This window comes from Streptomyces sp. NPDC000594 (assembly GCF_040299965.1).
Classification (GTDB): domain Bacteria; phylum Actinomycetota; class Actinomycetes; order Streptomycetales; family Streptomycetaceae; genus Streptomyces.
In genome coordinates this window covers 1-57,116 of record NZ_JBEPCY010000021.1, presented here as the reverse complement: position 1 = coordinate 57,116, position 57,116 = coordinate 1, and the positions used below count along the sequence as shown (strand labels likewise).

Genomic DNA, 57,116 nt, shown 5'->3' with positions numbered 1-57,116 from the left:
GACGGCGGTTCAGGTCGCTGTGGCTGCTGCGCACGCGAGGGATCAGCGTGGTCGGCACCTGTACCGGCCATGTGTTCATGTCCAAGGATCCGCACCGGTGGGTGTTCTCCACCATGGACTTCACCACCGTCGACGGTCGGCGCATGACCCACGTCCCGTCCGTCGTGTCCATCCGGAGGCTCTCGAACAACCCCCTCGGGCCGGTCGACTTGAGCTACGACCCCGAGCACCCGAGCCGTGCGAGCCGTCCCCTCACCACCGGTTTCGTCATCCGCACCCTGATCCTCGCCGCCCCCGGCGCGGCGCTCTCCTCCGGGTACGTGCTCCTGCTCCTCGCGTTCCTGACATCCTGAACCCACCTCCCTGTCAGGGGTGGGCCCACCGGGGCGCTCCACCCGTGCGGGCGTGGGGCGTTCTGTGCTGGCCGCGTCGGCACAGACACACGGAAATTGGGGTGCCGCAGCCGGGCGGGCATCCCTACCCTCGGCCCCATGCGCCACGAATCCGCCCTGCTGAACGTCATCGATGTGGAGGCCACCTGCTGGGACGGGCAGCCGCCGCCCGGCTCGGTGAACGAGATCATCGAGATCGGTCTCACCGTCGTGGATGTGTCGGCGGGGCGCCGGGTGTCCCGGCACCGTGTCCTGGTCCGCCCTGTCCGGTCGCGGGTGAGCGCCTTCTGCACCGAACTGACCGGACTGACGCAGGCCGAGGTGGAACGGGGCGTCTCCTTCGCCGAGGCCTGCCGGATCCTCGTCGAGGAGTACGGGGCCGGGGAGCGTCCCTGGGCGAGCTGGGGCGAGTACGACCGCCGGCAATTCGCCCGGCAGAGCCGGGCCGACGGGGTGGCCTACCCGTTCGGCTATCCGACCGAGCGCACCCACACCAACGCCAAGGCCGTCTTCGCCACGGCCTACGGGCTGCGCGGGAAACCCGGCATGGCCCACGCCCTACGGATGGCCGGACTGCCTCTCGACGGCCGCCATCACCGCGGCGAGGACGACGCGTGGAACATCGCCGCACTCGTCCTCGACCTGCTGGGCCGCGGGGCATGGCCGGTCATGGCCACGGATGTCCAGTCTCGCGACCGGTAGTCGAGGCACGCTCCGAGAGGGATGTGTCCGTTCCGAGAGCGTGGGCATCGTGCTCGGCCGGTACTCCCGTCCGCGCCATCCCGACTCCGTCGCCGCGCGCGCGTATGTGGTCGGGTTTTCGATTCGGTGACGCCATCTCCTTTCGTAACGGAAAACGCCGAAGGGAAGTTCCGTTTCAGCGGTGCGCATGCGGTGGCGCATGCGGTGGCGTACGCGGTGGATCGAGCGGCGAGGGGTGGCGAAGGGTGGCGCTTTACGGAAATCGCGGGGAGCTTCACCGGTCGCGCTTTATGAATGACAACGGACGGAACTCGGCCGGTGCGCTCTGCTGCCTGTGCACAGGGTGTAACAGCCATGCCCATGCGTCGCAGAGCCGTGGCGGGGATCGACTCGATCGCCGAGTGCGGTGACGCGGGCCACCGTCCGCACTGTCTGCCGACCGGAGAGGAGATTCGTGCATGCGGGAGCCCTGCTTGCGCGACAGGACGCGATGATTCAGAGCATTGTGCGTGAGGTGGGGCCCGAGTACCTCGCGGGGGTCCTGGCGCTGGCCACCGGGGCTGCTGCCAGCGCCGTACTACGGGCATGGCGGCGGCGTCGGCCCGTCCCCCCTGACCTGCCGGCATCTTCGCGGGCCAATGACCACCACTGAGAATCCACTCATTCCTTCCGAGGTGATGTCCGTGTCCTTGCAGGAAAATGTCGTCCGAAAGACGACAAGAAGCGTCGTCCGGAAGACGACACAATACCGACCGAGCGAGGAGTGCAATCGTTCGGCCGCCTGGCAGCATTTACACACGCCCCGTGAACAGGACCCCGAGGAATGGGCAGGGGAACTGGCGCTCGTCACCAGTGATTTCTCCGTGAGGGACCGTGATCTGACCAGCGTGGCGGCCAAGTACGACCGCATCATCCGATGGGCGCGCTATGAGGACGACGAGCTGGATGAGACCAGCCTCCTCGCCGCACTCCTCGTCATCCGCACCCTGCGCGACAAGCTCCTCCTCGACGAGCAGCGCCTCATGAAGGCCGCCCGGGCCAGGAAGGTCACCTGGAGCCGCATCGCCGATGCCCTGGAACTCAGGAGCCGCCAGGCGGCCGAACGCCGCTACCTCCAGCTCCGTGACGATCTCGACAATGTGGCCGGCGACGTCCTCACCCAGGCCGAGCGCGTCGAGGTCGCCCGCGCCCGCCGGGACCGTCACACGGAACACACCTGGGCGTCGCGCCACGCCGACCGGATCGCCGCGCTCGCGGTGAGCCTCAGCGGTGTCTCCGGGCTGCAACAGCGCGCCGACCGTTCCCAGGCGGCCCACAAGGCTCACGAGCGTGCGGTCAACAGCGCGGTCTACGAGGGCCGCCCCACCCCTGTCGCGATCCGGATGCCATGGCCCGAGCGGCTCGGAGAGGCCGTGAGCGCCTACCGCAACCACCGCCGGGCCGCGGCGGTCCCCAGCGGTCAGCGCCGTGACGGCCTTCTGACACCCTTCCGGTACGACCGGCTCCTCCATGAACTCTTCGGCCTCGTCGGGCACGCCCTCGACATCGACCTTCACGATCACCCCGACCTCGTACAGAACGTCATGACGCTCTACAGGGAGGCCGGATCGGCCTCTCCCCGAACAGCGGGGGAACCATGTCCGGACAGGGACAGGGACAGGGACAGGGACAGGGACAGGGACAGGGACAGGGACAGGGACAGGGACAGGGACAGGGACAGGGGGAAGGGGAAGGGGAAGGGAGGACAGGGCCACCGGCCGGGCCCGTGGGACCCGCTCGGTGGCCGTCCGGCCGGTCAGTAGTCCTCGGGCGGGGCCACCAGGTCGGGGCTGCTGGGCGGGCCGGTGCCGATGTCGTTCTCGGCGATGACCCAGAAGCGTCCTCCGTCGGCCCGGAGACTCCGCTCCGCGCCGGGGAGGGTGGCCGTGGTGTCGTAGGAGTAGACGATCGAGTCGTCGGGGTCCACCCCGGGTACATCGGCGACGAGGCTGTAGACGAGGCGGCCCCCGTTGCCGTCGTTCTCCGGCGGGTCCCAGGTGAACACGGCGTCGTCACCCTGGTAGGCGAGGGTGAGGTTCCGGGGGGCGGAGGGGACGGTGGAGCCCGTACGGACGAACGCCTCGGTGCGGGTGCCGGGGCAGCTGGAGGTCAGCGCCTGGGTGGCGATGATCTTGGCGAGGGCCGGGCCCGTACCGGAGGCCGTGTTCGTGTAGACGCCGTCCTGGCTGATGGTGCCGGGGCTGCCCTCGGCCAGGCTCCAGAACACCGGCCCTTCGCACCAGTTCCTGCGGCTCACCGTGAAGGTGGTGCTCCCGCTCGCGGGCAGCACCCGCGTCGGATCCTCGATGTAGATGCCGGCGAGAGGGCCTTCGGTGCTCCACACGGTACGGGAGAAGTCGGCGACGGGGACGGCGTACTCCAGGTTGAGTTTCTTGATCCCGCCGGTGACCTCCACCCGGACGCCCACGTCGAGATGTGCCCACGGGTTCTCGGTCGGTGCGGTGACGAACTTGAGGTACGGGACGAACTGCAAGCCGGGTCCGATCGCCCCGTACAGCTCGAAACTGATCGCCGCGGGGAGGTCCAGCTGCGCCGTGACGCTGGGGGACAGCCGGTCGGTGGTGACGTCCGCCACCGGGTCGGTGGTGGTGCTCCGGCCGCTCCAGCCGTCCTGGAGGGCGTAGTCGGCGACGCCGCCGATGTGCTGCTCGTACGTGGCGGTGGCGGTGAACTCCAGGGATCCGGAGACGGACAGCTGGGCGCTGAGGGTGAGGGTGGGGACGATGACGACGGGGACCGGGCCGATGGGGACCGTGATGGCCGCGAGGGGCAGCGAGGCGAGGGTGACGGCCTGGCTGGAGCCGCCGACGGTGCCGGCGACCGTGGTGGTGACGGACGCCTTGACGTCCACACCGGCGGCGAAGGTCAGATCGGTGACCTCCCCGATGTCCTCCCCGGTGTCCGGGTCGGTCTCCCCGGTCGTCCTGACGACGAGGTCCCAGTGCGGGTCGAGGGTGACGGTGCCGCTGATGCTGGTGGACAGACCGGCGAACTCCCGGGTGTTGTCCCCGGGCCTGATCGTCAGTCCGAAGGCCAGATCATTGCCGACGGTGACCGGCTCGGCCCGTACGCCCGGGTGCAGATAGCCCGGCTCGGCTCCCTCGTCGGTCAACTCCCCGGCTGCCGACACCTGGGCGTCGGTCAGGACCCGTGACAGGTCGGCGTCGGCGGTGGCCACCACCAGGGTCGTGCCCTGGCGCCGTACCCCGGTCACCGTGCGCAGCAGGCCGTCGGGGGCCCGGGGGCCGGTGTCCGCGACGATGATCTGCCCCGTGCGCAGCCCGAGGAGTTGCCGGGTGGGGCCGGTGAACCGCAGTTCGCCGAGTTCCTTCCCGGTGAGGGTGGCCATCGAGGCGGCGGAGAGGACGACGGTACGGGCGGCGACGTCGACCCGGGGGGCGACGGGTTCCTCCGTCCGGGCGGCGGGCCCGGTGCCGACGGCGTTGGCGGCGGTGACGGAGACGGTGTACTCCTCGTCCGGGCTGAGTCCGTCGATCACCGCTTCGGTGATCGGGGCAGCCGTACGGACGGTGGTGCCCCCGGCCGTGACGCGGTAGCCGGTCACCGGGGCGCCGCCGTCGTCCTCGGGCGGGGTCCAGGTCACCCGCAGTGCGCTGTCCCGGCCGCCGTCCGGGCTCGCGGAGACATCGAGGGGCGCGGCGGGCGCGGTGTCGGGCCGGGGACGGACCCCGCTCTGCTCGGCGGGGGCGCCGGGCCCGGCCTTGTTCACGGCCCGTACGGCGACGGTGTACGCGGTGCCGTTGGCCAGCCCCGCCAGCGCCGCCGATGCCGTCTCCGGTCCGACGGTGACCCGGTGGCCGCCCGGGGTGGCGGTGACGGTGAACGCGCTGATCGGAGCGCCGCCGTCGTCAGGAGCGGTCCACTCGACCTCCACCGCCCGGTTCCGCGCGTACACCGCGCCCAGTACCGGCTCCCCCGGCGGCCTAGCCGTCCGGGGCGTGGCCTGCTCGGACGGATCCGAGAGCAGGGCGCGGCCCCGGCTGACCTCCTGACGGACCGTGAAACGGTACGCCGTCCCGTTGGCCAGCCCCGTGACCCGGGCCGTCCGGGCGTCGGCGGGCACCCGGACGGACCTGCCGCCGGGCGACGCGGTGACCAGGAAACCCGTGATGACGGGGTCGGTGTCGGCCACGAAACTCACATCGGCCGCGCTGTCCCGAGGGAAGACCTGGGTGACCAACGGCGGCTGGAGAGGAGCGGCGGCCAGGGCACCAGCGGGCCCGGGGGCGACGAGCGCCCCCAGCAGCAGCGCCAGAACGAGCAGAGGACGGGGGAACCGGCAGCGCATGGCCACTCCTCGCGTCGAGTCGCCTGAAGTCGACTCACCGAACGCCAAGATAGGGAGCTGTCGGCGGAACAGCGGACGGCCCGGCGGGCAAACCCCCTGAAAGTGTCTCCACCGGAACAGCCGTTTGGCCGCTGCGGCGGGTCCCGTCGTAGGGCCACGACGGTGCCGCCCGGGGCCGCCTCGCACGGTGCTGCCCTGGGCCGTCTCGCACGGTGCTGCCCGGGGTCGCCTCGTACGACGGTGACCGCACCGGCGTCCGCGAGCCGGTGCCTCTCCGGAACACCTCCGCCGCCCGACCGGGCCCGCACGGAGTGGTCACCGTCCGATCCGAGGACGGCCCCCTCGTATCAGACGGTGAACTCTTCGGCGAACAGCGTCACTCCGTCGAAGGTGGTCAGCACGGAGACATATCCGTAGTGGACATCCGTCGTGGGAAAGCTGGTGAGGCTCCAGGGCGCGTCGACCACTCCGGGGCCGCACGGCAGATCGCCGGCGCCGGACGGCATGGCCATGGGCATGAGCTGGAGGGCGCTGAAGCTGACCGGCACGGTGGTACCGGCCGGTTCGGTACAGGTGTAGATCCCGCCGATGGTGAGGGTGCCGAAGATGGAGGGATGGTTCGCGGGGTCGGCGCTCGCCCACCGCACATCCATCGACCTGGCCGACTGGGGCAGGGCCGCGGCCCCGGGAGCGGCGACGCCCAGCGTGGCCAGGGCGGCGGTGGTGAGTGCTGCCGCCCAGCGGGATCTTATGGTCAGGCTCATGGCATTTCCCTGATGGGTGCGGGCCGGCTCGGCCGTGCGGTTGAGGGAGCCCAGGTCTACCCGCGTCCGGGGGCGGCCGGCAGTCGCACGACACGGCGCGCGGGAGCAGAGCCTCACCCGGAGGGTGCGGAGCGCGGGATCACCGTCTCCCGCCTCGGAACGCGCCGCCGCCCGTACGACCGATGGCCGTCACGGGCGGCGACGCGTCCTCGGGCCCGGCCTCATCCGCCGGTGGACCCGCTCTCACCGGTGCCGGGTTCGCCGGTCATGAGTGCGCGGAGTCTCCGGCGCTTCCGCCTCCCTCCTGGTCGAGGGGCCGCAGAAAGCGGCGCTCGTACCGCCGGATACAGCCCGTGCGACGGGCCAGCTCGAACGCCGCCCGGCACTCGGGGTCGGTGGCACTGTCCGCCCGGTACTGCTCGTACTGCGCGAAACCGGGAAAGGAGAAGAGCGCGTAGGCGATGTCACTGTCGCCCTCGCTGGGCAGGAAGTACCCGTGATGAGTGCCGCCGAACCGGTTGACGAGCACGACCCACCGGCGGCCGTACTCCTCGAAGTCCTCGATACGGTCGGGATCGATCTCGTACTTCAGATGAATGGTGATCACAGGACGACATGATCCCCGACCGGCACGGGGCCACCGCGCCCGGCAGGTCGCGTGCCGGCCCGCCGCCGCTCCGGGCGACCCCGTGGAGTGGGCACGTAGCATGCCGGGTCATGGCGATGTTTGTGCACTTGGCGTCGGCGGCGAACACACCGCGCATCCGCCGGTCCGGGATCCGGGCGGTCAGCCGGGGACAGGGCGATCTGCGGGGGGTGTACTGCTTTCCGGTGCTGCCGTCGTACACCCTCACCCACCAGTGGCTGCGCGAACTGGCCCGGTTCGGCAGCCGGGGCGGACTCATGGCCGTCCATGTACGGCTGGACGACGACCAGCCCGTCCTGGTCGGGCGCTACGGGGACCGGGCACGGAATGCCCAGTCCACCGTTCCCGCGGCCGAAGCGGTACGGCGCATAGCCGCGCTGGACGACCCACGGGGGTGGGAAGTGTTCGTCCCCCGGGCGATCCGGCCGCGTGAAGTGCACCGGATCCGCACGGTGCCACAGGTCGCGGGTTGGCGGTACGTGCCCGACGCGCACGGCGTCCGCCCCTGTACCTGCTTCGGATGCCGGGTGCGCGGGGAGTACGGGGGACGGCGCCTGCGCGAGCGGCGGCCGCATCCGCTGGACGGGCCGCCACCACGGTCCGGAACGCTGCTCGCGAGAGTCGCAGCGGCCGGCGACCCGGGTGACCCCGCCGTGCTGCGCGAAGCACTGCACTGGTTCGGTCGGTACCGACGGGGCCCGCTCGCCCAGCTGACCCGCCTTGCCGCCCATCCCGACCCCGGCGTGCGAGCGGACCTGGTCCGGGCGGTCGCCGGCTGGTCCACCCCCGGGGTCGCCGAGCTGCTGGACGGTCTCGCTGACGACCCGCACCCGGATGTCCGGGAGGCGGTGGAGGCCGTCCGTGAAACGCAGTGATCACTGACCCCCGGGAATCCGGGATCGCCCCGGGCCGTCGTGGTGTCGACCGATCCGGAGGTGGTCGAAAATCGGCCACCCGGAGCCGCGTGGTTCTGTGCACCCCGCCCCGTCGCGCACCGAGCCGAGCGGAGGAGAATCCGCTGGTGGCGCGGACCCCGTGCGATCCGGGCCCCGCGCGTACCGCTGCCCATGATCACGTGATCACGGCATCTTTCGGTCGTTGAATGGTGAGACTCCCTAGGGCTCCGGCGGTATCGGGGGCCTGTATGTGCGGAGTGCCGGGCCGTGAGGGCGCGGCAGCGATACGAGGAGTGGTGACCGGCTATGACGAGACTCTGGGCCCGGCGATGGCGCACCGGCCTGACGGCTGTTCTGACGATGGCGCTGATACCGCTGGCGGGAACACAGGCGGGTGCCACCGGCACCACCGCCGGCGGTACGTCCGCCGTCACGAAGACCCGGACGACCCTGGGCAGCGATGTCGTGATCCACGACGACACCTTCGCGAACGTGCTCCAGCAGACCCTGACCATGGCCGCGGGAGAGAAGCGGCATCTGCGCGGCCGGGCCGAGACCACGAACTCGATCACGGGCAATGTCGGTATGACCTCCCGGATCCACTGCAACAACGCGGCCGGCACTCTGGTCAGCGTGGAAGCCGCCTCGGCCCGTAATCACGAGGGCTACGACACCACCACCTACGCCACTCCGGGGAGGTTGCCGCTCTTCGCCGATCTGCTGTTCACCGCGCCCGCCGCAGGCACCTATACCTGCTTCCTCCGGGTCAACGCCTACACCAGTCTGCTGGGCAACCCCTATCTGACCGTGAAGGCGGGGAACACCTGGCTGGAGTCCGACGACAGCGACCGGCCCGGCGCCCAGTGGTGGCAGAACCCCAACTGCCCCAGTGGTGGATTCGTCGACCCCGCTGTGCCTCAGCTTCCCGGGACCGTCGCGCGCTGTACCTATGTTGGTGCCTCACCTGCGGAGCCGGATGCCTGGGTCTTCTACAACGACGGCCCGCCCGGCACCCCCGTCCAGAAGTGGCAGGCCCATCCCGACGCCGACAGCGTCTCCGCCCAGGCCAATCTCGGCCTCACCACCTGCTACTACAAAACAGGTTCCTGCACAGAAGACATGTGGTCCGCCCCCAAGGGCCCGGGAGCGGTCGTCAACACCCGCTTCGAGCTGATCCAGCTCGACACCACAGGCCACGCCTGCCGCACCCGCGATGACACGGTCGTGCGCACCGTCGGCGACGACGCCCACCACACCACCGGCTACCACTCCATCAGCGCCATGCCCATCGAACCCTCCTGCGGCACCCGTACCTTCATCATGCGCATCTACGTCAAGCACGTCTCGGGGCAGCGTGTGAAGATCGACGGAGCCCAGAGCAATGGCCGCACCCCCCTCACCAGCGGCATCGCCTTCAACAACTTCGTCTGAGCCGACCGTAGTTCTGACGAGGAGGGGCTCCCGCCCCGCTCCCTGACCGCACCGGTCAGGAACGCCCGCCCGACAGACCTCCGAGGCCGTCGGCCGCCGACGGCCTCGCGCAACAGACCGCGTGGCGCAGGCGCTGCCCTACGCGGCAGCGCCTGCGCCACGCGGCGCGTCTCCGCCGCAAGGTGAGCGCCCACATCGGTGTCCGCGGGCGGGCGCAGTTCGCCGGGAACGCCGGAACGCCCGAACGCCGGACTGACGGTCAGCCGGTCGCGGCAGGCCCACGGCTCCCGCACGGTTCGGGCCCGGCCCTGCCTCGGCCCGCCCCCGGCGGCCACTGCGGGCCCGGTCGACGGTGCCGCACGACATTCACCGTCCCCCCCCCGCGTGCCCTTGGCATGTCCTGACGAAGGGACATCCGGTGTCGTCCACCCTTGCTCTCCCGGCGTCCACCCTTGCTCTCCCGGACCGTGCCCTCTGTGGTGACACGCTCCGCTCGATCACCCACCTGCGGCGCCCCCGAGCCGTTCCCGTGACTCGACGCCCTTGCGGCTGATACGGACCCCGATTCGATTGCCGCGGGGCCATCTGCGCAGCTGAGCAAGGGCGTATTTTCGTCACCCCGGCTCCCCTTTCGTCACGCCCGGGACGGTCCGTCGTACGGACGGAGACCGACTGCACCGGCGGCGACGGGGCAAGGCCACAACGGGCACCCGCAGAGCCGGTCGAGACACCGAGTGGACCGCCCCTGCGCCCATTTGACATCACGTCGGCTTCAAGACTCAAGATTCGAGGTGAGGTTAGGCATGCCTTACAACGCCCCGGGGTGGCGGGCGGCGGAGGCTGCTCCATGAGCCACGGGTCCAGGAACCCGCCGACGGCGACCGAGGCCCTTGAGAGAGAAGGAGAGGCATGGGTACGACGACGGACACCGGCACGGTCGGCGCGGCGCGGCCCCCCGAGGACGCCGGCGAACCGGCCGGACTCGCCGGGGCGGGCGCCCTGGCACGACTGCTCGCACCGGTCCGCACCCACCTCGTGATCTGCGCGGTCCTCTCGACCCTGAGCGCGGCGGCGGGCATCGTGCCCTACATCGCCGTCGCCGAGATCGCGCGGGCCATGCTCGAACACCCCGCAGGGGCCGAAGCCGCCATCTGGACCTGGGTCGGCATCGGCGCGGCGGGCGCATGCCTGTGGCTGGTGCTCTTCGTCCAGTCCTCCCGCGTGGGCCACTACGCCGACGCGGCGATCCTGCACCACCTGCGCGTACGCATCGTCAGCCACCTCGGGGCGCTGCCGCTGGGCTGGTTCCGCGCCTCGGGCTCGGGCCGGGTCAAGAGGGCGATGACGGGCGACCTGGAAGAGATGCACGAGGTCATCGCGCACGCCCTGGGGCAGCTCACCGGCGCGGTCACCGTGACGGTCGTCGGAACGGGCTATCTGTTCCTCGTCGACGTCCGGATGGCCCTCGTCGTGCTGGGCGTCCTCGGTCTGATGGCCGTCTGCTACCGCGTCTCGATGCGATCCATGACGACCCATATGAACCGCCTGGTCGCCGCCGACGCGCGGATCAGCGCCGCCAGTGTCGAGTACGCCGACGGGATCCAGGTGGTCAAGACCTTCGGCACCGGGGGCCGCGTCCTGCGCCGCTTCGACGACGCCGTGGACGAGCACACCCAGGCGTTCGCCGCATGGGTCGCCGAGGTGCGCCACAGCTCGGCGGCGACACGGCTGTTCGGCTCGGAGATGGCCGTCCTCGCCGCCGTGACGGCCACCGGGCTGGCCCTCCTGGACCACGGGTCGCTCGCCGTCGCGGACCTTGTGGCATTCCTGATCGTCGCGGTCGGGCTGCCGAACTCGATCCTCCCCGCCGTCTCCGCCTCCCAGGGAGTGCGCAAGGGCCGGATGGGCGCGGCCAACATCGAACGGCTGCTGTCCCGTTCGCCGCTGCCCGAGCCCGAACGACCGCGGTCGCCGGGTGGCCACGGAGTCGAGTTCGACACCGTCTCGTTCTCCTACGACGGGGTGACCAACGCGGTCGAGGACATCAGCGCCGTCTGTCCGCCGGGCCGGGTGACCGCGATCGTGGGACCGTCGGGCGCCGGGAAGACGACGCTCGCGAGCCTGCTCCCGCGCTTCTACGACGTCACGGACGGGGCGATCCGGGTCGGTGGCGTCGATGTGCGCTCGATCCCGTCGGCCGAGCTGCTGGGGTCGATGTCCCTGGTGTTCCAGGATGTCGCACTGCTGCGCGACAGCGTCGCGGAGAACATCCGCATCGGCCGGCCCGGTGCCGACGACGCGGAGGTCCGCCGGGCGGCGGCCGACGCGCACCTGCACGAGGTGATCGAACGTCTGCCCCGTGGTTACGACACACCCCTCGACGCGGGCGGGGGCGGCCTGTCCGGCGGTGAGCGCCAACGGCTCACGATCGCACGGGCGATCCTGTCCGGGGCGCCGATCGTCCTCCTGGACGAGGCGACCGCGTCCCTGGATCCCGACAGCGAGGCGGCGGTTCAGGACGCCCTGGCCGCCCTGGCCGTCGGCAAGACGGTGATCGTCATCGCCCACCGTCTGCACACGATCGCCGGTGCCGACCAGATCCTCGTACTCGACCGGGGTCGGCTGGTCGAGCACGGCGGTCACGACGAACTGCTGGCGCGCGACGGGCTGTACGCCCGGATGTGGGCCGCACAGGAAGGGGTGCTCTCATGATCCGCCGGTTGTACCGACTGTGGCCCGAGCCGAGGCTGCTGGCCCGTCTGTGGCTGCTCACGGCGGCACAGGCCGTCCTCCAGGGCCTCCTCCTCGGCCTGCTCGTCCCCGTCCTGGACGCCGTCGTACGCCCCGAGCCCGACCTCGCCGCGGCCACCCCGTGGCTGGTGCTCGGCGCGGTCGGCGCGGTCGCGTACGGAGTGCTGAGCGTCATCGCCACCCCGGTGGGCTTCGCCGCGGCCGGCTCCCTCGCGGCGCAGCTCCGGCGGCGGTTGATGCGCCATGTGAGCACACTGACACTGGGATGGTTCACCGCCGAGCACAAGGCCCGGCTCGCGCGGGCGGTGACCGCGGACGTGGGCAACGCCGCACACCTGGCCGTCACCGTCGCCGGACCAGTGATCACCTCGACGCTGCTGCCCGCGACGGTCGTCGCCGTGACGTTCACGGTCGACTGGCGGATGGCACTGCTGCTGTGCGTGATCGCCCTGGTCGCCCTGTGGGCGCTGCGCCGCGCCGCGCGGATCGCCGAGATCGCCGAGATCGAGCTGGAACGGGCGTCGACCGGGGTCGCGGGCCGGGCGATCGAGCTGGCCCAGGCCCAGCCGGTGCTGCGGGCCGCCGGTCACGCCCACGGCACACCCCGGATGCATGCCGCGCTCGTCGACCACCGCGAGACCTACCGGGACGGCATGCGCCGCGCGCGGCGACCGTTCTTCGTCTACACCGGCGTCATCATGGGCGGGTTCGTCGCGGTGCTCGCGCTCGCCGCCGAACTCATGCTCAGCGAGCGCATCGGGGTCGCCGAGGCCATCGCGCTCCTCGTACTGGCCGCCCGCTTCCTGGAGCCGCTCGGCAATCTCATCGACCTCATCGGGGCACTGCGCGCGATGCGGAACCAGATCGCGCGCATCGAGGAGCTGCTGGCCACCCGTACACCGCCGCTGCCGGCCGACCCGGTGCGCGTGATCGAGGAGGCCGACGTCGAACTCTCCGACGTCGTCTTCACCTACCCGGGCGGCGACGCCCCCGCGCTGCACGAGGTCTCGCTGCGCTGCCGGCCGGGCACCACCACCGCCCTGGTCGGACCGTCCGGTTCCGGGAAGACGACGGTGACCCGGCTCGTCGCCCGGTTCTTCGACGTCGACGCGGGACATGTCCGCGTCGGCGGTGTCGACGTGCGCGAACTCGATCCCGGCACGCTGCTCGACGAGATCGCCATCGTCTTCCAGGACGTCTACCTCTTCGACGACACCATCGAGAACAATCTGCGCCTGGCGCGCCCGGAGGCGACCTGGGACGAGCTGGGCGAGGCGGCGGCCGCGGCCCGGCTCGACGAGGTGATCGGACGACTTCCCGACGGCTGGCGTACGAGGGTGGGCGAGGGCGGCGCGCAGCTGTCGGGCGGCGAACGCCAGCGCGTCGCGATTGCCCGGGCGATGCTCAAGCGGGCCCGGATCGTCCTCGTCGACGAGGCGAGTTCCGCGCTCGATCCCGAGAACGAGGCCGCGGTCGCGCAGGCCGTCGCCAACCTCGGTGCCGACCCCGGGCGCACCGTGATCGTGATCGCCCACCGTCCCGCCACCCTGGCCGCGGCGGACCAGGTGGTCGCGCTCGACGGCGGCCGGGTCGTCGAGACCGGCCCGCCCGCGGAGCTGCTGCGTACGGGCGGGGCGTTCGCCCGGCTCAGTCGGCGGTACGAGCGGGCACGGCACTGGCGCATCGCCGACCCGGCGTCCTGACCCGACCCGGCGCGCTGACCCGTACCGGCGTCCTGACCCGTACCGGCGCACTGATCCGTACCGGCGTCCGCGTATCGCCGACGCCGTGCCGCGCCGTGCCTCGACCCGCCACCCATCACCTGCCACCCGCCACATCCACCACCGCGACATCGATCAGGAGAACCCCGCCCATGCTGAGCCCCGCCATCCGTCGCCGTGCCGCGCGCGCGACAGCCACGCTCGCCGCGGCCGTGCTCGTCCTCACCGCCTGCGGCTCCGGCGGCCCCGGCGGGGGCGCCGCCGTCGGCGGGACCGACCGGGTCACGCTCACCGGCGCCTACGGCAGGACCACCGTCCCGGTCACCGACGAGAAGATCTGGGCCCTCGACCCGAGGACGGCCACCGAACTCCTCGGCATCGGCGTCACCCCCACGCACTCCGGCACCTACACCCACCGCGGCGACGCGGCCATGGAAGCGCGCCGGCGGCTGCTGGCCGACGAGGGCGTCGAGCTGGTCGATCCCGACAAGGTCGAGCTGGTCCTCAAGGCCCGGCCGTCGCTCATCGTCGGAGAGCGGAGCCTCAGCAGCGACAAGCTGATCAAGAAGCTGAGGAGGATCGCACCGGTGCTGATCACCCCGGCCTCCGCGCCCTGGCACGAGAACCTGCGGCTCCTCGGCCGGGCCACCGGCCGGAGCGACCGGGCCGAGACCGTCATCGACCACCTCGACCAGGCGATCACCACCACCAAGGGCGACCTGGAGAAGGCGGGTCGGACCGGGAAGACCGTGTCGCTGATGTCCGCGTGCGGAGACGGAACCTTCTGCGCCTACGGCAGCGGCCGGACCGCCGGCCCGGTCCTGACCGGCCTGGGCTTCAAACGCCCCGCCCGGCACGGCCAGAACCGGACCGGTCTCACCTACGGGTACACCAGCGTCAGCGAGGAGAAGCTGGGCGACCTGGTCGCCCCGATCGTCTTCGTCCTCTCCGGATCCGTCCAGTACGGTGCGCCGGACCCGCTGGACAACCCGCTGTTCGAGGTCGGCGACGCCACGGTCGGCGCGGTCGACTTCGCCGCCTGGTACGGCTCCGGCTCCTTCGATGTGCCATGGATCCTCAACGATGTTCGCGCCGTCCTCCTGGGCGACGGCACCGTCACCGACGAGGCGAGCGGCGTCACGCTGTTCCAGCACCTCAGAAAGGCGACCGCCTGATGCGGCGGCAACCCGCCTCGGACGGCGTACCCCCACCGGAGGCTCCGCGGCACGCCCCCGGAGCGGTGGTCCGGTCCGCGCGAGCACCGGACCCGATGGTGCCTCGCGGAACGCCCACCGGGACCGCCCGTGCCGCCACGCGCCGCCGCTGGATCCGACTGGCGCTCCTGGTCGCCGCGGTGCCCGTCGTCGCGGCGCTCAGTCTGGCCGTGGGGGCGGACGCCATCCCGCCCGCGACGGTGTTCGACGTGCTGCTGCGCCCCGACGGCAGCAAGGCGGCCATCATCGTGCACGACCTGCGCGTCCCCCGGACGGTACTGGCCCTCGCCGTCGGCGCCGCGCTCGGGCTCGCGGGCGCGCTGATGCAGGGGCAGACCCGGAATCCGCTGGCGGACCCCGGTCTGCTCGGGGTCGAGGCCGGCGCGGCGCTGGCCGTGGTGCTCGGCATCGCGCTGTTCGGCGTCGACGACATCTCCGGCTATCTGTGGTTCGGGCTCGCCGGGGCAGGCGCCGCGGCCGTCGCCGTCCTGGCCATCGGCTCCGGCCGGGGCGGATCCGACCCGCTCTCCCTGGTCCTGGCCGGCGCGGCCGTCTCCGCCCTGCTGATGGCCCTCACCCAGGCCTTCGTGCTCCGCGACGCCGACTCGATCCAGGCCTACCGTGTCTGGGGTTCCGGCACGGTCATGGGCCGCGGCCTCGACATCTTCCACCAGGCCCTGCCCCTGCTCCTGCTCGGACTGCTCCTGGCCGCCGTCGGCGCGTCCGGGCTCAATCCGCTGCAACTCGGCGACGACGTCGCCCGGTCGCTGGGACAGCACCCGGCGCGGCAGAAGCTCCTCGGCATCGGCGCGATCATGGTTCTCTGCGGGACGGCCACCGCCGCCTGCGGCCCGATCGGATTCGTCGGACTCACCGTCCCCCATGTGGCCCGCGCCCTGTGCGGGGTCGACTACCGGTGGGTGACCGCGTACTCGGCCGTTCTCGGCGGACTGCTTCTGACTTTGGCCGACACGGTCGGCCGTGTCATGGCCCCGCCGTCGGAGGTCCATGTCGGCATCGTGATGGCCCTCATCGGCGGTCCGGTCTTTGTGATCGTCCTCCGGCGCACCGGGCCGGTGCGCCGATGAGAGCCGGGCGCCGACCGGCCCCCGTGCCGATACGCCTCAGGTCCGCCTCCTGGCTCGTGTCACCACGGGCCCTGACCGCGACTCTCGCCGGACTCGTCCTGCTCGCCCTGCTCGTCACCGTCGACCTGGCGACCGGCGAGTTCGGTATCGGCCCGGGCGCGGCGCTGCGCGCGCTGGTCGTCGGCGACGACCCCGCCCACGCCCTGCTGGTCAGGGAAATCCGGCTGCCCCGGATCACCGTGGCCGTCCTGGTCGGCGCGGCCCTCGGACTCTCCGGGGCGCTGACCCAGACCCTCGCCCGCAACCCGCTGGCCGGCCCCGACATCCTCGGCGTCACCCAGGGAGCATCGCTGGCCGCCGTGCTCGTCATCGTCGGAACGACATCGGCCGGGTACGGCGGCGGACCGGCCGACGGGGCACTCCAGCGCTTCGGTCTCGTACCCGTGGCCTTCGCCGGAGGTATCGCCGCGGCCGCCCTGCTCCGGATCCTCGCCGGACGGGGCGGACTCGACCCCCAACGGCTGGTCCTGACGGGCATCGCCGTCGGCGCGGTACTCACCGCCCTCACCCGATGGGTACTGGTCCGGGCCGGCGTCGACGACGCCGCGAGCGCCCAGGCGTGGCTCTTCGGCGACCTCGACGGACGCGGATGGGACCACGCCGCCCCCGTCGCCGTCGTCCTCGCCGCGATGCTCCCACTGTCGCTGCCGCTCGGCCGGCACCTCGGCGCGATCCAGCTCGGCGACGACATCGCCCGTGGACTCGGGGTACGGCTGCGGACGACCCAGCTGCGCACCCTGCTGGCCGCCGTGCTGCTCGCGGCCGCGGCCGTCTCCGCCGTCGGGCCGCTGGGCTTCGTCGCCTTCGCCGTCCCGCAGATCGCGCTCCGTCTGACCGGCGGAGCCCGGCCACCGCTCGTCACCTCCGCGGTCTACGGGGCCTGCCTCGTCGTCCTCGCCGACCTGATGTGTCACAGCGTCCTCCCCCCGGGCGTCCCGGCCGGAGCCGTCACGGCCTGCGTCGGCGCTCCCTTGCTGATCCGGCTCCTCGTCCGCGCCAACCGGAGGAACACGGCATGAGGAACACGGTAGGACGACCACCCCGGCCGGGCGCCGCCCCGTCGCCAGGTCGTGACGGCACCGTGCGGTCCATGCCTCCATGCCTCCACGCCTCACATGACCTGCCGCGGAGCCATGGCCGGAAAGGTGCTGCTTCCGCCGGGGACCGATTCTCTGTTGTGCCGAGAGCACCTTCCACCACGCCGCCGCCGTCCTCAGGTTGAAGCGATGGCGCTCCCTGGCCACCAGGTACGACAAGACCCGCGAGTCCTCCCGGGCCGCAGCCACCATCGCCGCAATCCCGCGCCGGCTCCGACCTTGAAGAAGAGATCCGGTGATCGCTGTACGGGGCCCTGGCCCTGGGGAAACCGCTGGCAGCCGGGTCCTCGCCGGGCGAGGATACGGCCATGCGCTCTTCGAAGGCGGCTGGCGAGAGCGCAGGACTGCCTGCTGGCTGGTCGCCGTAGCCGGCAGGACCGAGTTCCGCAGCCGCATCGGCGAACTTCTGCTGGCCGACGGAGGCCCCTACAGCGGGGCCTACTGCATCACCCTTGCCACCTTCGGCACCGGCGCGGACGCCGATCTGGTCTGCCGCTACCTCGATCGCTACTTGCCGCTGCCCGACCTCGTCCACGACCGGACCTTCGCTCTCAGCACACTGCTTCACCTCGATGCCGTCCTGGGGACCGATCGGGCGTCCCGCTACCTCGCCCCCGGTGGCCTGTGGCAGCGGTGGACCGATGCCAGGCCGAACACGGTGCAGGATCCACAGGAGTACCGGCAGTTCGTGGACCAGCTCTGCTCCTTCGCCGCCGAGTGCGCTGAACTCTTTGTCGGCTTGGAGACCACGCACTGAGCTTCCCGACCTGACCGCCGGACGCCGACGGCCCGATCCCCCTCGACGACCAGAGCAACGGTACGGCCGAGGGGGCCGACCCTCCCGTGCCGGTGTGCCGGGCGGATCGGCCCCACCGGCCGGGGGGAGCTGTCAGACCCGGCTCATCTTGGAGACGCCGGTGTCCAGGGACAACCAGCCCTCGGAGACCACGTCCCGCTGCCAGCCCGCGCCCACGCACAGCCATCCTTCGTAGAGGCCGACGGACCTGCCGGTACGGTTCCACACCGCCTTGGCGGAGTCGACCCCGACCGGTGCGCAGGAGTCCGCGTAATCCTTCGAGCTCCTCGATCCGGAGAAGTTCGCGTTCTCCCAGAAACAGATCTTGCCGCTCGCACAGTCGACGACCCGCGCCGAGCCGGGCCCTTCGCCATTGGCGAAGCTGTTGGGGCCGAGCAGGTAGCGCGGCTTGTCGGAACAGTCATTGCTCTTGTAGAGCTGAAGTCCGCCGGATCCGGCGTTGTGGATGGTCTTGGGCCTGGAGGTGGTGCCGTCGGGCCAGACAACGTTGTCGAGGGGGATGCAGGTGCCGTCCGCCGGGGTGGAGACCCGGTGGATCTGCCCCTGCCCGTTGATCTCGTCCCACAGGCACACGTCCTCGCCCCAGCACTGTTCCGCGGCGTTCGCGGACGGGGTGGCCAGCAGCGCCGTCCCCGCGATCGTCACCAGTGCCACCCCGGCCAGACGGATCCCGCGGGCCGCCTGTGCGAAGCGATGCGTCATGAGCCCAACTCCTTGCCGGCGCCTTCCGGGGGAGGCCGCGTCTCCCGCAGGTTTCACCCTTCGCGCCACTCGGTGCCACGTGAGCAACTCTTGGTGACATCAGTACAGGAGGGTGGAACCCAGGATCCGGTGATGCCAGAGCATTCATCTGAAAGAGATCCATCGGATGCCCGTTCGCCCATGATGGACAGACGGGACGACCACCCCGGTTGGACGCCTCGCTCCTCCTCAGTGCGCCCAGGGCAGGCGAACCGCCTCGATGTCGGAGTCGTTCAGCAAGGCGTCGATGAGGGCCGGGGGCCCGGCGACCTTGGTGGCCCACAGGTCGTAGTCGGTGCACAGGACCCATGAACGGTCATCGGCCCAGAAGTTGGACGGGCTGAAGTCGGGCTCCGACCCGTCGTACAGGATCTCGGCGTCGCCGAGCCGGCCCGCACGCACGTGAAGGTTGTCGAAGTCGACGGCCGAGAGCATCAGCGGGTTGTAGTAGGCCAGACAGCGGGTGTCCGGGCCGGCGGGACTGTGCCGGGTGAGAACGGCGATCAGCCGGTTCCAGGTGTCCCGGTCCAGGCTCCCCTCGGTCGGCGGGACCACGCTCAGCGGCCAGCTGCCCTCCTTCCTGGCCGACGGAAAGCACCGGTAGGAGGGCATCAGCCCGTCAGGCACGGCAGGGTCGCCGGTCCGCCGGGCCAGCTCGGCCCAGCGCAGCCGCCGCCAGCCGGGGCCCGGGTGGCGGGCGCGGCCCAGCCCACCTCCGGTGGTGATGCCCCTGGCGTCGAGGTCGATACCCCCCACGATGTGGGGCAGGGCGCTCCCGTCCGCCAGACGTGCCTGATGGAGCTCGTGGTACGACAGGTCGGCCGGCCCCTGCTCATGCTCGTACATGGCGTTGAGCACCCACGCCGCGTCGGGCATCGCCGGGGGCATGAACCCGGTGATGCCGTCGCCGCACAGCTCCAGCAGCCAGTCGGTGGCGCTGGACGGTACGGGCGGCCACAGGCTGGACATCACGTTCGGTTCCTCGGACATCCGCTCATGGTCTCAGGCGCGCACCCGCCCTCCCGTGCGCGGGGCGGGGCCGGCTCATGCTGCCCCGTACCCCGCCGCACGGTCGTCCCGGCGGGAGGCCCGACGGCCCCCTGCCGGGCATCCCGTCACCCGGTCAGGGCTGTCGCTCTCCGCCACAGGTGCCCTCGGCCTTGTGTCCGGTACGGAAGAAGGTGACCGCCTTCTCGGCGCAGGAGGTGAAGGGCAGGTCGGCGTGCCCGCTGTTCAGGATGGTGAACAGGGTGCCTCCGGTGGCGTCCCTGGCCTGCTCGGCCCAGAGGTAGGGGGTGACCCCCTCGTAGAGATGGCCGGAGATCTGGAGCGCGCTGTTGCCCTGTGCGGGCCTGGCGGCCGGCGCCTTCAGCGGCCACTTCGCACACGGGGAGCTGAAGTGCGTCCCTCCCGTGAGGGGATCGGCCGCACGGCGGGTCTCACGGGTCGCCCACAGGCCCGCGAAACCGCGGCTCGCGAGGTCGGTGTTGCAGAACATGGCATACCACTGGAGCGTGTTGGAGAGGTAGCTCGGGTTGCCCGTCCTGAGCGGGAGCGGGCGTTCCGGTGTCGCTCCGGCGGTGGCTGACGGGGGCGCCTGGGGCGCCCGGGCTGCCGGGGCTGCCGGGGGTACCGATGGCGTGGCGCCGTTGCGCACCGCGGCCAGGTTCTTCGCCGCGTCGTCCCACTCCTCCTGGGGACGGAAGACCTGGTCGAGCACCCAGCGTCCGTTGATGAGAACTCCGTCGCCGGTACGGGGCCTCTTCTCCAGCCGGCCGCGCAGCTCCCCCAGCCGGCCGCGCACGGTTGCCTCGTCCGCGCCCCACTGGTGTTCGGCGTCCCGCTGCGCCAGCCACTTCACGAACGGCGCGGATTCCTGGGCGCTCCCCGACTCCATATCGCCTTCCATGGTGGGCAAGTGGCGTGTCGGAGGCACCGGTGAGTCCAGCCACATGCGCTCCGTGCGCCGGTCGAACAGGGCACGGTAGGCCATGCCGATGGCGGTGCCGAAGGAGGCCCCATAGAAGTTGATCTTCTCGGCGCCGAGCGCCGCGCGGAACCGGTCGATGTCGCGGGCGGCGTTCTCCGGGGTGATCTGCCGTACGAACCCCGGGTCGATGGCCGCACAGCGGGTGTTGTACTCGGCCTGGTGGTCGAAGAAGGCCTTCTGGATCTTCTTCTCCGGCGTCGTCGGCGCCGGTTCGGGCCCAGGCTTCTGATCGCAGGGGATCCCGTCGCTGTATCCGGTCCCCCGGAGGTCCAGCCCGATGAAGTCGCGGTCGCTGTTGAGCGCGGCGAGTCCGCGCTGTGTCATGGTCGCCGGGTCGCTGATGTTGGAGAACCCCGGTCCGCCCAGGACGGACACGAGGGGCGCCGCGGATGCCTTCGGCTGGGTGGCCCTGACCCGGCTCACCGCGATCGTGATCTTCCGGCCCTCGGGCCTCGCGTAATCCATCGGTACGGACAGCTCGGCGCACTCGGAGCGGGTGTCGTTCTTGATCGGCCAGCCCGCCTTCACGGTCGAGCAGAGCTGCCACCGGAGTCCCTCCCCGACCGCACGCTCACCACCTTGCGCGGCGACGACGCCGGTGCTCGCCTGAAGCCCGGCCAGCACCACGACGGAGACGGTCAGGGCGCGACGGCGTACGACCCCGGCCGGGCGGTGCACGACCCCGGCCGGGCCGGACTGCTCACGGCGGTGATCGGTGCTGCGGTGATCGGTGCTGTGGGGATCGCTGCGGTGATCAGTCATCGGTGACACGAGAAGAAGCCTCCGTGAGGGGGGAAGGTGAGGAGTCCACGGCGTCCGCGGACCTTCCCACTGTGGGCAGCGTGTGTAGCCGCCGCACACGGATACGACATCGGCCGCCCATCGGTTCTGTATCACCGGGGCAACCGCGCCATGGCGCGTTGATACAGAGCCGCGCGACCGCTGAAGCACGCCGTTGACCAGGCAGAAGTCCACCTCCCCGAGGCTGGCGGCGTACCCGGCACCCCGGGTGGAGAGAAGATGGGGAGACACCGTACGTGCCGAGCGCTCCGACAGTCCTTGAACCCGCCACCGACCCGACGCCGGAGCGGCCGGGTACCACCGCCCGCCCCCGGGGGTATGTGCTCGCCGCCGCCGGGCCGCTCTGGGCGGGGCTGATGGCACTGCACGGCTGGATCCCCAACGGGTTCGGCAATCTCGGCAGCCTCTTCCAGACGATGCTGCCCTGGACGGTTGTCGCCGTCCCCGTACTGCTCGCACTGGCCGCCGTGCGCCGCTCCCGCCTCGCGGCCGTCACCGCCCTGGCGCCCGTCGTGGTCTGGGCGGTGCTCTTCGGCGGCACCCTCACCGACAAGAGCGCGGGCGGCGGCGACCTGACCGTGGTGAGCCACAATGTCAACGAGGCCAACCCGGACCCGGCGGGCACCGCGCGCGCCCTGGCCGCCCTGGACGCGCACGTACTGGCGCTGGAGGAGCTGCCCACGGACTCCGTGGAGGTGTACGAACGCGTGCTGGCCGATACTTACCCGCACCATGCGGTACGCGGTGGAGTCGGTCTGTGGAGCCGCTATCCGCTCAAGGATGTCGCCGAGGTGCCGATCATGCCGTGGACCCGTGCGGTACGGGCCACGGCCGACACCCCGCGGGGACCCGTCGCGCTCTATGTCGCCCACCTCGCGTCGGTACGTGTCCATCCCGCCGCCGGGTTCACCACCGGGCGCCGCAACGACGCCGCCCGGGCCCTGGCCGCGGCGCTCCGCGCGGAGCCCCTGCCCCGGGTCGTGCTGATGGGCGACTTCAACGGCACCTCCCGGGACACGGCGCTCGCCCCCGTCTTCTCGGCGCTCCGCTCGGTCCAGGCGGAGGCCGGCGACGGATTCGGCTTCACCTGGCCCGCCGCCTTCCCCCTGGTCCGTATCGACGACATCCATGTGAAGGGGATCACCCCACGCTCGTCCCGGACCCTGCCCGCGACCGGCAGCGACCATCTGCCCGTCGCCGCCTCCCTGCGACTGTGACCCCCCTGCCCGGAGCCGGGGCGGGATCGGCGACCGATTACGATACGAGGGTCCGGATGAACGAAGGTGGCCAGGTGAGCGGTGTGTCGGAACCCCGGGTCCCGGACCCTCTCAAGGTGCTTCTCGTCGAGGACGACGACGCCATCCGGCGCTCCGTCCAGCTCGCCCTGGAGCGCTACGGGTACCGGGTCACGGTGGCCGCCGACGGACTCGGCGGTCTTGAGGCCTTCCGGGACGCCGACCACGATCTCCTGATCCTCGACGTCATGCTCCCCGAACTCGACGGGATCGGCCTGTGCTGCCGGATCCGCGAGCAGAGCCAGGTACCGGTGCTGATGATGTCGGCCCGCGGCGACGCCCTCGACGTGGTCGCCGGTCTGGAGGCGGGCGCCGACGACTATGTGGTGAAACCCGTCGACACCGCGGTCATGGTCGCCCGTATCCGCGCCCTGCTGCGCCGTGCCACCTTCCGCCCGTCCGGGTCGTCCGCCGCCACCACCGAACCCGCCCGGTTCCCGGGGCACGACACCGCACCCGCCCGCTCCTCGGGGCACGGCACCGTACCCGCCCGGCCCCCGGGGCACGGCGGCGCACCCGCCCGGCCCTCGGAGCAGGGCGGCGGGCCCCTGGTCTTCGGCGACCTCAGTGTCGACACCCGGGGAATGGAGGTCCGCCGGGCCGGCGAGATCATCCCCCTGACCCCCACCGAACTGCGCCTGCTGCTGGAGTTCGCCGCCACCCCCGGAGTGGTCCTCGACCGCCGCAAGCTGCTGCGCGAGGTCTGGGACTACGGCTGGGAGGGCGACACCCGTGTCGTGGACCTCTGTGTCCTGCGGCTGCGGAAGAAGATCGGCAGCGGCCGGATCGAGACCGTCCGCGGGTTCGGCTACAAACTCGTCCGCGGCTGATCACCGTGGACCTCTTCGATCCCCGCGCCCTGCGCTGGAAGATCGCCGCGCTGACCGCCCTCGCCTGCTGTGCCGTCGCGGCCGTGATCGCCTTCCTGGTCCGGGACGACAACCAGGACCGACTGCTCAGAGTGGGACGCGAGCGTGCCGTCACCGAGCTGGAGACAGTGGTGGAGCGGTACGCGCGGCTGGGGAAGCGGCCGGCGGACGCCGATCTCCGTACCCCGGACCAGACGCCCCCGCCGCTGATGCGCGATCTGGCCGAGAAGCGACGCGAGGGCGGGGACATCGGTACCTGGTACGAGGTCGACAAGCCCAATGTGCACTGGATGTGGGCGGCGACCACCCTCGACGACGGCAGGATCCTGATCGCCAGGACCGATATGTACCTTGAGGAACGCAGCCTCCAACTCCAGGACCGTTCCATCCTCACCTCCGTCCTCGTCGCCCTCGCCGTCGTCGTCCCGCTCGCCGCGCTGGCCATGGAACCGGTCGTCCGGCGTCTGGGCCATGGTGCCCGTACCGCCCGCGCGATTGCCGACGGCGATCTCGACGCCCGCATCGGCCGTCGCGGACGCGCCCACGACGAGGTCACGGAGATGTCGGCCGCCGTCGACGAGATGGCCGCGGCCCTCCAGCGCAGACTGGAGAACGAGCGGCGGTTCACCGCCGATGTCGCGCACGAACTGCGCACCCCGCTGATGGGCCTGGTCACCACCGCCGGACTGCTGCCCGACGACGATGAGGTGGCCGTCCTGCTCCGGGACCGGGTACGGGCGCTGAACGCCCTGGTCGAGGATCTGCTGGAGATCTCCCGCCTCGACGCGGGTATCGAACGGGCCGATTTCGACGCCGTGCCGCTCGGCGAGTTCGTCACCGATGTCGTACGCCGGCTGGAGGCGGGCCCCGGAGTCGCGGTCACGCTCCCGGCCGGGGACGACCTCCGGGTGGAGACCGATCCGCGCCGGGTGGAACGGATCGTGGTGAACCTCGTCGTCAACGCCCAGCGGCACGGCGCCGGGCCCGTCCGGATCACCGTCACCGGGAACCGGATCACGGTCCGCGACCACGGCCCCGGTTTCCCCGCCGCACTGCTCGACGAGGGCCCGCAGCGTTTCCGCACCGGCGTGAGCGAGCGGGGGCGCGGGCACGGGCTCGGACTGACCGTCGCCCAGGGGCAGGCCGGGGTCCTCGGCGCCCGTCTGACCTTCGCCAACGCCCCGGACGGCGGCGCCGTCGCCACCCTGGACCTCTGACCCGTTCCGCGCACGTCTGTACGTCTGTACGTCTGTACAGCCGTACAGACGTGCGGCCGTCGGCGCGAGGTGAAACGTAACGGCAACGCAGCTACGCGGCGGTGGAAACGGTGCCGCACCGGTGCCGAAGAATGCCTCCCCGAAGGTGGTTCCAGGTGCCTGACAGCACCCGGAATCACCGGAGGTGTCCCCTATGTTCGCCGTTCACCGCCCCACCCGACCGGGTCCCGGAGCCCGGCCCGCCGCGCTCCCCGGCCGCCGCCGTCTGCTCCTCGTCTCCCTGGCCGTCGGCGCGCTGCTCGCCGGGGCGTGCACCCGGCCCGCCGACGAAGGGCTGCCCGACCCGGGCGTCCCGGCCGTCGCCTCCGTCGCCAAGTCCATGGACCTGGCCTGGCCGGACGAGGGCCAGGCCAGTGTGGCCGTCGAGGGTATCGGCAGCCTCGGCACCAAGGGCAGGCAGACCCCTGTCCCGATCGCCAGCGTCACCAAGGTCATGACCGCCTATGTGATCCTGAAGGACCATCCGATGAAGGACGGCGGGAGCGGCGCGAGCATCGTCGCCGACCAGCAGGCGGCCGACGAGGCGTTCTCCTCCGTCGAATCGGCCGCACCCGTCCTGGCCGGACGCTCCTACACCCAGCGTGAACTGCTGGAGATCATGATGGTGTCCTCCGCCAACAATGTGGCCCGGCTGCTGGCCCGCTGGGACGCGGGCGGCCAGAAGGCGTTCGTCGCCAAGATGAACCGGACCGCCGCCGCACTCGGGATGGACCGCACCACCTACACCGGGGTGAGCGGCATCGAGTCCGACACCCGCAGCACCGCCGCCGACCAGATGAAACTGGCCCGCGCCGCCATGAAGGACCCGGCCTTCCGCGCGATCGTGGCCACACCCGCCGTGACGCCGCCCGGCGGTGTACGGCTCGCCAACACCAACAAGCTGCTGGGCCGGGACGGTGTCATCGGGCTGAAGACCGGCTCCTCCACCCCGGCGGGCGGCAACCTCGTCTGGGCCGCCACCCAGAAGATCGGCGGCACGCCCCGGCTCGTCCTCGGCGTCGTCCTGGGCCAGCGCGCGGGCAGTGTTCCCGTCGAGGGCAGCGCCGCCGCGCGCGATGCCAGCCGGGCCCTGATCACCTCGGTCCGCGAGGGCCTCCCGGCGGCGGTCACCCGGGCCGCCGGTCCGGGCGGCTGAGTCCGACCGGGCGCGACCGTACCGCCGCCGTAAGCCCTCGCGTGCGGTCCTGGGGCTTCCCGGTCCGTGGCCGGATCGCTCCCTCGACAAGGGGCCGCGCCCCGGTCACGCTCACCGGGCGGGTCCTTCGCGGTGCCTGCGGCCACCCCGCGTCACCCGACCACCCGTGCCATCCCCACCGGATGGATCCCCGACAGGGGCCCCGCCGTCAGCACCCCCGGCCGGGGTCCCGCAGACCGGAAAGCAGGGCAGTCACTTTGCGCCAACCGCACCGGATTCCGCGAAGACACGGCAGGCACGACAGGTACGACGGATATGGCAGACACGGCAGACACGGCAGACACGGCGGGGCCACCCGGCTCGCCGCCCTCACCACCGCCCTCGGGCTGCTGCTCCTCACCCCCCTCCTCGGCGGTACGGCCACCGCCGCCTCGGCGCCCGACGCCGCCCCGGCACCGCCCCTGACCCGGACCGACCCCGTCTCCGGCTCATCGGTCGCCATCGCCCGGGGCGCGGACGGACGGCTCCGTTTCTTCGGTATCAGCCGGACCGGATGGATCCAGACCGGGACCCAGAACTACCCCGGCGGCCCGCTGACCGACTGGACCTACTTCGACAAGCGGGTCCACAGCGTCTCCGCCGAGGCCAACGCCGACGGCAGGATCGAGGTACTGGGCGGGGGCATCACCGGCCAGGCCCAGCGCCGCTGGCAGACCGATCCCGGCGGGACCTGGTCGGGCTGGACCCAGTCGGAGGGCCAGGTCTCGTCCATGGCCGTCGCCCGCGCGGCCGACGGACGGCTCCACCACTTCGCCACCGGGATCGACGGCATCGGTGCGACGACCCGCTCGCAGACCACTCCCGGCGGCGAAACCTGGACCAGCTGGAAGCTGATCGGCGGGAACCTGACCCGGATCGCCGCCGAGAGCAACATGAACGGCCGGATCGAACTCTTCGGCCTGGACACCACCGGCGAGGTCTACCACCGCTGGCAGACCGGCGGGGGCGGCTGGTCCCCCTGGACTCCCCTGGGCGCGGCGCTGCTCTCGATCGCCGCCGCCCGCGACGGCGCGGGACGGCTCCATGTCTTCGGCACCAGCGGGACCAACGAGCTGTGGACCCGCTCGCAGACCACCCCCGGCGGCGGCTGGGGCACCTGGACACAGCTCGACGGCTCGCTGACCCAGATCGCCGCCGAGGCCAATACCGACGGCCGGATCGATCTGCTCGGCATCGACGCCACCGGCCGCGCCCACCACCGTACCCAGGGCTGGCCGGGCGGTGTCTGGACGCCCTGGGTACGGACGTACGGGGAGTTCCGCAGCTGATCGCTGATCCGAGGCCCGGCGTGACGTCGGTCTTCAGGACCCACCCTGTGGTCGTGAAGGCCGACGTTGTCGTACGGGGGCGGGGGCGGATGCCGAGGCGGCCGGGGAAGCCGGGACGGTCCCTGAAGACCTCCGTGGCGCGCCGGGAGGTACGCCCCGGAACGGCCCTCGGCGCTCGTCGCTCGTCGCTCGTCGCTCGTCTCGGGCGAGAGCGGGACGCGTTGAGCGGGAGGCCACCGACTACGGCTGGTACAGATACGGGGTCGTGGTGCTCAGCGCGGTGAAACCGAGCCGGCGCAGGATCGGGCGGCTCTGGTCCGAGGCGTCCACCTGTAGATAGCGGTAGCCGTGTTCAGCGGCGATCCTGGCGCGGTGCGCGACCAGCGCCCGGTAGATCCCCCGGCCGCGCCAGGCGGGTACGGTTCCGCCGCCCCAGAGGCTGGCGAACTCGGTACCCGGGTGCAGCTCCATCCGCGCCCCGCAGACCGGCAGGTCGCCGGCCATCGCGACGACCATGCCGACCGTCCCCGGGCTCTCGGCCAGCATGGCGAGGAGATCCGGCCGCAGCCAGTCCGCGGCCGTCCCGAACGCCCCCTCGTGCGCGGACAGCATGAGGTCCACGTCGGCCGGGGTGGTCACCGGGTGCAGCCGGACCCCCTCGGGCAGTCCGCCGCCCTCGGGCAGGTCGGCGATCCGGGCGATCATCAGGGCCTCGTCGGGCCCGGCCTCGAACCCGGCCGCCAGCAACAGCTCGCCGAGATCCTCCGGCTGGTCGTGCGCGTAGTGCTTCCACTCGAACCCACGGCCCAGCCCGGTGAAGTACCGCACCTGCTCGGCGATGGCCGGCCGCGCTGTGACCTGGTCCAGGCCGGACCAGACGACCGCGCTCCAGCCACCCTTGACGCCGACCTGCCGCACCACGTTCCCGACCCGCTCGACCCGGGCGCCGGACGCGTCGGCCAAGGCGTCCCGCCGCATCTGACGGTCGAAGAGGGCGAGTACCTCAGAAGTGTCCATCCGCGCATTCCAGCATGGGCGACAGGGCCCACCAAGCGGATATCCGCCCACCTGGACAGGGCGCCGGACCAGCGGCCCAGGCGCTGCCGTCGGCGCCCCGGTACGGGTGGACACGCCGCTGATGGCGCAACGTGGCCGGAGGCGCGGGGCGCTCGCGCCAGGCTGTCGGTCGTGGAGCAGAGCCGGGGTGAGGACGGGGCGGGCGAGCGGCGGGGACCGATGGGCGGCCGTGGCCGTTCGTTCACCTGCCGTCCCCGGTCGCGGAGGTGGACCCGGCTATGGGGTGTGGACTGGCGGGTACAGGCTCCGGCGGACTGGCCGGCGGGGATCGCCGCCGGGGCCGCGCTGGCCGTGCCTCTCCTGGTCGGCACGGCGACGGGGCATCCCGGGGCGGGTGCGGCGCTGACTCTTCCGGCACTGCTGGTGGTGATGCCCCTGCCGACGGAGGCCGGGCGGGGGGAACGGGTACGCTGGCTCGCCGCGCGCACGGCGGCGATCACTCTGGCCGGGCTGTACGTGTTCCTCGTCGGCGGGAGCGTCTGGGCACTCGTGCCCGCCATCGCGGTGGCCTCGGCGGCGGGCGCGGTCCTGCCCCGCGTCGGGAACACGGCGGGGCTGGCCATGGTGCTGGTCGGCATCACCGGCCCCGTCGAGGGATTCGGCATCCCGGCCCTGCCCCAGCTCGCCGGCAGCCTGTGGGGCGCCGTACTCCTCCTGCCCCGCCGAAACCCGAAGAACCCGCCCCCGTACCGCGATCCGGCCCGTACCCGACAGGACTGGCTCCACGCCGCCCGCCTCGCACTGCTCCTCGGGACAGCCTCGGCCCTCATGGCAGCCCTGCACCGGCTCACCGGCGAAGCCCACTGGCTCCTCACCGGGATCCTGCTCTCGCTGCGCCCGACCCCCGAAGCCACCCAGACGAAGGCACGCCAGCGGATCGTCGGGAACACCCTCGGCGGGATCGCCGCCGCCCTCGCCCTCCTCACCCACCCGGGCCCCTGGGCGGTCACCGGCGTCATCGCCGTCGCGGGCACACTCGCCTACGCCCTCAGACCCGCCAACTACCTCTACTGGTGCCTCGCCTTCCCCCTGCTCCTGCTCCTCCTCACCGACTTCGACCAACCCACCCCCTGGTACGCGGCGCTCGTCCGCGCGGGCCTCGTCCTGGCCGGAGCCCTCATCTCCATCGCCGCCTCCCGCCACCTCTGGCCACCCGACCGTCTCCCCGAACCACGGCAACGGCACCCATGAACCGGCGCCCCCCTCGTCGAGGGGCCACACCTTCGGCACCAGGATCGTCTGGAGGCGGCGATCCTGGGGAATGTCCGGGAACATGTGACACCCCGCCGGAATCTGGACAGCCGAACTCCGACCCCACGCCACGCCCCGGTAGCAATGTGCCGGGTGGAAACGCGACTCCGGGCCGGGCCGGCGGACGAGCACAACCCTGCGGAGGCGTCACTGGCCGCCCCGGCTCCCGGGGCGGCCAGTGGCCTGGTACTCCGCGTAAGGAAGGCCTGCTCGATCCGGCCGGGCGGGCGATGAGCGCTCCTACTGGACGATCAGCTGGAGGCCCCAATCCTGGAGGAAGCCCTCAAGGGGTGCGTACCAGCCGACACTGGCACACTTGCGGTTGCTGTACCCGTTGCACGTTGCGCCGTATTTCTTGTCCGAAGCGGAGATGATGCCGTTGGCGTGCACAGACCTGCTGTCGAGGTACCCGACGATCGGTCCGCCGCTGTCGCCCGAGCCCCAGATCGCCAAGCCGTGGTCTTCCGCGACCTTGACGCCGTTGTAGACGATCGCAGGGCCGTCGACCGGGATGATCTGGTCGGTCGCCACGATCCTGATGCCGCAGAGGGAGCCGGAGATCGCGCCCGACGAGCAGACGTACTGCCCCACGTGGTTGTTGCCGAGGTCGGCGACCGCCTTTCTCGACTGGCCGGAGGGCTGCCCCCGCCAGGGCCCCAACCAGATGCTGGGCTGGAAGAAGTTGTTGGCACCGGCCTGTGCCGCGTTCATGATACTGATGTCCCGGTTGTAATGGTGTGTATGCATCCGGCCGAAGGGTCGGCTGGTGGGGTACTCCGGGCTGTGGGCCGGGCCGTTCGGGGTGCCGCAGTGCGCGGCACTGGACATACGCTGCGTTCCCGGCGATGCGGTGTACTGCACGGCGAACCCGGTGGTGCAGAAGTGCGTCCCGGCGCTGTCCTTGTAGACCCAGGCCGCGCCTCCGTACGCCTGCTGGCCGTTCCTGCCGACGGCGAAGGCCTCCATGCGCTTGTCGGCGAGGAGGGCCTTGGCGAGGGGGGCCTTGCCCACGGCGGATTCCGGCGAAGAGGCTTCCACCTTGACGACGGCGATTCCGCCGGTGATGTCGGCGACCCCACGGGCGACGGCTGCCGGGGCCTTCCGCGCGAGGGTGTTCTTGCCGCGCTCCGGGGCCATGCCGATGAGCAGCCCCTTGCCGTCGGGGCTGGGCCCGATGCCGGTCAGCCTGCCGGGGAGTTCGGACTGCTGCTTGAAGACCCGGTCGCGGGCGGTCATGAGCTGGTGGCGGGTGTACGGCGCGGGGGCGACCTTCACCGTCACCCGCCGGTCGCTCCTCATGGCCTGGCGTACGGGGGCGGGAACCGTGCCCTTCCAGTACAGGGTGATGGCGGACTTCTTCGGGGCGGTGATCAGGCCGCCGTACCCGCCGCCCTGTCGCGGAAGCTTCCCCGCCGCCGCGACCAGCGCGTCGGCGACCTCTCCGACCCGCTTGTGCTTCGCCCAGAACGCGGCCCCGGGATCGCCGATCACGCCCTTGGCGCCGGACCGGGCCTCGGACCCGCCCTGCGGCGCCGGGGCCGAGACGGCCGGTGACGGCGCCAGAAGGATGCCCGCGCACACGGCGGCCATCAGCCCGGTCACACCTGTTCTCGCTCTCATGGTTCTTCCTCGTCTTCAACAGGGGTAAGGCGCCCCGCCGGCAACGCCAGGAGCGCTGCTGACCCCGTGATCTTTTCGGGAAACCTCGGCCCGGCTCCGAGGTGAGTGCCCTTCCAGGGCTCCCACCGCAGAGGGCCCGCCGAGGACCGGACGCTCATTCCAGCACCGGGCCATGGCCGTCACCAGGCACAACAACCGGTACAAGTAGGGGGCGCCACTTGTGCCGGACGGGAACCCCCGGAACCCAGGGAGCACGGCCACCCCCGGCTCCGACAAACCGGGGAGCGGGCGCCGCCTACCGGCTCGCGGTGATCGCGTACGAGCACGGGCACCATCGCGGCGAGGCGTACTACCCCTGCACCCACACGTCGGGACCCCGCCTCGACCGTGACCGGGCGACGGCCGGGGCGGCGGGGTGGGGACCACCACCCGGCGGGCGACGGGGTCACATACACGCATCCGTCCAGCCCAGGGGTGCCGGATGACGGTGTGTCACCCGGATGGGGTGCGCCCTCCGTGTTTCCCCCGCGGCGACCGGGCCGTGGCGGGACGATGGCCGGGCCCCGGCCACCCGGCCGGGCGGAGAGGAGACTTCCCATGCCGACGACAGAGCCCACGGCGGTTCTGGTGGTGACGCGATGGGGCGCCGGATGCGGGACCTGTGAGAAGCGCTCCGGCCTGGACGCGTCCAACTGCCCGCACTGCGGCGCGGCGTTCACCGGGATCGCCTCCCACCAGCACGCGATCGGACCGGACGGCCTCGCCCGGCTCCGCCCGGACCTGACACCCCAGCCGGAGACCTGGATCCCCACCACCGGCCCGGTCGCCTAGCCGCCCTCCCGGCCGCGAGGAACCGCCTCCCCAGGCGCCGGCGGTGGCGCCCCGACCCGCCACCGCCGGTCCCCGGACGGCCCGGGGCGAACTGCCGTTCATGGGACTGTCCGTCAGCACGCCGTACGGGATGGTGTGGCGCTGCGACCCGAGTCCGCACCGCGGGCAGCAGCTGTCCGCCGTGGCGCGGCCACGGGGCTGGACCCAGCCTGCGCGAGGACCACGGCACCTGGCGGCCCGTCTCGCAGGGCTTCGCCGCGGAGTGCCCGAACCTCCCCTGACGACGGGGACCGCCGGGCGCCTTCCGGCAGGTTCGGACCACTGGACGCACACCGGACCGTTACGGGAGGGCACGCGCGGACCGTCACGAGAGAGGGCCCACGGTGACGGTGATCGAGCCAGGCACGGTGTACCGCCGGGAGGCCATAAGGTCCGACCTTTGGGGTGTTACGGAGAAAAGGTTGCCTCTCTTTTCGGCCATTCTCGATCCGGGCCCCGGGGCCCCATGGCGGGGTTGCCACCCGAAGGATCTTCACAAAAGCGGCACATTCGACGTGGATTCTCTGCCAGTCGCACCCAGCAGACCCTGAGACCAGGGGGGCCGATGTCGCTCACAAGGTTGTGGCCTGCGGATTTATGTCCGTATGACAGCCAACCGATCATGACCCACTTATGTGGCCCTCACTCCACGTGTTGGCATGGGCGCGGCGACCCATGACGTCCTGGGGTCGCTTCATCCATGTATTTGGGGGTCTTCCCGCATGTCTGGATTTACTCGCCGTCAGATGGTCGGGGCAGCCGCCGCGGCGGCTGCGGGCACGGTGGTCGCCGGTGTCGCCACCGCCGCCGCCGACAGTTCGCCGGCCAAGCCCGCGCCCTCCACCGCCCCGGGCGGACCCGCCGCGTTCGACGAGGTCTTCAAGGGCCGGCACATCCAGGGCGAGCCCGTCGCCGGAGGCCATGCCCACGGCCACGCGCACGGCGGCCGAGCGGGCCGCGCCCACCACCAGAACGCCTACCGCGTTCTGATCGACGGCCGCGAACTGCACGTCATGCACCACGGCAAGGCCGGCTGGAGCAGCACGGTCAACCACTACGAGCGATTCGCGACCCCGCTCGACGCCGCCCGTACCGCGGTCCTCACCATCAAGGGCGCCGCGATCGTCCCCTTCGACCCCACCGCCTGAGCAGGGAGCACCCATCATGACCGTACGCAAGAACCAGGCGAACCTCACGGCCGCCGAGAAGAAGGCGTTCGTGGACGCCGTGCTGGAGCTGAAGCGAAGAGGTGTCTACGACGAGTTCGTCGCCGCGCACCGTCTCCGGTTCGCCCTGGACATGAACACCGGGATCTACGTGGGCCACTTCGGCCCGTCCTTCCTGCCCTGGCACCGCAAGTACCTCATCGACTTCGAGCGGGAACTCCAGAAGGTCAACGCCTCGGTGTCGATCCCCTACTGGGACTGGACCGTCGACAACACCGTCGCCTCCTCCCTCTGGGCACCGGACTTCCTCGGCGGTACCGGCCGCCCGCTGGACGACCAGGTGATGGACGGCGCCTTCGCCTACTCGGGCGGCCAGTGGACGATCACGATCCAGGCCGACACCCGCCCCTTCCTCGCCCGTAACCTCGGCTACCGCGTCCCCACCCTGCCCACCCGGGCCCAGGTCGACTCCGCGCTCGCCATGCCCACCTATGATTCCGCCCCCTTCAGGGACGGCTCCACGGGCTTCCGCTCCGCACTGGAGGGCTCGGCGGGGTACATGAGCATGCACAACCGGGTCCACACCTGGGTCTGGGGCCAGATGGAGTCGAGTGTCTCCCCGAACGACCCGGTCTTCTGGCTGCACCACGCCTTTGTCGACAAGCTCTGGGCCGACTGGCACGCCCTCCACCCCAGCAGCGCCGAGTACCTCCCGGCCGGTGCCACAGCGGATGTGATCGACCTGAACGACCCGATGCCGCCGTGGACCAACACGACCCCGCAGAGCGTGCTGGACCACACCCAGTTCTACATATACGCCTGACGGCCGTCCCCCCGTCCGGCTGACGGGGGCGCGCCCCGCCTCGATCCGGCCCCGCCGGCCCGCGCACATCCGTTCCGCCGGACGGGTGAGCCGGGCCGCGCGGGGCCGGCCCGTGCGGGGCGCCGGGCCGCGCGCCCCTGGCGGTGAGCCCGATGGCCCCGGTCGCCTCACCGGATCCCGGATCTCCCCCTCTTCCCGAGCGCGGCAGGAATTCGCCGGCACCCGAGGGCGGGCACAGCCATAAGGCAGACGGATATCGGGAACGCAAGGCGCGATATACGGAATGGCTGAGGCCATGGCTTACCAAGCAAGTCAAGACTTATCTTGAGGGAACCTTGACCGTATGGTGTGGCTCGAATCGAAGGAGCCCCCTGTTGTCGCACCTGAATGACCCCGCTGCACGTACGGTTGCATCGGAGCGGGATTATGTGTCCTCCTTATACGCGTTGCTCACCGAGCGGCTTTCCGAGGCACGGGTAAACCGAGCGAGTGTGCTGAAAGCCCCGGCGGACAGCCCCGGTGAGGCATACGAGAGAGAAAGCGCCGCCGAGCGTCTGGCCAAGGAAATCAGCCGACTGGAGAGCGCCGAAAAGGGGCTGGTCTTCGGGCGCATCGACCGGACGGACGGCACGGCCCTGCGCATCGGCCGGATCGGACTGCATACGGAGGAGGACGACCTGCCCCTGCTCGTGGACTGGCGCGCCAACGCGGCACGGCCCTTCTACGAGGCGACCCCGGTCCACCCGATGGACCTGCGCCGGCGCCGGCACCTGCGCCTCAAGGAACGCACGGTCGTGTCGGTGAGCGACGAACTGCTGGACGGGACCGCCCCGACCGACGAGGACGTCGTGGGGGACGGCCCGTTGACCGAGGCTCTGTCGGCACGGCGTACGGGCAGGATGCACGCGGCCGTCGCGACCTTGCAGACCGAGCAGGACGAGATCGTCCGCTCCGCCCACCGCGGGGTGACCGTGGTGCAGGGCGGGCCCGGTACCGGCAAGACGGTGGTCGCCCTGCACCGGGCGGCCTATGTCCTGTACGCGTTCCCGCGCGCCGCGGAGGAGGGCGTCCTGGTGGTGGGCCCGAACGCCCGGTTCCTCGACTACATCTCCCAGGTCCTTCCCTCGCTCGGGGAGAACGACGTCGTTCTGGCGACCTGCCGGGAACTGGCCGGAGCGTCCACGAACACGGCTGACACGGCTGACACGGCGGACGCGGCGAACTCGGTGGACCTGTTCGATACGGCGCGTCTCAAGGGCGGCTCCGACCTCGCCGACGCCCTGGCCGGCCTGCTCCGCGCCCACCAGGCCCCCGCCGGTGACTTCACCGTACGGGTCGGACAGGAAGCGGTTCAGCTGTCCGGCGAGGAAGTCGTCACGGCACGTGACGCCGCCGTGGCAGCCGCACCGGGGCACAACCCCGCACGCCAGGTGTTCAGGGAACTCCTGGTCGACGCCGTCACCGACGCGATGCGACGGGACATGGGCGACCTCCTGGAACGGATCGACGCCGATGCCGAACGGATGACGGGCATCGACCTCGACCGGTTCACGGGAGCCGCCCGGCGCCGTGCCGAAGGCGCGGCCGACCCGGTCCCGGTCCATGAACTGGACCTGGACGCCGTCCGAGCCGACCTCCTCGACGACGCCGGCGTCGACCGAGCGGTCGAGGCGCTGTGGCCGCGGCTGGCACCCGGTGACCTCGTGAAGGCGCTCCTGACGAACGCCGACGCCCTCACCGAGCATCTGCCCCGCCTGACCACGCGGGACCGGTCCCTTCTGCTGCGCGGTCCGGACGACCCGTGGACCGATGCCGATATGGCGTTGCTGGACGAGGCCGCGAGCCTGGTCGACGGCCCCCCTGAGCGGACGTACGGGCATGTCGTCGTCGACGAGGCGCAGGAACTGACCGCCATGCAGTGGCGGATGATCGTCCGCCGCTGCCCGGCAAGGGCGATGACGCTGGTGGGCGACTTCGCCCAGGCGGGCCCGGTCGCGACAGCACGCGACTGGAAGGAAGCACTGAGCCCCCACGTCGGACCGCGGTTCAGGCTGCACCATCTGACCGTCAGCTACCGCACCACGCGGGAGATCCTGGAGAGCGTCCGGGACCTGCTCGCGCGGATCGCTCCGGACCAGAGGCCCACCCGGTCCCTGCGCAGCGGTGAGATCCCCCGCACCGTGACCACGCCGCCGGACGGGTTGGTCACCGCCGTCGTCGAGGAACTCCGCGCCCAGAGCGCCGCGTACCCGGGCGAGCTGCTGGGAGTGATCTGCGCGGACACCAGGGTGAGCGAGCTGACGACCCAGGGCATCGCTCATTACGCACGCGTCGTGCCGGCGTCCGAGGCACGCGGCCTGGAATTCGACGCGGTCGTCGTCCTGAATCCCGAGGAAATCATCATGGCCCGCCCCGGCGGCGAAAGGGACTTGTACGTGGCCCTGACCCGGGCCACCAAGCGCCTCCGTATCATCACGGTCCGGCCCACCTGACAAATCCGCCCGCCGCACCGCTCGTGGCCGCACCGGGCATGACGCAATCTGGTCCGAGCGGACGACATGCGGATCCCTTTCGCGCGACAGCGGGAGCCCGGCGCCCGGACGGCCCATGGATTCTCCGGCGGGGCGGCGCGGGCCGGGGGAGTTCAGACAACCTCCGCGACTGACGGTCAGGACAGGAACTCGATATAGCCGTCGGTTCCGTGCACGCGGATCCGCTGCCCGTCCCGGATCAGCCGGGTGGCACCGTCCACACCCACCACGGCCGGCAGACCGTACTCCCGGGCGATCACCGCGCCATGGGTCATCAGACCGCCCACCTCCGTCACCAGACCCGCGATCCCGACGAACAGCGGCGACCAGCTGGGGTCGGTGAAGGTCGTGACCAGGATGTCGCCCGCTTCGAGATCGGCCTCCGCGATGTCGAGGACGACCCGCGCCCTTCCCTCGACGGTCCCGGCGGAGACCGGCAGACCGATCAGGGCACCGGCCGGCCCACCCGCGCGCCGGTACGCCCCGGTGACGGCCTCGCCGTCCGAGGTGAGCACCCGGGGCGGGGTGAGCGCGGCGTACGACCGGAACTCCTCCTTGCGCTGCCGGATCAGCCCGTCGTCCACCCGCTGCGAGCGCACGACCTCGTGGAATTCCTGGAAGGTGAGGAAGAAGACGTCCTCCCGCCCGGTCAGCACGCCGGCCCGCACCAGGCGCCCGGCCTCCGCCAGCAGCGCCCGCCGGTATACGAGGTAGCGGCTGACGATGTCGTACTTCGGGTACTCCCGGTAGCCGATGAAGGTCCTCACCCGGTCGATCATCCGCTTGGTCTCGTCGGCCTTCCGCTCCCCGTCCGGCAGGGCCCGCAGACGTGACAGCACGTCGAGTTCCTTCTCCAGCGCCTTCCGCCGCCCCTGCTCGAAGCGCCGGCCGGCGGCGCCCGGCCCGAAGTTCCTGACGTTGTCGAGGATCGCCGGTACGAGTGCGGCGGGCCGCTCGCACCAGCGCGGCCGGGTGATGTCGATCTCGCCGACACAGCGCATGCCGTACCGGTCGAGGTAGCCCGCCAGGGCCTCGCGCGCCTCGGCCCCACCCGGCAGCTTCACCAACCCACCCAGCCCGTCCGGGAGGTCCCCGTCCCCGACGCCCCGCAGGAACTCCACCACCTCCGGGTACGGGCGGATCACGTCCGCGACGTCGAGCAGCTCCAGACCCATCTCGGAGGTGATGTTGCCGGGGGCGGACAGGGTGAGCGTGTCAGCCGCGTTCCTGTCGCCCAGCCATTCCTCCAACCGCTCGTTGAGCCACCAGGTGGCTTCCATCCCCGCCGTGATCACCTGAAGGCTCAGCGGATCGGTGAGCACCCGTTTGTGCTCCTCGAAGGCCTCCAGCAGGAAGTCGAAGAGCGCCGGTCCGGTCTTCGACCGGATATCGCGCTCCAGGGCCGCGACGGAGGCCCGGCTGCGCTCGACCAGCCCGGTGACGACGGCCGGGTCCGTCCCGACCACGGCCTGCGGCCCGCTTGTGCCGGAACCCGGGCCGGAATCAGGTTCCGAACCCGAATCCAAATCCGGGTCCGAATCCGGTTCCGGAATCAGGGGGATGAAGTCGTCGCGGTCCAGGACGGTCTCCAGCGCGTCCCTCACCAGCGGGTCACCCCTGCCGATGAGGTCCAGGAGGCCCGCCCGACCCGCGGGCGAGGTCAGACGCCCGGTGGCGTCGACGAACAGCCGCCCGCCGGCCTCCCGCATCGGTGCCATGGCCGTCAACCGCCACAGGGACAGGCCCAGGGGCTTCATGGGGTCGGTCATCATCTGCTGATGGCCGACCGAGACATAGACACGGTTCTCCCGGTCCCCGGCCTCGGCGACGGGAACGGGGAACAGGGTGGTGATCGGCCGACTCTGAACGATCCGGAAACCGTCCTCGACCAGGCACCATTCGATGTCCTGCGGGCGGCCGAAGTGCGCCTCGATCCGCCGCCCGAGCCGGACGAGCCGTACGACCTGCGCATCGGTCAGGGTCGGCCGCCGCTGCTGCCGCGGGGCGACCGCCACGTCCCGGGTGCCACCGGCCGGCAGGGCGTGGACGGCCCGTCGCTTGGCGGCGATGGTCCTGGTGACGATCTCGCCGTCCCGCACCGCGAAGACATCCGGGTTCACCAGACCGGAGACCAGCGCTTCGCCGAGGCCGAAGCCCGCGTCCACGGTGGCGACCTTCCGGTTGCCCGTGACGGGGTCGGCCGTGAACAGGACCCCGGACGCGTCCGGGAACACCATCCGCTGCACGACCACGGCCATCCGGACCGTACGGTGGTCGATGCCGTTCCGCCGCCGGTAGACCACGGCCCGTTCGGTGAACAGCGAGGCCCAGCAACGGCTGATGTGCCGGAGCACCGAGGCCGGCCCCACCACATTCAGATACGTGTCCTGCTGCCCGGCGAACGAGGCCGTCGGCAGATCCTCCGCCGTCGCGCTGGACCGTACGGCATAGGCGGCGGCCCGGTCGCCGTGCCGGGCGAGCGCGCCGGTGACCGCCTCCGCGAGATCGTCCGGGACGGCGGTCCCCTCGATGGCCCGGCGGACCTCGGCGCTGAGCGTGCGGATCGCCACCCGGTCGTCCGGGTCCACCCGCGACAACCGGTCCAGCCGGCCGCCGATCGACGGGACATCCGCCATCACCCGCCGGAAGGCATCCGTCGTCACGCAGAAACCGTCCGGCACACGGATGCCGTCGATCCGCGACACCCCGCCCAGCTGCGCGCCCTTGCCGCCGACGACCGCTGTCCGCGTCTCGTCGACCTCGTGAAGATCCAGCACGTACGTCTCAACCATCGCGACCGGCGCCTCCCACTCCGTCGAACCACCTGCTGGTGGCGTCGGTCGACGATCATCCGCCAGGACCGGGCCCTTGTGGCAAGCCCCCCAGTGCGCTATAAGTTGAGAGTGGCAAGGAGAGTCTCTCCTTGCCTTTGTCTTTTGGTTCGCGGCTGGACGGCCGAGCGGGTGACCTCCGGCCGCAGCCGCCCGAGCCGGTCCGGCCGAGACGCCGTGGAACATCCGGCCGACGGTGTCCCGGCGATGGACCGCTCCGGGATCGCCGCCGCGTTGGCCGGGGCCCGAGTGTTCGACCGGCTCGGTGAACAGCATTTCGGCGATCTCCGGTCCCGGCGCCGGTCCCATGAGCCGGAAGGCTTCTTCGGCCCCCGCGCCCAGGGCGTGGTACACGGCCCTGACCCTCATCCCGGCCGGAGCCCCTGCCCCCGCGTCGTCGGCGTCACCAGCCCCACCTCGTAGGCCAGGATGACCAACTGCACCCGGTCCCGCGCGTCCAGCTTGGTCAGCAGCCTGCCCATATGGGCCTTGGCCGTGGCCACGCTGATGTGCAGCCGCGCGGCGATCTCCGCGTTGGACAGCCCGCGGGCGACCAGGGTGAGCACCTCCCGTTCGCGTACGGTGATGCCCTCCACCGGCCCCAGGGACCGCGCTACGGCATCGGGGCGGGCCGCGAACTCCGCGATCACGCGCCGTGTCACGCCCGGCGCCAGCAGGGCGTCACCCGCGGCAACGACCTCGATCGCGGTGAGGATCTGGTCCATGTCCATGTCCTTGACGAGAAAGCCGCTCGCCCCCGCGCGCAGCGCGCCGTAGACATACTCGTCGTCGTCGAACGTCGTGAGGATGAGCACCTTCGGCGGTGTGCCGGAACCCGCGACGATCCGCCGGGTGGCCTCGATGCCGTTCATACCGGGCATCCGGATGTCCATCACCACCACATCCGGCGCCAGCCGGCCCGCGAGCCGCACCGCCTCCTCCCCGTTCGCCGCCTCGCCCGCCACCTCCAGCCCGGGGCGGTCGGCGATCAGCACCCGCAGCCCGTGCCGGACGAGCGGCTGGTCATCGGTGAGGAGCACCCGGATCATGCGATGACCGCCACCGGCAGCGGCAGCCGTACCGCGACACGGAAGCCACCCTCGGGGCGCGGTCCGGCCGTGAACTCGCCGTGCAGGAGCGCCGCCCGTTCCCGCATGCCCGTCAGCCCGTAGCCGGCCGCACCGGGCAGACCGGACAGGCCCCGGCCCTCGTCGGTGATCTCGATGAACAGATCGCCCTCCCGGCGGTCGAGGGTCACCCGGCAGGCGTCGGTGTCCGCGTGGCGGACCACGTTGGTGATCGCTTCCTGGATGATGCGGTACGCGGACAGCTCGATCTCCGCCGCCAGCGCCCGCCGCTCCCGGCGCCACTCGATGTCCACCCGTACCCCCGCCTCCTGGGCCCGCTCCACCAGCCCGTCGAGTTCGGCGAGCCCCGGCGCCGGGCCGAGCGGTGCGCCGTCCCCGGGAGCCGTCTGCCGCAATGTGCCGAGCATCCGGCGCAGGCCGGCCAGGGTGTCGCGGCTGATGTCCTCGATGGCGGCGAGGGAGTCACGGGCCTCCGACGGCTGAGTGCCGATGACACGCCGGCCCACCCCGGCCTGGATGGCGATGACCGCGATGCTGTGCGCCACCATGTCATGCAGCTCCCGGGCGATCCGCAGCCGCTCCGCGACAACGGCCTGCTCAGCGGCTCTGGCCCGCAGATCGGCTCGGTGCTGCCGGCGTTCGTGGACCGCGTGGCCGACCGTCCAGGCGGTGACCATCATCAGAGTCAGGAAGACGAGGACGGTGAGGTACGAGGAGAGGCCCTCCCGGTAGTAGCCGGCGGCCCCGATCTGCACGCCGAGCGCCACCAGCGCGGCGGCGACGGCGGTCCGCCTCGACCGGGTGGCGGCGATCCATCCGACCGTGAGATCGGTGAGGACTGTCTGCACAGACGCGATCTGCCACGCCTGCGTCGGGACGGATGGCACGATGCCCATCACCTGCTGGCCCGCGGCCATGGCCGAATCCGCCCGGACGGTCACCGCGAAGGAGACGGTGAGCAGCAGCGCCAGGGCGGCCAGCGGCCGACGCAGCACCAGGGGCAGCAGGAGAAGGGCGAGCGGTACGGCCGGCAGCAGGCGCATACCGGACAGTTCGCGGCCGGTGTTCACCACCACGACGTGGAGCAGGACGGCGTAGGCGATGCCTGAGCACCAGGCCGGCACCTCGGCAAGGAGCGACCGTGGAGCATCCAGCGGGGCTTTCATGCACCGATGATAGGCAAGCCGCCCGTACCCCGGCATTGGCCCACGGGCCTACTCCCAGGGGCTACTGGCCGCGTCCCGATGGTGGCCGGTGGCCCGATGCCCGAGCGGGGTCCGCCCCGGCAGCGTGGACATCGTGATCGAAGCAACCGAACTCACCAAGTGGTACGGCGGGACCACCGCCGTCGACCGACTGTCCTTCACCGTGCGCCCGGGCGTGGTCACCGGCTTCCTGGGCCCGAACGGCGCCGGCAAGACCACCACGCTGCGCATGGTCCTCGGGTTGAACCGACCCACGGGCGGCACCGTCACCGTCGACGGGCGGCCGTTCGCCGACCGCCCTCGCGGCCTGCGGCACGTGGGCGCCCTGCTCGACGCCCACGACACGCACGGCGGCCGAACCGCCCACGCCCATCTGACGGCGCTGGCGGTCGGCAACGGCCTGCCACGCGGGCGCGCCATGGAGGTGCTGGCCGAGGTGGGCATGGCGGACGCGGCAGGCCGCAGGATCGACGGCTTCTCCCTGGGGATGAGACAGCGGCTCGGCATCGCCGCCACCCTGCTCGGCGATCCGCCCGTACTGCTCTTCGACGAACCGCTCAACGGCCTCGACCCCGAGGGGGCGCGCTGGGCGCGAGGCCTCTTCCAGCGGTTGGCGGACGAGGGCCGCACCGTGCTCGTCTCCAGCCATCTGATGCGGGAGATGGAGCAGACCGCCGAGGAACTGATCGTCATCGGTCGCGGCAGGCTGATCGCGGCACAGAGCCTGCGCGACATCGTGGCGCGCGGCACACAGCCGCGGGTGGGCGTCCGTACCCCCGACACGGAAATCCTCGCCCGATTGCTGACCGACGAGGGCGCGACGGTCCGGCCGGAGGACGACGGAACGCTCACCGTGACCGGTCTCCCCGCGGAGCGCATCGGTGAACTCGCCTTCGCACACGGGACGCGGCTGCACGAGCTCAGCCCGCGGCCGGCCTCCCTGGAGGAGGCGTTCATGGAACTCACCCGGGAGAGCGTCGAATACTCCGCGGGAGCCGCCCGATGACCGCGGCACCCGACCGGGCCCCGGCCCGCCTCCCGCTCCCGGGGCCCGCCCGGTTCCGCCGCCTCCTCGCCGCCGAGTGGATCAAACTCTGGTCACTGCGCTCCACCTCCTGGGTGCTCGGTGCCGGCGCGCTGACCGTCATCGGCATCAACGCCAACTCCGCCGCGTCGAACGCGGACCGGCTGGCGGAGCTGCGACTGCCGTCGCATCCACCGCCGGGGGTTCCGGCCCGCCCCGAGCTTCTCTTCGATCCGCTGCACACGGCGTTCGTCGATCCCGCCTGGCAGCTGCTCATGGTCATCACCGCGACGGTGGGAGGGATCGCGGTCTTCGGCGAGTACACCAGTGGGATGATCCGTACGACCTTCACCGCCGTACCCGACCGGCGGGCGGTGATCGCCGCCAAGGCGACCGTGGTGTCGGCGGTCATGCTGGCGCTCGGCACGCTCGTCTCCGGCGCCTCCTTCGGCGTCACCCAAATGCTGCTGAGGGAGTACGGCGGCCTGTCGCTGGGCGACCCGGGCGCACTGCGCGCCGTCGCCGCGGCCGCTCTCCTGGCACCGCTGTGCGCGCTGGTCGGTATGGCGGTGGGGGCGGTCGTCCGGCACGCCGCCGGCTCCATCGTCGCCGTCATCGCCCTGCTGTTGCTGACTCCGGCGTTGCTCCGCGGCGAGCGCTACCGCTGGGTCGAGGAGATCGGCGACGCCCTGCCGCTCAGCGCCTGGGAACGTCTGGTGACGAACCCGGGGCGGGCGCACGACCTGGGCACGGACCCGCAGACCGTCACCGAGGCGTGGATCGTCTACGGAGCGTGGGCCACCGCGGCGGTGGCCGTCGCACTGCTCGTGGTACGACACCGGGACGTATGACCGAAGGCCTGTCGTCTACCTCTGGTCCAGGGGGAGGGCGATGTCGAAGACCTGCCGGTCGGAGGGGAATCCGCCGACGTCGTCGGCCCTTCCGGTCAGCGGGTCGACCCTGTGGAAGCGGTAGGAGCCGCTGGTCTGGAGGGCGGCGAAGCCCTGGTTGCTGCCGTCACCGGTCGAGAAGTAGATGTCGAAGCCCGCACTGGGGCCCGCGTCGATGCCGAGGCTCCCGGTGGGGGCGAGGGTACCGGCGTTGGCGGGGGACTGGAGGACGACACGGTCCTGGGTGGTGTCGATGTCGAACAGGCTGGTGGCGGTGGCCGTGTCGAGATCGTTGTTGGTGTACGCGGCGCCGGTCACCCCGAGGGCGGGGGTGGTAGCGGGCGGTGCGGTGAGAGTGCCGTCCAGGACGGTGCCGCCCGTGGCGACGTTCACGTTGTGGCGCAGATTCTGCCCGGTGTCACTGATGATCCGCAGCCGGTCCGCGGCCGGGTTGAAGTCCACACCAAAGGCGGTGCCCTCAAGGGCGATGCTCAGCTGGGACACCTTCGTCGCCACGGCGTCGCCCGTATCGAGGGTGTAGACACCGCCGGCGTTCCCGACGCCGTAGAGCAGCCCGTCCTGGACCCGGTAGTCGATGCCGACCAGTTCGGTGTCGCCCGTAAGACCGGTGACGGCCCCGATCGAGGTCACCCTTTCGGGACTGCCGGCGCGGAACTGCACGAGACAATGGTCGTCGGTCAGCCCGGTCACCTTCAGACCATGGCGGCCCAGGTCCTGCGGGTCGGCGTCGTCGGCCATCGCCGGAACGCCGGTGGACAGCGCGGCGGCGAGCGCCACCGCCAGAACTGCCTTGTTCATGAGACCTCCACGGAGTCGAGGCACCCGCACATCCGGGTGCCACCCATGGCGATCAGACCAGCAGCACACGCGTCGGGCACGCCGACCACGGCCATGTGGCGGTAGGCGGGGCGGGCGGGCGGGTCGCGTCGGTGATCGGCTCTTTCGTCCGTACGTCACGCCACCCTCACCGAGGCCCCGCGCGAGGCCCGGCCGCAGCTCACCGAGTACCAGGTCTGCCCCTACCCGGGTCCGGAGCCGTTCACCGCACAGCGCGCGGCGCGGTTCCACAACCGCCGGGCAGCCGTGGACAAGGTGCCGACCGCTCGGGGAGACACCCAGGCGAGCGAAGTCGTCAGTGCCGCGTGCGACGCGCTCGTCGCCGGACTCGACAGCACCGTGCTTGCGGACCTCGACCCGCCGCGCTGAACCGCGGGTCACGACGTCCCGCCCGACTGGTGCCGGGAGTTGTTCCTGTTTGCCTTGGCCCCCCGGTCGGGGGGCCAAGGCAGGTCCAGCGCACCCTGTGGAGCTTCGTGCCGAGCGGCTGTGGGGGGTGGACCGCCCGCCGGGCAAGTGCAGGAGTGAACGCTGTTGTGGGAAGCACCCCCGTGGCTTCCCGCCGTGCGGTCCTGTCGGCTCTGTCCCGACGGCTGGGCGGCCTGGCCGTCGGGCCGGTCCCGCGCCCTTGATGGATGCGGATCCGGCAGGACTCCAGCATGGCTGTGGCGGAACGCCCGGGCTATCCGCTTTCGGCGCCGCGCGGCGCACGTTTCCGGATAGCGGCCGCCCGGCTCGCCCGGCTCCTCCGGCGGGCGCGGCGCAGCGTCTGGGAGGGGGTCTCCCCGTAGGCCTCGCGGTAGTGCCCGGTGAACCGGCCCAGATGGGTGAAGCCCCAGCGCAGGGCCACGTCGGTGACGGTTTCCGAAGTCTGCCCGTCGGCGGCGGCCAGGAGATCACGGCGCGCCAGATCCAGCCGGGTGCGTCGCAGGTATGCCAGCGGAGTGGTGGCCAGGTGCTTGCGGAATCCCTCCCTCAGACTCCGTACGCTCACGCGCGCGGCGCGCGCCATGTCGGTCACCGAGATCGGTTCGTGGGCGTGTTCGGCGCAGTAGAGCGTGGCCCTGCGCAACGCGCCGGGCAGTGCGGCGGTGTCGTGGCCCGTCACGGCATCGCTGAGCATGTGGGGCTGGGCGTCCAGCAGCCCGTCCACGAGGAGCCGTTCGAAGTGACCCGTCGCCAGGGGGGAGCGTTCGGCAAGGCCGGAATCGGCGAACTCGGCGAAATGCCGCACCAGATTCAGCCAGGACCGCACCGGACCCGCCTGTCCGTTCAGGACGGGAACGAACGCGAGCGGGTGCCGCGGCACGTCCCCGAGCCGGGCGGTGAGGGCCCCGTCGACCACCTGACGCGGGATGATCAGCACCCGGTTCAGGCTCTCCCCGTTCCAGCGCATCGACAGTCTCTGGTGCGGTCCCACGATGCTGAGCGGATGGGAGAGCCCCTTCCCGTCCACGGTGACCATGCCGTCACCGGCGAGCGGGATATGGATGTTGTAGAAATCCAGCGGAGCCCCGGGCACGATGTCGACCTCCGCGCCGTACCCCAGCTCGTACAGGGCGATCGTTCCCTCGCGGACACATCGGAAACGGCCGTCGAGCCGACCGCCGGCCAGGACCGACATCCGGTTCGGCGCGAACCGCGTACTGATCAGATCGTGCAGTTCCTCGATGTCGCTCCCCCGGAAGAGGAGTCCTTGATCCTGTTCCGCTGCCGGCTTTTCCGGACCTGTACGGATGTCGGACATCTGCCTACCTCACCGTCTGGTCGGTCGTGAGGACGGGCTCTGAAATCTACCGCCGAAATGCTCACATCACCGGGAAATATGAACAGTTATGGGAGACATCGCCCCGCAGCGGGCCGGCCCCATCGCCACGATCGGCTTCGCCCCGGACTCCCGCCGCCCGACCGTACGCCCGGAGCCGCCCCGGGCCGAGGCGGAGCTGCTGGAGGACTGGGGGCCGACGGTGTTCCCCTACCGGGGGAAGCCCAGGACCGGGGACACCCTGCACAGCGCGATCATCACCAGCGACTGCGAGATCGTGGACCGGGCGAAAGGAATCTGCGACTTCGAGCAATGGCTCTACATCGACCCGCGGAACCTCGACTTCGGGAACGAGGACGCCGGCACCTGGAAGACCGCTGCTCGGCCGGGGCGCCATCAGCAGCGCTCATCGGCCCACGACAGCCCGGCCATCACTGCCCTCCGGCGCAGACCCGGAGTCCGCGCCTGCCGGTGACGCGTTACGACCGCGAGTCCCCCGCCGCCACGGGGCCGGGCGCGGCGGGCGGGTCAGCAAGCGGTCGACATGGAGGCGTTCGAACCCCTGGCGGGAATCGACGGGAAGCAGCAGCCGGTCACATCGGAGACGGGAGTTGCGGACGAGCCGGGACGGGATGACATCATCGACCCAGGCGAACGGGCGCCCGGCCGCGTACCGCAGCAGCGGGGCCCATTTCATGGCGGAGAGCAGCTCCAACAGGGGAACCCGCGGGTCACCCGGTTGGGTCCTGTACCCCCTGAAACGGACCACGGGAAGGGCCGGGAGACCGAGAGCCGGACCGATGTGGGTATTGGCGTGCTCCTCCCAAGTGGTCGCCCAGCACAACTCGTACACCTCGCTCAGCTCATGCAGCCACTCACCATGCCGAGGCGACAGCAGGACCCGGAAGCCGAGCAGCGTGTACGGGGCGAAGTCCGCCCGAGCCTCCGGATCGGCCGGGTTCAGGACTCCGTCGACATCCAGGAAGAGCAAAGGCTTCGACACGGGACTCCTTCTCCGGGCGGGGACCACCCACCACGGCCGGGCCGGTTCGCTCGTACGTGCGACTTCACCGGCCCGGCCCTTCCCCGGCTCCTGACCCCAGGCCCTCCGGCCTCCCCCCCCGGTGAAGCGCGCCGGGCCAGTGGGTGGCACGCGCTGCTCAGACGATGTGCAGCCGCTCGGCGGTCCCGTCCGCGTTCCGGAGCAGAACGTCCATGCCGTCGGCCTTCCGCGCCTCCAGATAGGCGTAGACCTGTACGGCACGGTTGATCACGTCCGCCTTGGAGAGGCCGGTTCCGTCCATGACCTCGGTGATCGCTTTTACGGCGGGGGGTACGAGGGTGACGGAGTAGCGCTCCGAGGAAGGATGACGCGGCTCTGCGGGCTGGGGGGCCATCTCGTCTTCCTCCGTCGTACTTAGTCGTTCTGCGGTGTTCTCCGGCGCTCGCGGTGTTCCCGGGAGCCGGTGATCAACCCCGGGGTTGATTGAAGCATAGACGCATCAAAGATGGTGCGTCTATGCACCACCCTGCTACCGTCGAGAGGCAGGCACCGGGTTTCCCGGTGCCGCGGCACGGCGGACGTTCCGTCGTGCTCTGGCCTGTCGCCAGTGGGGGGATCCCATGTCCATACGAGCCGGCTGACTGCACGGGCGAGACGCGTCTTCGGCCCGGCACTTTGGGGAAGGCGAGTGAGTGAACGATGTACCGGGGGTCCGGCAGTCCGCGCCGGAGGAGCCGTCCGCGGCGGCCTATGTCGTCTTCAGTACGACTCCGGAGGGCCCGTCCCTGTCGGTGGGCGCACCCGCCGACCGGTCGGAGCTGCTGTTCGGTTTTCTCTCCACGGCCACGGCCATGGGGGCCTCCGTGCTGGGGCCCTTCCTGATGGCCCGTGGACTGGCGGCCGTGGGGGTCGATTCCCCGTGGCTCGCGCCGGGAATGATGCTGCTGGCAACACTGCTTCCCCTGGTGTACGTGGTGCTCCAGCGGAAAAACAACTGATCCCTCCCGGCCATCGACGACCACCCGATCGGTGATCCGGAAACCGAGCAGCCGGCACGGCCCCACCATCGCGCCGCCCGGCACCCCCTCCCACTCAGGCACCTGCGCGAGGGCCACCTCGGTGACGGGAACGGCTCCGCCCGGAAGACCGGGCGGAGCCGTTCCCCTTCGGCCGCCCCGGTTCCTGGTACCGGAGACCGCCGGACCGGAGACCGGCACCCAAGCCCGGGGCGGACAGGGCCGCCGGACCGGGGACCGGCACCCACGCACGCCCGGGACGGACAGGCACACCGGGATGCCCACCCGCCCCGGTTTCCCCCGGTCAGCGCGCCGCCATGGCGCTCAGCCGTCGAGCCTCGTGCCCACCCGGTCCCCGGCGACGCCGAAGCCGCCCGGCCCATGACTCAGGGCGCCCGGCGGCAGCGGCTGCGCGAACGGACCGGTCCGGAACGTCCACACCGCCCCCGCCGCGTCGTTCTCGCCCGTGGCCGTGACCACGGCCTCCGCCCGGCGGTCCCCATCGGTGTCGGACACCAGGACGGCCGACCCGAAGGCGTCCCCGTTCTCGGACCCGCCCGGTATGCCCGGGGTGTTCTGGGTGATGGTGAAGGAGCCGGCCGCGGTCGGGCCCTCCGCCGTGCCGGGCAGCACCACGATCGAACCGCTGTCGACAGCGGCCCCGGTGTCCTCGCCGGGCACACCCGCGACGATCTCCGCGTACCCGTCGCCGTTGAGATCGCCCACCGTCACGTCCGCGCCGAACCGGTCGCCGGACTCGCCGGTTCCCGGGACATCCGTGGTGTCCTGATGGAACGTACGCACCTGCTCCTCCACCGGGCCCTTCGCGGAACCGGGCCTCCAGGAGACGCTCCCGCCCGCCGAGCCATAGCTGGGGAATTCCGGGTTGCCGGTGACAATGTCGTCGAAACCGTCGCCGTTCACATCGCCGACGGCGACCGACTTCGAGCCCAAGGCGTTGAGGTCACCCGTCCGCACGAGCTTGTCGCGCGTTCCTCTCCACAGCCGAGTCAACCGGATATCGCCGTACGAGGTCTCCTGAGCCACCGTCACCAGATCGCTCCGCCCGTCTCCGTTCACATCACCGGTGGACATCGCGATGACCTGTTCCGTGGAGTTGTGACTCACCCGGTAGAAAGCCGGGAAGGGACCGCCCCGCCGGAACGGCCCGGAGAACACCGCTACGTCGTTCCCCTGCTCCGCGGCCGCGAGGTCCTGATCGCCGTCGCCGTCGAAGTCCCCCACCGCCAGGGTCTTACCGAGCTGGCTCATGCCCTTCGCGCCCTCCAGGGCCAACGCACCCGTGCCGGACAGGCCCTTCTTCCCGCCCCAGAAGACGGTGAGGGTGCCGACGTAGCTGACCAACTCCCCGTTCCGTACAACGGAGGCGTTGGGAGCGCCGACCACCAGATCGGTATAGCCGTCCCGGTCCAGATCGGCGGCGGCCGTGCCGTCGCCGAAGCGCTGGTGGGCCATGACGTTGCCCGGCACACCCGGCAGGTTCAGGTGCAGGACCTGCTTCTTCCGCTTGGCTCCCGCCTTGCCGCCGTAGAGCACGGCGGTAAATCCGGCCGCGGCCGTGGTCTTGCCGGCCTTCACCGCGCCCGTCGGCGCCGTGAGAACCACATCGCGGTAGCCGTCCCGGTTGAAGTCCACCAGCGGCGCGGCCGCCGGGCGCTTCGCCCCACCGACCCGCTCCCCGACCTCACCCGGCGCCGCCGAGGCCACCGGGACGGTCAGGGATGCCACCGCCGCGAAATCCGGCCGCGCCCCGTCCGTACCGCGCGTGGAAGGCGCCCAGGTCACGGTCGGTCCCGTACGAGCCGACGCATGCCTTCGGCGGTCAGACGGCGTTCACCATCGCCATCACGCAGGCCCCCAGAGCGCAGACGAGCACGGCCCTGCCACACAGACGCACGACCCTGACCCCGGACAGCTGCCGGACCCGCCCCACCAGCAGGGCGACCGTGCCCGCGGCGAAGGGCAGCACCGCCGCCCCCAGCATGGCGAGCCCCCGCCCGAGCGAGGCGGAGGCACCGTCCGGCACCTCCGCCCGGCCCAGCGCCCCCAGCGTCTGCTGCGCCCCGTTGAACGCGAGGGGAAGCGCCGCCAGGAGGGCGAGCGCGAGGCCCGCGCAGAGCGGCACCACCGCCCCGGCGACACGGATCCACCGGTTCATCGTGTCCACGGTCGTGTCCGCCATGCCGGTCTCCTGTCCGAACGGCCCGGCCTGGTTCACGTGGTTTCTGGCCCCTGTTTCTCCATGCCCGGTATCCGGTATCCGGTATCCGGCATCTGGTATCTGGTATTCCGTATCCGGTGTTTGGGTCAGGGGTTGGTCATGGCTTTTTTCAGTTCGGTTGCTGCGTTGCGGTAGACGGGGAGGAGGTCGAGGTCGTCGCCCGGATAGTTGACGATGCTGAGGTGTTTGGCTCTGGTGTCGGGCAGGACCGTTCCCGTTGACATGTGGGCGTTGTCGAGGACCAGGGCGGGCTTTGTCGCGGTCAGTCGGGCGAGTTGTGCCGGGGTGACGGCCTCGGGACCGTAGGTCCCTGCGGTGGTGGCACCGGCCAGCCTCGCCGCCCAGGTGGTGAAGGCGTGGCTGACGACGAGCGGGCTCTTGCCGCCGGGCCAGGCGGCCCGGAGACCCTTGTTCAGCCTGGCGTACTCGGTGTCGAATTCCCTGTTCCACCGCTCGGCGGCCTTCTCGGTGCCGAAGAGTCCTGCGAGCCGGGTGACCTCGGCCTTCAGCTGTGCGGGGTCGTTGTCGAGGTTGACCTCGACCTGTTTCGCTTTCGATCCCGCGGCTTCCTTGATCTTCGCCGCGTACGGTTCGAAGGAGGCGTAGAGCACGAAGTCGGCCTGGGCGACGGTGATCAGGTCGGAGGGCTTGGGATCGTAGTCCGGAGCGTGGGGTACGGATCGGTCGACGATGACCTCGATGTTGTCGGCTCCTGCCGCTTGGGCGATGGCACCTTGCCAGGTGGTGGTTGCGACCACCGCCGGCTTCCCCGCACGGGAATGTCCGGCGGCGGATGTCTCACTGTCGCCGCCGCAGCCCGTGACCAGGGCCAGTGTGAGGGTCAGTGCGGAGAGGGAAGAGGTACGGACACGGGTGCGCGCCATGAGGCGACTCTCCGTTCGGGTATGCAGTGGACGGCGAGGACGACGAACCCCGCCGTGAGGACGAGTACCGGGCCCGGTGGCCAGTCGAGCCACAGGGCCAGCACGAACCCGGTCAGATTGACGACGATGCCGATACCGACCGCCCACAGGGTGATCGATTTCAGTGAGGTGCCCAGCCGGCGGGCGGCGAGGGCGGGCAGCAGGGTCAGCGCGTCGACGAGCAGGGCACCGGTGAGCTTGACCGCACCGGCGACAGCGACGGCGACCAGGACCAGGAGCGCGGCGGTCAGTACCCGTACCGGGACACCGGAGCACTGGGCCAGCTCCCGGTCGTACAGCAGCAGCGCGATGTCCCGGCGGCGCCACCAGAACAGTGCGTGGACAACGACCGCCAGGACGCCGAGCACGATCAGATCGGGTGTGCCGACCGACAGGACCGACCCCCACAGCAGGGCGAACGCCCCGGACGCGTTGACCCCCGACACGGACAGCAGCAGCAGCGCCGCCGCGATGGCCAGGCTCATCAGCAGGCCCATCGCCCCGGACAGACCGCTCGGGGTCCCGGCGAGCGGGGCGACACCCGCCCCGGCCAGGGCACAGGCGGCCAGCGCGCACAGCATGGGGTCGAGCCCGGTGAGCATGCCGATCGCGATGCCGAGGAGGGCGACATGCATCATGGCGAACCGGACCGGCATGATGTCCAGCCCGACGATGATCACACCGATGACCGGCAGCCCGACCGCGGCCAGTGACAGGGCGAACCCGGCGCGCTGTACGGGCACGAGCTCCAGCAGGGCGCCGACATCGGCGAGAGCGAGTGTCACCGGACCTCCCTCAGCCGGCCGGCGGCCATCTCCAGTAACCGGTCGCACCGGTTTGCCAGCGTCCGGTCGTGGGTCACCACGACCAGCGTCACCGGCAGCGAGGCCAGGACGTCCGCCGCCTCCTCCTGCCCCGCGAAATCGAGCGCCGCGGTCGGCTCGTCGGCCAGCAGGACCTGTGCGCCCGCCGCGACACAGCCGATCGACCGGGCCAGGTACATCCGCTGCAACTGGCCCCCCGACAGGGTGTGCAGCGGCCGCCCGACGACCGGCCCCACCCCGAGCCGGACCGCCGCCCGCCCGGCTTCCCCGGGCGCGCCACTGCTGGCCAGCAGCTCGGACCCGAGCAGAGGAAACCGCCCGGCGGCCGGTTTCTGCGGAACCCAGGCACAGACCCGCCGCCGTCCCCACTCCGCCGGTGTCCGGGTGCCCCGCCCGCCGACCAGGATCGAACCGGTCACCTGCCGGTGCAGTCCCAGCACCGCCCGCAGAAGAGTGGTCTTGCCCGATCCATTGGTACCGGTCAGGGCGACCCGTTCACCGGCCGCGATCCGCAGATCCACATCGGTGACGACGTCCACCCGCCCATGCCGGCAGCCCACCTCACGCATCGTTATGTCCAGCCCGCCCATACACATCCCCCGTTCCCTCCACGGCAAGCGGTCCCGGCCGGTTGTCTGCCCGGCCACCGACGTAGTCGGCTGACACGCATGCCGGGTTCCCCGGTGCCCGCTGTGATTTCCCGTGATGGCCGCGGCCTCCGGCGGCACCGGCTTCCAGCTCCGGCGGGTACGGGGCTGTCAGGCCGGGACCGCTGCTCGACGACCATGAGGTGGTGCTGATCCGTGCCCGGTGGCCGGATTGGCGTTCTGGGCAGTGGGGGGTGGGTTCCCTACTGTGTGGCGCAGATGTTCCGAGCCCGGTCCCGTGACGGGACCGCGGACGAAGCAGGAGGAGTACGTGGCACAGTTCCGTGACCTCGACGAGACGCATCAGGCCCCGGACGGTGAGCTGTACATCGCTCTGGCGTCCCATCCCACGCTGGTGTGGGACATGCCGCGCGCGTCCACCGCGCCCGGTACCGCCCCGATCGTCTATACCCGCAACAACGGTGCCCACCAGCGGTGGCGTTTCGAGGTCGACCACCACGGCACCAAATACACGTTCTTCCGTATCGTCAACGTCCACAGCGGCCTGGCCCTGGCCGTCCAGCCGGACCGTACGATCACCCAGCAGCCCCACGCGGACGCCGGCCAGCCGGAGGGCCGCCGGCAGATGTGGGCCATGGGCTACCCCGGCTTCAACGGCAGCACCTTCGAACCGGCCAAACCCGCCCAGCCACACCCCACCGGCTCCCGGGGCACCCGCCTGCGCATCCTCGAACACGACCCCGTCGACGCGGCCCCCACCTCCGGCACCCTCATCACCTTCAGCGAGGGGGCAGCCTTCGAAACCGGCTGGACCTTCACCGCCGCGCCCTGAACCCCCCCTCTCCATCAGCTCGCCCGGATCAGGGGTGTAGGCAACTCCACTGGTGTGATGGGTCCTCGGAGTGCTCCTGCTGGTCGCGGGCGGCAGTCTGCGGAGAAGATCGTCCGTCTGACTGTGCAGGCGTGGCTTGCAGGGTCGGCACCGTTGGTGGAGGCGGGGTCCCGGGTCGGTGGTTGGTAGGTGCGCGAGTCTTGATCGTCAGCGCGCCTGTTGATTGGGTGACGGCATGACTGATCTCGGACCCGTCGCCTGGCCGCCTGCCCCGATCAGGACCGAGAGGCTCGTGCTCCGTGAACCCGAGGCCCGGGACCGTGAGGCGGTCATCGACCTGCTGGCCTCGCCAGAGGTGAGCACCTACCTCGGTGGCCCTCAACCGCGTGACGAGCTCGAACGCACGATGCCAGCGGCACCCGGTCGGCGCTCCGGCCGTTTCATCGTCGATCTCGACGGAGCGATGATCGGCCAGATCACGCTCTACAGGGAAACGGGGCACCTTCCCCGGGCTGCCGGGAAGGCCGAGCTCGGCTACCTGTTCCTGCCGCAGGCATGGGGACGCGGATACGCCGCCGAAGCCTGCGCGGCGGCACTCCACTGGTTCGCCGACGCCCTTCCCGGTGAACCAGTCGTACTCGCCACCCAGACCGCCAACGTCTCCTCGATGCGCCTCGCGGCAAAGCTGGGGTTCATCGAGGCGGAGCGGTTCGAGGCATACGGTGCCGAGCAGTGGTTCGGCATATGGTCCCCCGCCGCGCTGTCCGATTGAGCTGAGGCTCACGCCATCGCTCAGTGCTGGCAGAGGTGCGAGCGGAGCGGGACGAGCCCGCCGTCGCCGAACGAGTCCTTGAGCGGGTGAGCGATCAGCTCGCGCGACTCGGCGACCAGTTCCTCGTAACGAGACCTGGAGACGTTCCCGACTCGGTCCGGCATGCCCTCGTCACTTCCGTGCCCCCGGGCCGGGCCGGTCACCACGCGGTGCCGGAATCCCGTGACGCCTTCGATCGCCAGGCCCGTGTCCGACATCTCGAAGAACAGAACACCGCTGCCGACGGCTTCGCCTCCAGCAGCAGCACCCCACACTCCCGGCTTGAGCGGCCTTGCGGCGTGTCGCGTCCGTGGTCCCTCTGCACCCCGCAGGACGCGCGACGGTCGGGTCAGCAGATGCTGGCCAACCTCACCGGTCCGACCGGCTCCGACGCGATGGACCGCATCATCAACGGCCCGTCGAAGGTGGCCCCGAAGGCGTGACGGCCCGCCGGGCCGGGCGGTCAGTTGTTGAGGATGATCTTCTCCCCTTGGATGAGCCACCGCTGGTGGCCGGTGTTCATGCAGGTGTTGAGGCTGGCCGAGGTACTGTTGCCGGACAGGCACCAGGAGCTGCCGGAGCGTCTGATCTTGTCTCCCTCGATGGTCCAGCGCTGCTTGCCGGTGTCCATGCAGGTGTTGACGAAGACCACGCCGAGATTTCCCTCGGCCAGACACCGGCCCGCCAGTGGGGCCGCCGGCTCGGCGGGTGCGGCGGTGGCGGGTGCCGGCAGCGCGAGGGCCGCCAGCGCGAGCAGCGCGGGCAGGAGGAACTTGTGCGTGGTCCTGGCCATGGAGTGAGCCCTTTCGGGGGTCGGCGGATCCGCCCCGGCAGGTGGGCATGCGGTTGCCCGGACGGTTGGATCCGGTTGCGTGGTGTGCCTGGAGTGCTGCCCTTTGATGGTGGCGGCAGGGGTGGCCGCCGCGAAGTCGGTTATCCGCCATCCGCCGCCTGCGGATGAGGCCGAATACGCATGCGCGGACGGCTGTCCCGGCACGATGGCGGTCTGACGACTACACCAGGTCCTGATACACCCTGATCTCGGTCGGTTTGAGTCTGTGGATCGTTGCCCAGGCAGCCCGCTCGGTCAGTCCTTGAGCCCACTCTCCGAGATCGTCTCCGGCATCGTGGAAAAACCACGAGCCGAAGCTCCCGAGGGCCTCCAGGGCGGGTGCGCGTCCGTATCTGAGCTCGCAGTGAACCTGCACGTAATGGTCGTGATCACCGTCGCTGTCGGAGATCTCGAACTGCCGGGTGAGGTCCAGCGTGAACGCCGGAGGACCGTCGAACGCGTAGCTCCCGTACTGGAACAGAAGACCGTCAGCGTCAGGTGTGTCTGAGACGTCGAACAGCCGTCGGCCGAATCGCAGGAAGGCGAGCCAGAGATCTTCCGTGACCAGATCGTCAAGCGCCCGCTGTCCTGCCCCCAGGTCGCCCTCAAGCAGTCCCACGGCCTTGTCCACCGACAGTCTCCGCGTCATGCCCGACCTCCTCGTCCACCGCAGCCGGGCTCAGCGTACTGACCCTGGTGAACCTTCCCGGTCCACAGCACTAGGTCGTCTCTCGGATCTTGCTGGGCTTGCTCGGCGAGCCGCTCGTGATCAAGCCGCTCGGGCCGGGCAACTTCGTGACCGAGGGCGGCCTTGACTGCGTCGTGCACACCCACCCGGGTCGTGACCGCCCAGGACCTGGCCGGAGCCGACCTTCTCGCCAAAGCCCGCCTCTATCTCCACTACTGCGTGACTCTGCTGCACCCCGGACGGGAGATCAGGGTGCAGGAGTCCAGATCACTTCGGTGCCGGGGCAGTCGGCGGCGATGACCAGGATCTGGTCCTGCTCTGCCTCGTCCAGGGTCAGGTCCCAGCGGAGCTTGGTCGCGGTCCCCTCCGCCGCGTACCGGCACAGCGCGCTCTCGGCCGGGGGCAGCCACTCGGCCGGGTCCTGGGCGGGCGGTCCTCGCGGTCTTCCGGGCCGAGCGGGGCGGTTCGTGCAGGTTTTGGGGCTGGTTGTGGTGGACGTTGCCAAGGGGTACGCGAACCGGGTGACCGTCACCCGTCTGTCTCGACATCGACTGCAGCCCCAGGGCCTTCCCGAAGCGGGACGTCACCGCTGTTCCCACCCTGCACGTCTTCAAGGGCGGCAAGGTCGTCGCCACCCTCATCGGACCCGTGTCGTATCCCTCGTGGAGCGGGCCCGGCAGTGCGGGAGGGCTCCCGTTTCCGCCGTCCGGCTGTGCGGTTGGGTGTGCTGGAGGGCTGTTGTGGTGGTCCTGGTCGAGCGCACGCGTTCGTCGCTTCGGCTCGTATCCGGCGGTGAGGTGCCGGGCCTGGCACCGGATAAGCGGTCGTGAACCGGCCGCCGCTGCCAGCTCGCCTCTCGCGCCGCGAACCGCGCTGCCGGGCACGCAATGCGCGCATACCGTGCCTCCGGGGAAGGCCGCGTGCCTAGACTTGACCGATCGGTCCGCCTTCAGG

52 protein-coding genes and 1 pseudogene (1 of these 53 running past the window's edge) are annotated in these 57,116 nt (G+C 71.2%); 28 read left to right on the top strand and 25 right to left on the bottom strand.

All coding sequences use genetic code 11. From position 1 onward, the window contains the following. The 3 genes from ABT354_RS25465 to ABT354_RS25455 all read left to right on the top strand — a co-directional run. Positions 1-353, top strand: partial view of a hypothetical protein gene (locus ABT354_RS25465; protein WP_351497743.1) — the end only. It extends 535 nt beyond the left edge of the window; the window shows 353 of its 888 coding nt (coding positions 536-888); the start codon falls outside the window, past its left edge; its stop codon occupies positions 351-353. Between the two features lie 138 nt (positions 354-491). Further along, entirely contained in the window at positions 492-1,094 is a 603-nt protein-coding gene (locus ABT354_RS25460) for a 3'-5' exonuclease (protein WP_351497741.1), read from the top strand. An 863-nt stretch (positions 1,095-1,957) separates the two neighbouring features. Then, on the top strand, positions 1,958-2,896 hold the full coding sequence (locus ABT354_RS25455; protein ID WP_351497739.1) for a hypothetical protein: 939 nt from the start codon (positions 1,958-1,960) through the stop codon (positions 2,894-2,896). Here the strand turns inward: ABT354_RS25455 and ABT354_RS25450 are convergent. The 3 genes from ABT354_RS25450 to ABT354_RS25440 form a co-directional block, all read right to left on the bottom strand. Further along, complete coding sequence (locus ABT354_RS25450; RefSeq protein ID WP_351497737.1) at positions 2,890-5,463, bottom strand: fibronectin type III domain-containing protein; 2,574 nt, start codon at positions 5,461-5,463, stop codon at positions 2,890-2,892. The genes ABT354_RS25455 and ABT354_RS25450 overlap by 7 nt on opposite strands. Before the next feature lie 347 nt (positions 5,464-5,810). Then, on the bottom strand, positions 5,811-6,227 hold the full coding sequence (locus ABT354_RS25445) for a hypothetical protein (protein ID WP_351497735.1): 417 nt from the start codon (positions 6,225-6,227) through the stop codon (positions 5,811-5,813). A gap of 265 nt (positions 6,228-6,492) precedes the next feature. Next, the gene (locus ABT354_RS25440) at positions 6,493-6,834 is read right to left on the bottom strand and encodes an NIPSNAP family protein (RefSeq protein WP_351497733.1); all 342 of its coding nucleotides are present in this window, start codon (positions 6,832-6,834) and stop codon (positions 6,493-6,495) included. A 110-nt stretch (positions 6,835-6,944) separates the two neighbouring features. On the opposite strand from ABT354_RS25440, the gene ABT354_RS25435 reads away from it, so the two are divergent. Continuing rightward, complete coding sequence (locus ABT354_RS25435) at positions 6,945-7,748, top strand: HEAT repeat domain-containing protein (RefSeq protein WP_351497731.1); 804 nt, start codon at positions 6,945-6,947, stop codon at positions 7,746-7,748. 327 nt (positions 7,749-8,075) lie between these two features. Next, positions 8,076-9,200: a hypothetical protein gene (locus ABT354_RS25430; RefSeq protein ID WP_351497729.1), complete on the top strand. Its 1,125-nt coding sequence runs from the start codon at positions 8,076-8,078 to the stop codon at positions 9,198-9,200. Between the two features lie 480 nt (positions 9,201-9,680). Here ABT354_RS25430 and ABT354_RS25425 read toward each other — a convergent pair. Further along, positions 9,681-9,793 (bottom strand): annotated as a pseudogene (locus ABT354_RS25425) (IS5/IS1182 family transposase); the annotation flags it as partial. Positions 9,794-10,109: 316 nt separating this feature from the next. Between ABT354_RS25425 and ABT354_RS25420 the strand changes: the two are divergent. The 6 genes from ABT354_RS25420 (at position 10,110) to ABT354_RS25395 (ending at position 17,888) form a co-directional block, all read left to right on the top strand. Continuing rightward, positions 10,110-11,912 (top strand): ABC transporter ATP-binding protein, encoded by a 1,803-nt coding sequence (locus ABT354_RS25420; RefSeq protein ID WP_351497727.1) that lies wholly within the window; start codon positions 10,110-10,112, stop codon positions 11,910-11,912. Then, complete coding sequence (locus ABT354_RS25415; protein WP_351497725.1) at positions 11,909-13,654, top strand: ABC transporter ATP-binding protein; 1,746 nt, start codon at positions 11,909-11,911, stop codon at positions 13,652-13,654. The genes ABT354_RS25420 and ABT354_RS25415 overlap by 4 nt, the downstream gene beginning before the upstream one ends. Before the next feature lie 170 nt (positions 13,655-13,824). After that, entirely contained in the window at positions 13,825-14,847 is a 1,023-nt protein-coding gene (locus ABT354_RS25410) for an ABC transporter substrate-binding protein (protein WP_351497723.1), read from the top strand. A gap of 95 nt (positions 14,848-14,942) precedes the next feature. Beyond that, on the top strand, positions 14,943-15,974 hold the full coding sequence (locus ABT354_RS25405) for a FecCD family ABC transporter permease (RefSeq protein WP_351497721.1): 1,032 nt from the start codon (positions 14,943-14,945) through the stop codon (positions 15,972-15,974). A 56-nt stretch (positions 15,975-16,030) separates the two neighbouring features. Further along, positions 16,031-17,053, top strand: a complete 1,023-nt coding sequence (locus ABT354_RS25400) for a FecCD family ABC transporter permease (RefSeq protein WP_351497719.1) — start codon at positions 16,031-16,033, stop codon at positions 17,051-17,053. Positions 17,054-17,366: 313 nt separating this feature from the next. After that, a complete protein-coding gene (locus tag ABT354_RS25395) occupies positions 17,367-17,888 on the top strand; it encodes a DUF6000 family protein (protein ID WP_351497717.1) in 522 nt (173 codons plus the stop codon). 132 nt (positions 17,889-18,020) lie between these two features. Here ABT354_RS25395 and ABT354_RS25390 read toward each other — a convergent pair whose 3' ends face one another. The 3 genes from ABT354_RS25390 to ABT354_RS25380 all read right to left on the bottom strand — a co-directional run bounded on the left by ABT354_RS25390 (position 18,021) and on the right by ABT354_RS25380 (position 21,441). After that, positions 18,021-18,650 carry a peptidase inhibitor family I36 protein gene (locus ABT354_RS25390; RefSeq protein WP_351497715.1) on the bottom strand — a complete coding sequence of 210 codons (630 nt, stop codon included), beginning with the start codon at positions 18,648-18,650 and terminating at the stop codon, positions 18,021-18,023. Positions 18,651-18,878: 228 nt separating this feature from the next. Further along, positions 18,879-19,679, bottom strand: a complete 801-nt coding sequence (locus ABT354_RS25385; RefSeq protein ID WP_351497713.1) for a hypothetical protein — start codon at positions 19,677-19,679, stop codon at positions 18,879-18,881. A gap of 133 nt (positions 19,680-19,812) precedes the next feature. Further along, positions 19,813-21,441, bottom strand: a complete 1,629-nt coding sequence (locus ABT354_RS25380; RefSeq protein ID WP_351497711.1) for an alpha/beta fold hydrolase — start codon at positions 21,439-21,441, stop codon at positions 19,813-19,815. A gap of 275 nt (positions 21,442-21,716) precedes the next feature. On the opposite strand from ABT354_RS25380, the gene ABT354_RS25375 reads away from it, so the two are divergent. The 5 genes from ABT354_RS25375 (at position 21,717) to ABT354_RS25355 (ending at position 27,384) form a co-directional block, all read left to right on the top strand. Continuing rightward, complete coding sequence (locus ABT354_RS25375; RefSeq protein WP_351497709.1) at positions 21,717-22,697, top strand: endonuclease/exonuclease/phosphatase family protein; 981 nt, start codon at positions 21,717-21,719, stop codon at positions 22,695-22,697. Positions 22,698-22,753: 56 nt separating this feature from the next. Continuing rightward, positions 22,754-23,605, top strand: coding sequence for a response regulator transcription factor (locus ABT354_RS25370; protein WP_351497707.1), 852 nt, complete (start codon positions 22,754-22,756; stop codon positions 23,603-23,605). A gap of 5 nt (positions 23,606-23,610) precedes the next feature. Continuing rightward, positions 23,611-24,861: a sensor histidine kinase gene (locus ABT354_RS25365; protein ID WP_351497705.1), complete on the top strand. Its 1,251-nt coding sequence runs from the start codon at positions 23,611-23,613 to the stop codon at positions 24,859-24,861. A 193-nt stretch (positions 24,862-25,054) separates the two neighbouring features. After that, positions 25,055-26,056, top strand: a complete 1,002-nt coding sequence (locus ABT354_RS25360; RefSeq protein ID WP_351497703.1) for a D-alanyl-D-alanine carboxypeptidase family protein — start codon at positions 25,055-25,057, stop codon at positions 26,054-26,056. Positions 26,057-26,313: 257 nt separating this feature from the next. After that, positions 26,314-27,384, top strand: coding sequence for a PLL family lectin (locus tag ABT354_RS25355; RefSeq protein WP_351497701.1), 1,071 nt, complete (start codon positions 26,314-26,316; stop codon positions 27,382-27,384). A 240-nt stretch (positions 27,385-27,624) separates the two neighbouring features. Here ABT354_RS25355 and ABT354_RS25350 read toward each other — a convergent pair whose 3' ends face one another. After that, on the bottom strand, positions 27,625-28,401 hold the full coding sequence (locus tag ABT354_RS25350; RefSeq protein ID WP_351497698.1) for a GNAT family N-acetyltransferase: 777 nt from the start codon (positions 28,399-28,401) through the stop codon (positions 27,625-27,627). Between the two features lie 285 nt (positions 28,402-28,686). Here ABT354_RS25350 and ABT354_RS25345 point away from each other — a divergent pair, with 285 nt between their 5' ends. Then, complete coding sequence (locus ABT354_RS25345) at positions 28,687-29,652, top strand: FUSC family protein (RefSeq protein WP_351497696.1); 966 nt, start codon at positions 28,687-28,689, stop codon at positions 29,650-29,652. Between the two features lie 300 nt (positions 29,653-29,952). Here the strand turns inward: ABT354_RS25345 and ABT354_RS25340 are convergent, their stop codons facing one another. Next, positions 29,953-31,332 (bottom strand): chymotrypsin family serine protease, encoded by a 1,380-nt coding sequence (locus ABT354_RS25340; protein ID WP_351497694.1) that lies wholly within the window; start codon positions 31,330-31,332, stop codon positions 29,953-29,955. A gap of 597 nt (positions 31,333-31,929) precedes the next feature. Between ABT354_RS25340 and ABT354_RS25335 the strand changes: the two genes are divergently transcribed. The 4 genes from ABT354_RS25335 to ABT354_RS25320 all read left to right on the top strand — a co-directional run bounded on the left by ABT354_RS25335 (position 31,930) and on the right by ABT354_RS25320 (position 36,683). Continuing rightward, positions 31,930-32,163: a hypothetical protein gene (locus ABT354_RS25335; protein WP_351497692.1), complete on the top strand. Its 234-nt coding sequence runs from the start codon at positions 31,930-31,932 to the stop codon at positions 32,161-32,163. A 761-nt stretch (positions 32,164-32,924) separates the two neighbouring features. Then, positions 32,925-33,350, top strand: coding sequence for an apotyrosinase chaperone MelC1 (gene melC1, locus ABT354_RS25330; RefSeq protein ID WP_351497690.1), 426 nt, complete (start codon positions 32,925-32,927; stop codon positions 33,348-33,350). A gap of 16 nt (positions 33,351-33,366) precedes the next feature. Continuing rightward, on the top strand, positions 33,367-34,191 hold the full coding sequence (locus ABT354_RS25325) for a tyrosinase family protein (protein WP_351497688.1): 825 nt from the start codon (positions 33,367-33,369) through the stop codon (positions 34,189-34,191). Between the two features lie 374 nt (positions 34,192-34,565). Further along, on the top strand, positions 34,566-36,683 hold the full coding sequence (locus tag ABT354_RS25320; protein ID WP_502983495.1) for a HelD family protein: 2,118 nt from the start codon (positions 34,566-34,568) through the stop codon (positions 36,681-36,683). A 176-nt stretch (positions 36,684-36,859) separates the two neighbouring features. On the opposite strand, the gene rph is transcribed toward ABT354_RS25320, so the two are convergent. The 3 genes from rph to ABT354_RS25305 all read right to left on the bottom strand — a co-directional run bounded on the left by rph (position 36,860) and on the right by ABT354_RS25305 (position 41,807). Beyond that, entirely contained in the window at positions 36,860-39,514 is a 2,655-nt protein-coding gene (gene rph / locus ABT354_RS25315; protein WP_351497684.1) for a rifamycin-inactivating phosphotransferase, read from the bottom strand. 404 nt (positions 39,515-39,918) lie between these two features. Further along, a complete protein-coding gene (locus ABT354_RS25310; protein ID WP_351497682.1) occupies positions 39,919-40,602 on the bottom strand; it encodes a response regulator in 684 nt (227 codons plus the stop codon). Beyond that, positions 40,599-41,807 carry a sensor histidine kinase gene (locus ABT354_RS25305; protein ID WP_351497680.1) on the bottom strand — a complete coding sequence of 403 codons (1,209 nt, stop codon included), beginning with the start codon at positions 41,805-41,807 and terminating at the stop codon, positions 40,599-40,601. The genes ABT354_RS25310 and ABT354_RS25305 overlap by 4 nt, the downstream gene beginning before the upstream one ends. A gap of 133 nt (positions 41,808-41,940) precedes the next feature. Between ABT354_RS25305 and ABT354_RS25300 the strand changes: the two genes are divergently transcribed. After that, the gene (locus ABT354_RS25300; RefSeq protein WP_351497678.1) at positions 41,941-42,852 is read left to right on the top strand and encodes an ABC transporter ATP-binding protein; all 912 of its coding nucleotides are present in this window, start codon (positions 41,941-41,943) and stop codon (positions 42,850-42,852) included. Next, the gene (locus tag ABT354_RS25295; RefSeq protein WP_351497676.1) at positions 42,849-43,721 is read left to right on the top strand and encodes an ABC-2 transporter permease; all 873 of its coding nucleotides are present in this window, start codon (positions 42,849-42,851) and stop codon (positions 43,719-43,721) included. The genes ABT354_RS25300 and ABT354_RS25295 overlap by 4 nt, the downstream gene beginning before the upstream one ends. A gap of 15 nt (positions 43,722-43,736) precedes the next feature. Here ABT354_RS25295 and ABT354_RS25290 read toward each other — a convergent pair whose 3' ends face one another. Both ABT354_RS25290 and ABT354_RS25285 read right to left on the bottom strand, forming a co-directional pair. Further along, complete coding sequence (locus tag ABT354_RS25290) at positions 43,737-44,579, bottom strand: DUF4394 domain-containing protein (RefSeq protein ID WP_351497674.1); 843 nt, start codon at positions 44,577-44,579, stop codon at positions 43,737-43,739. Positions 44,580-45,300: 721 nt separating this feature from the next. Then, the gene (locus ABT354_RS25285; RefSeq protein WP_351497672.1) at positions 45,301-46,365 is read right to left on the bottom strand and encodes an AraC family transcriptional regulator; all 1,065 of its coding nucleotides are present in this window, start codon (positions 46,363-46,365) and stop codon (positions 45,301-45,303) included. Between the two features lie 88 nt (positions 46,366-46,453). On the opposite strand from ABT354_RS25285, the gene ABT354_RS25280 reads away from it, so the two are divergent. Continuing rightward, positions 46,454-46,858 (top strand): hypothetical protein, encoded by a 405-nt coding sequence (locus ABT354_RS25280; protein ID WP_351497670.1) that lies wholly within the window; start codon positions 46,454-46,456, stop codon positions 46,856-46,858. Here ABT354_RS25280 and ABT354_RS25275 read toward each other — a convergent pair. Beyond that, on the bottom strand, positions 46,790-47,386 hold the full coding sequence (locus tag ABT354_RS25275; RefSeq protein ID WP_502983494.1) for an HAD domain-containing protein: 597 nt from the start codon (positions 47,384-47,386) through the stop codon (positions 46,790-46,792). The two genes, ABT354_RS25280 and ABT354_RS25275, sit on opposite strands and share 69 nt — an antisense overlap. 157 nt (positions 47,387-47,543) lie before the next feature. After that, positions 47,544-47,780 carry a hypothetical protein gene (locus ABT354_RS25270; protein ID WP_351497669.1) on the bottom strand — a complete coding sequence of 79 codons (237 nt, stop codon included), beginning with the start codon at positions 47,778-47,780 and terminating at the stop codon, positions 47,544-47,546. A gap of 298 nt (positions 47,781-48,078) precedes the next feature. On the opposite strand from ABT354_RS25270, the gene ABT354_RS25265 reads away from it, so the two are divergent. Beyond that, the gene (locus ABT354_RS25265; protein WP_351497667.1) at positions 48,079-48,384 is read left to right on the top strand and encodes a hypothetical protein; all 306 of its coding nucleotides are present in this window, start codon (positions 48,079-48,081) and stop codon (positions 48,382-48,384) included. A gap of 342 nt (positions 48,385-48,726) precedes the next feature. Here ABT354_RS25265 and ABT354_RS25260 read toward each other — a convergent pair whose 3' ends face one another. The 5 genes from ABT354_RS25260 to ABT354_RS25240 all read right to left on the bottom strand — a co-directional run bounded on the left by ABT354_RS25260 (position 48,727) and on the right by ABT354_RS25240 (position 52,981). Then, positions 48,727-50,208 carry an FG-GAP-like repeat-containing protein gene (locus ABT354_RS25260; RefSeq protein WP_351497665.1) on the bottom strand — a complete coding sequence of 494 codons (1,482 nt, stop codon included), beginning with the start codon at positions 50,206-50,208 and terminating at the stop codon, positions 48,727-48,729. A 37-nt stretch (positions 50,209-50,245) separates the two neighbouring features. After that, the gene (locus tag ABT354_RS25255) at positions 50,246-50,605 is read right to left on the bottom strand and encodes a hypothetical protein (RefSeq protein WP_351497663.1); all 360 of its coding nucleotides are present in this window, start codon (positions 50,603-50,605) and stop codon (positions 50,246-50,248) included. Positions 50,606-50,730: 125 nt separating this feature from the next. Beyond that, positions 50,731-51,528, bottom strand: a complete 798-nt coding sequence (locus ABT354_RS25250; protein WP_351497661.1) for a metal ABC transporter substrate-binding protein — start codon at positions 51,526-51,528, stop codon at positions 50,731-50,733. After that, complete coding sequence (locus ABT354_RS25245) at positions 51,486-52,352, bottom strand: metal ABC transporter permease (protein WP_351497659.1); 867 nt, start codon at positions 52,350-52,352, stop codon at positions 51,486-51,488. The genes ABT354_RS25250 and ABT354_RS25245 overlap by 43 nt, the downstream gene beginning before the upstream one ends. Continuing rightward, positions 52,349-52,981, bottom strand: coding sequence for a metal ABC transporter ATP-binding protein (locus ABT354_RS25240; protein ID WP_351497657.1), 633 nt, complete (start codon positions 52,979-52,981; stop codon positions 52,349-52,351). Before ABT354_RS25240 ends, ABT354_RS25245 begins: the two co-directional genes overlap by 4 nt. Before the next feature lie 328 nt (positions 52,982-53,309). Here ABT354_RS25240 and ABT354_RS25235 point away from each other — a divergent pair, with 328 nt between their 5' ends. Both ABT354_RS25235 and ABT354_RS25230 read left to right on the top strand, forming a co-directional pair. Beyond that, positions 53,310-53,831, top strand: coding sequence for an RICIN domain-containing protein (locus ABT354_RS25235; protein ID WP_351497655.1), 522 nt, complete (start codon positions 53,310-53,312; stop codon positions 53,829-53,831). Between the two features lie 235 nt (positions 53,832-54,066). Next, positions 54,067-54,603 (top strand): GNAT family N-acetyltransferase, encoded by a 537-nt coding sequence (locus ABT354_RS25230; protein WP_351497653.1) that lies wholly within the window; start codon positions 54,067-54,069, stop codon positions 54,601-54,603. Positions 54,604-54,623: 20 nt separating this feature from the next. Here the strand turns inward: ABT354_RS25230 and ABT354_RS25225 are convergent, their stop codons facing one another. After that, complete coding sequence (locus tag ABT354_RS25225) at positions 54,624-54,860, bottom strand: hypothetical protein (RefSeq protein WP_351497651.1); 237 nt, start codon at positions 54,858-54,860, stop codon at positions 54,624-54,626. A gap of 81 nt (positions 54,861-54,941) precedes the next feature. Here ABT354_RS25225 and ABT354_RS25220 point away from each other — a divergent pair, with 81 nt between their 5' ends. Beyond that, the gene (locus ABT354_RS25220) at positions 54,942-55,085 is read left to right on the top strand and encodes a hypothetical protein (RefSeq protein ID WP_351497827.1); all 144 of its coding nucleotides are present in this window, start codon (positions 54,942-54,944) and stop codon (positions 55,083-55,085) included. 20 nt (positions 55,086-55,105) lie between these two features. Here ABT354_RS25220 and ABT354_RS25215 read toward each other — a convergent pair whose 3' ends face one another. From ABT354_RS25215 to ABT354_RS25205, 3 genes are all read right to left on the bottom strand, one after another. Then, positions 55,106-55,435, bottom strand: coding sequence for a ricin-type beta-trefoil lectin domain protein (locus ABT354_RS25215; protein ID WP_351497649.1), 330 nt, complete (start codon positions 55,433-55,435; stop codon positions 55,106-55,108). Between the two features lie 220 nt (positions 55,436-55,655). Then, positions 55,656-56,123, bottom strand: coding sequence for a hypothetical protein (locus ABT354_RS25210; protein ID WP_351497647.1), 468 nt, complete (start codon positions 56,121-56,123; stop codon positions 55,656-55,658). 286 nt (positions 56,124-56,409) lie between these two features. Then, entirely contained in the window at positions 56,410-56,667 is a 258-nt protein-coding gene (locus ABT354_RS25205; RefSeq protein ID WP_351497645.1) for a hypothetical protein, read from the bottom strand. Between the last annotated feature and the right edge of the window lie 449 nt (positions 56,668-57,116).

Bases quoted from the DNA above. Each gene is read 5' to 3' on its own strand.
- ABT354_RS25225 (WP_351497651.1), bottom strand. From the start codon at position 54,860: ATGTCGGACACGGGCCTGGCGATCGAAGGCGTCACGGGATTCCGGCAC.
- ABT354_RS25435 (WP_351497731.1), top strand. From the start codon at position 6,945: ATGGCGATGTTTGTGCACTTGGCGTCGGCGGCGAACACACCGCGCATC.
- ABT354_RS25340 (WP_351497694.1), bottom strand. From the start codon at position 31,332: ATGAGAGCGAGAACAGGTGTGACCGGGCTGATGGCCGCCGTGTGCGCG.
- ABT354_RS25270 (WP_351497669.1), bottom strand. From the start codon at position 47,780: ATGGCCCCCCAGCCCGCAGAGCCGCGTCATCCTTCCTCGGAGCGCTAC.
- ABT354_RS25285 (WP_351497672.1), bottom strand. From the start codon at position 46,365: ATGTCCGACATCCGTACAGGTCCGGAAAAGCCGGCAGCGGAACAGGAT.
- ABT354_RS25360 (WP_351497703.1), top strand. From the start codon at position 25,055: ATGTTCGCCGTTCACCGCCCCACCCGACCGGGTCCCGGAGCCCGGCCC.
- rph (WP_351497684.1), bottom strand. From the start codon at position 39,514: ATGGTTGAGACGTACGTGCTGGATCTTCACGAGGTCGACGAGACGCGG.
- ABT354_RS25280 (WP_351497670.1), top strand. From the start codon at position 46,454: ATGGGAGACATCGCCCCGCAGCGGGCCGGCCCCATCGCCACGATCGGC.
- ABT354_RS25310 (WP_351497682.1), bottom strand. From the start codon at position 40,602: ATGATCCGGGTGCTCCTCACCGATGACCAGCCGCTCGTCCGGCACGGG.
- ABT354_RS25250 (WP_351497661.1), bottom strand. From the start codon at position 51,528: ATGGCGCGCACCCGTGTCCGTACCTCTTCCCTCTCCGCACTGACCCTC.
- ABT354_RS25255 (WP_351497663.1), bottom strand. From the start codon at position 50,605: ATGGCGGACACGACCGTGGACACGATGAACCGGTGGATCCGTGTCGCC.
- ABT354_RS25420 (WP_351497727.1), top strand. From the start codon at position 10,110: ATGGGTACGACGACGGACACCGGCACGGTCGGCGCGGCGCGGCCCCCC.
- ABT354_RS25430 (WP_351497729.1), top strand. From the start codon at position 8,076: ATGACGAGACTCTGGGCCCGGCGATGGCGCACCGGCCTGACGGCTGTT.
- ABT354_RS25405 (WP_351497721.1), top strand. From the start codon at position 14,943: ATGGTGCCTCGCGGAACGCCCACCGGGACCGCCCGTGCCGCCACGCGC.
- ABT354_RS25370 (WP_351497707.1), top strand. From the start codon at position 22,754: ATGAACGAAGGTGGCCAGGTGAGCGGTGTGTCGGAACCCCGGGTCCCG.
- ABT354_RS25390 (WP_351497715.1), bottom strand. From the start codon at position 18,650: ATGACGCATCGCTTCGCACAGGCGGCCCGCGGGATCCGTCTGGCCGGG.
- ABT354_RS25325 (WP_351497688.1), top strand. From the start codon at position 33,367: ATGACCGTACGCAAGAACCAGGCGAACCTCACGGCCGCCGAGAAGAAG.
- ABT354_RS25385 (WP_351497713.1), bottom strand. From the start codon at position 19,679: ATGTCCGAGGAACCGAACGTGATGTCCAGCCTGTGGCCGCCCGTACCG.
- ABT354_RS25210 (WP_351497647.1), bottom strand. From the start codon at position 56,123: ATGACGCGGAGACTGTCGGTGGACAAGGCCGTGGGACTGCTTGAGGGC.
- ABT354_RS25305 (WP_351497680.1), bottom strand. From the start codon at position 41,807: ATGAAAGCCCCGCTGGATGCTCCACGGTCGCTCCTTGCCGAGGTGCCG.
- ABT354_RS25380 (WP_351497711.1), bottom strand. From the start codon at position 21,441: ATGACTGATCACCGCAGCGATCCCCACAGCACCGATCACCGCAGCACC.
- ABT354_RS25215 (WP_351497649.1), bottom strand. From the start codon at position 55,435: ATGGCCAGGACCACGCACAAGTTCCTCCTGCCCGCGCTGCTCGCGCTG.
- ABT354_RS25350 (WP_351497698.1), bottom strand. From the start codon at position 28,401: ATGGACACTTCTGAGGTACTCGCCCTCTTCGACCGTCAGATGCGGCGG.
- melC1 (WP_351497690.1), top strand. From the start codon at position 32,925: ATGTCTGGATTTACTCGCCGTCAGATGGTCGGGGCAGCCGCCGCGGCG.
- ABT354_RS25290 (WP_351497674.1), bottom strand. From the start codon at position 44,579: ATGAACAAGGCAGTTCTGGCGGTGGCGCTCGCCGCCGCGCTGTCCACC.
- ABT354_RS25240 (WP_351497657.1), bottom strand. From the start codon at position 52,981: ATGGGCGGGCTGGACATAACGATGCGTGAGGTGGGCTGCCGGCATGGG.
- ABT354_RS25450 (WP_351497737.1), bottom strand. From the start codon at position 5,463: ATGCGCTGCCGGTTCCCCCGTCCTCTGCTCGTTCTGGCGCTGCTGCTG.
- ABT354_RS25460 (WP_351497741.1), top strand. From the start codon at position 492: ATGCGCCACGAATCCGCCCTGCTGAACGTCATCGATGTGGAGGCCACC.
- ABT354_RS25230 (WP_351497653.1), top strand. From the start codon at position 54,067: ATGACTGATCTCGGACCCGTCGCCTGGCCGCCTGCCCCGATCAGGACC.
- ABT354_RS25410 (WP_351497723.1), top strand. From the start codon at position 13,825: ATGCTGAGCCCCGCCATCCGTCGCCGTGCCGCGCGCGCGACAGCCACG.
- ABT354_RS25445 (WP_351497735.1), bottom strand. From the start codon at position 6,227: ATGAGCCTGACCATAAGATCCCGCTGGGCGGCAGCACTCACCACCGCC.
- ABT354_RS25335 (WP_351497692.1), top strand. From the start codon at position 31,930: ATGCCGACGACAGAGCCCACGGCGGTTCTGGTGGTGACGCGATGGGGC.
- ABT354_RS25415 (WP_351497725.1), top strand. From the start codon at position 11,909: ATGATCCGCCGGTTGTACCGACTGTGGCCCGAGCCGAGGCTGCTGGCC.
- ABT354_RS25295 (WP_351497676.1), top strand. From the start codon at position 42,849: ATGACCGCGGCACCCGACCGGGCCCCGGCCCGCCTCCCGCTCCCGGGG.